The organism is Brevundimonas sp. M1A4_2e (genome assembly GCF_053345555.1).
Genome location: NZ_JBKFAI010000001.1, coordinates 1 through 55,982, shown reverse-complemented (window position 1 = coordinate 55,982; position 55,982 = coordinate 1). Strand labels below are relative to the sequence as shown.

At 66.3% G+C, this 55,982-nt stretch carries 54 protein-coding genes; 25 read left to right on the top strand and 29 right to left on the bottom strand.

Going from position 1 to position 55,982, the window contains the following annotated elements; translation table 11 throughout:
• Positions 1–13: 13 nt before the first annotated feature.
• A complete protein-coding gene (locus ACLBV5_RS00270; protein WP_312447053.1) occupies positions 14–511 on the top strand; it encodes a ClpXP protease specificity-enhancing factor SspB in 498 nt (165 codons plus the stop codon).
• 114 nt (positions 512–625) lie between these two features.
• Here ACLBV5_RS00270 and ACLBV5_RS00265 read toward each other — a convergent pair whose 3' ends face one another.
• Both ACLBV5_RS00265 and ACLBV5_RS00260 read right to left on the bottom strand, forming a co-directional pair.
• Entirely contained in the window at positions 626–1,168 is a 543-nt protein-coding gene (locus ACLBV5_RS00265; RefSeq protein ID WP_447604908.1) for a GNAT family N-acetyltransferase, read from the bottom strand.
• Between the two features lie 106 nt (positions 1,169–1,274).
• Positions 1,275–1,625 (bottom strand): RusA family crossover junction endodeoxyribonuclease, encoded by a 351-nt coding sequence (locus ACLBV5_RS00260; protein WP_447604490.1) that lies wholly within the window; start codon positions 1,623–1,625, stop codon positions 1,275–1,277.
• A gap of 105 nt (positions 1,626–1,730) precedes the next feature.
• Between ACLBV5_RS00260 and fumC the strand changes: the two genes are divergently transcribed.
• Positions 1,731–3,122, top strand: a complete 1,392-nt coding sequence (fumC, locus tag ACLBV5_RS00255) for a class II fumarate hydratase (RefSeq protein ID WP_121482825.1) — start codon at positions 1,731–1,733, stop codon at positions 3,120–3,122.
• Positions 3,123–3,185: 63 nt separating this feature from the next.
• Here fumC and ACLBV5_RS00250 read toward each other — a convergent pair whose 3' ends face one another.
• Positions 3,186–3,581 carry a YccF domain-containing protein gene (locus ACLBV5_RS00250; RefSeq protein ID WP_303683724.1) on the bottom strand — a complete coding sequence of 132 codons (396 nt, stop codon included), beginning with the start codon at positions 3,579–3,581 and terminating at the stop codon, positions 3,186–3,188.
• A gap of 93 nt (positions 3,582–3,674) precedes the next feature.
• Complete coding sequence (locus ACLBV5_RS00245; RefSeq protein ID WP_003167222.1) at positions 3,675–3,908, bottom strand: DUF2171 domain-containing protein; 234 nt, start codon at positions 3,906–3,908, stop codon at positions 3,675–3,677.
• A 121-nt stretch (positions 3,909–4,029) separates the two neighbouring features.
• On the opposite strand from ACLBV5_RS00245, the gene ACLBV5_RS00240 reads away from it, so the two are divergent.
• Complete coding sequence (locus ACLBV5_RS00240; protein WP_303683725.1) at positions 4,030–4,218, top strand: DUF4169 family protein; 189 nt, start codon at positions 4,030–4,032, stop codon at positions 4,216–4,218.
• Here ACLBV5_RS00240 and ACLBV5_RS00235 read toward each other — a convergent pair.
• Positions 4,215–5,099: a DMT family transporter gene (locus ACLBV5_RS00235; protein ID WP_303683726.1), complete on the bottom strand. Its 885-nt coding sequence runs from the start codon at positions 5,097–5,099 to the stop codon at positions 4,215–4,217. The two genes, ACLBV5_RS00240 and ACLBV5_RS00235, sit on opposite strands and share 4 nt — an antisense overlap.
• A gap of 190 nt (positions 5,100–5,289) precedes the next feature.
• On the opposite strand from ACLBV5_RS00235, the gene ACLBV5_RS00230 reads away from it, so the two are divergent.
• From ACLBV5_RS00230 to ACLBV5_RS00220, 3 genes are read left to right on the top strand one after another with little or no spacing between them, the layout of a single operon-like run.
• A complete protein-coding gene (locus tag ACLBV5_RS00230) occupies positions 5,290–5,706 on the top strand; it encodes a YbaY family lipoprotein (protein WP_134581183.1) in 417 nt (138 codons plus the stop codon).
• A 3-nt stretch (positions 5,707–5,709) separates the two neighbouring features.
• Positions 5,710–5,949, top strand: coding sequence for a ribbon-helix-helix domain-containing protein (locus ACLBV5_RS00225; protein ID WP_025977485.1), 240 nt, complete (start codon positions 5,710–5,712; stop codon positions 5,947–5,949).
• Positions 5,946–6,677 (top strand): SIMPL domain-containing protein, encoded by a 732-nt coding sequence (locus tag ACLBV5_RS00220; protein WP_134581184.1) that lies wholly within the window; start codon positions 5,946–5,948, stop codon positions 6,675–6,677. The genes ACLBV5_RS00225 and ACLBV5_RS00220 overlap by 4 nt, the downstream gene beginning before the upstream one ends.
• Before the next feature lie 5 nt (positions 6,678–6,682).
• On the opposite strand, the gene ACLBV5_RS00215 is transcribed toward ACLBV5_RS00220, so the two are convergent.
• The 3 genes from ACLBV5_RS00215 to ACLBV5_RS00205 are packed head-to-tail and all read right to left on the bottom strand — an operon-like array spanning position 6,683 to position 7,538.
• On the bottom strand, positions 6,683–7,030 hold the full coding sequence (locus ACLBV5_RS00215; RefSeq protein ID WP_313632955.1) for a DUF488 domain-containing protein: 348 nt from the start codon (positions 7,028–7,030) through the stop codon (positions 6,683–6,685).
• Positions 7,031–7,034: 4 nt separating this feature from the next.
• Complete coding sequence (locus ACLBV5_RS00210) at positions 7,035–7,343, bottom strand: hypothetical protein (protein WP_025977488.1); 309 nt, start codon at positions 7,341–7,343, stop codon at positions 7,035–7,037.
• A 9-nt stretch (positions 7,344–7,352) separates the two neighbouring features.
• Complete coding sequence (locus ACLBV5_RS00205; protein WP_025977489.1) at positions 7,353–7,538, bottom strand: hypothetical protein; 186 nt, start codon at positions 7,536–7,538, stop codon at positions 7,353–7,355.
• Positions 7,539–7,672: 134 nt separating this feature from the next.
• Here ACLBV5_RS00205 and ACLBV5_RS00200 point away from each other — a divergent pair, with 134 nt between their 5' ends.
• The 3 genes from ACLBV5_RS00200 (at position 7,673) to ACLBV5_RS00190 (ending at position 13,490) form a co-directional block, all read left to right on the top strand.
• A complete protein-coding gene (locus ACLBV5_RS00200; RefSeq protein ID WP_447604489.1) occupies positions 7,673–10,075 on the top strand; it encodes an ATP-dependent helicase in 2,403 nt (800 codons plus the stop codon).
• On the top strand, positions 10,072–11,319 hold the full coding sequence (locus tag ACLBV5_RS00195; protein WP_447604488.1) for an O-antigen ligase family protein: 1,248 nt from the start codon (positions 10,072–10,074) through the stop codon (positions 11,317–11,319). Before ACLBV5_RS00200 ends, ACLBV5_RS00195 begins: the two co-directional genes overlap by 4 nt.
• Positions 11,320–11,387: 68 nt before the next feature.
• The gene (locus ACLBV5_RS00190) at positions 11,388–13,490 is read left to right on the top strand and encodes a DNA topoisomerase IV subunit B (RefSeq protein WP_447604487.1); all 2,103 of its coding nucleotides are present in this window, start codon (positions 11,388–11,390) and stop codon (positions 13,488–13,490) included.
• An 8-nt stretch (positions 13,491–13,498) separates the two neighbouring features.
• Here ACLBV5_RS00190 and ACLBV5_RS00185 read toward each other — a convergent pair whose 3' ends face one another.
• The 8 genes from ACLBV5_RS00185 to ACLBV5_RS00150 all read right to left on the bottom strand — a co-directional run bounded on the left by ACLBV5_RS00185 (position 13,499) and on the right by ACLBV5_RS00150 (position 24,428).
• Positions 13,499–14,173 carry a helix-turn-helix transcriptional regulator gene (locus ACLBV5_RS00185; RefSeq protein ID WP_278069231.1) on the bottom strand — a complete coding sequence of 225 codons (675 nt, stop codon included), beginning with the start codon at positions 14,171–14,173 and terminating at the stop codon, positions 13,499–13,501.
• Positions 14,174–14,472: 299 nt separating this feature from the next.
• Positions 14,473–15,354: a hypothetical protein gene (locus ACLBV5_RS00180; RefSeq protein ID WP_447604486.1), complete on the bottom strand. Its 882-nt coding sequence runs from the start codon at positions 15,352–15,354 to the stop codon at positions 14,473–14,475.
• 16 nt (positions 15,355–15,370) lie between these two features.
• On the bottom strand, positions 15,371–17,983 hold the full coding sequence (locus tag ACLBV5_RS00175) for a hypothetical protein (RefSeq protein WP_447604485.1): 2,613 nt from the start codon (positions 17,981–17,983) through the stop codon (positions 15,371–15,373).
• Position 17,984: 1 nt separating this feature from the next.
• Positions 17,985–18,722 carry a hypothetical protein gene (locus tag ACLBV5_RS00170; protein WP_303684221.1) on the bottom strand — a complete coding sequence of 246 codons (738 nt, stop codon included), beginning with the start codon at positions 18,720–18,722 and terminating at the stop codon, positions 17,985–17,987.
• Positions 18,723–18,791: 69 nt separating this feature from the next.
• Positions 18,792–19,385 (bottom strand): hypothetical protein, encoded by a 594-nt coding sequence (locus tag ACLBV5_RS00165; RefSeq protein ID WP_312447099.1) that lies wholly within the window; start codon positions 19,383–19,385, stop codon positions 18,792–18,794.
• A 158-nt stretch (positions 19,386–19,543) separates the two neighbouring features.
• A complete protein-coding gene (locus tag ACLBV5_RS00160) occupies positions 19,544–21,844 on the bottom strand; it encodes an ABC transporter permease (RefSeq protein ID WP_447604484.1) in 2,301 nt (766 codons plus the stop codon).
• The gene (locus tag ACLBV5_RS00155; protein ID WP_312447103.1) at positions 21,841–22,908 is read right to left on the bottom strand and encodes an efflux RND transporter periplasmic adaptor subunit; all 1,068 of its coding nucleotides are present in this window, start codon (positions 22,906–22,908) and stop codon (positions 21,841–21,843) included. Before ACLBV5_RS00155 ends, ACLBV5_RS00160 begins: the two co-directional genes overlap by 4 nt.
• On the bottom strand, positions 22,905–24,428 hold the full coding sequence (locus ACLBV5_RS00150; RefSeq protein ID WP_447604483.1) for a TolC family protein: 1,524 nt from the start codon (positions 24,426–24,428) through the stop codon (positions 22,905–22,907). Before ACLBV5_RS00150 ends, ACLBV5_RS00155 begins: the two co-directional genes overlap by 4 nt.
• A 243-nt stretch (positions 24,429–24,671) precedes the next feature.
• Here ACLBV5_RS00150 and ACLBV5_RS00145 point away from each other — a divergent pair, with 243 nt between their 5' ends.
• Positions 24,672–25,541 (top strand): bile acid:sodium symporter family protein, encoded by an 870-nt coding sequence (locus tag ACLBV5_RS00145; RefSeq protein WP_447604482.1) that lies wholly within the window; start codon positions 24,672–24,674, stop codon positions 25,539–25,541.
• Between the two features lie 6 nt (positions 25,542–25,547).
• Here the strand turns inward: ACLBV5_RS00145 and ACLBV5_RS00140 are convergent, their stop codons facing one another.
• Positions 25,548–27,275: an AMP-binding protein gene (locus tag ACLBV5_RS00140; RefSeq protein ID WP_447604481.1), complete on the bottom strand. Its 1,728-nt coding sequence runs from the start codon at positions 27,273–27,275 to the stop codon at positions 25,548–25,550.
• A gap of 169 nt (positions 27,276–27,444) precedes the next feature.
• Positions 27,445–27,726 carry a hypothetical protein gene (locus ACLBV5_RS00135; RefSeq protein WP_447604480.1) on the bottom strand — a complete coding sequence of 94 codons (282 nt, stop codon included), beginning with the start codon at positions 27,724–27,726 and terminating at the stop codon, positions 27,445–27,447.
• A 25-nt stretch (positions 27,727–27,751) separates the two neighbouring features.
• Between ACLBV5_RS00135 and ACLBV5_RS00130 the strand changes: the two genes are divergently transcribed.
• Genes ACLBV5_RS00130 through ACLBV5_RS00120 form a run of 3 tightly spaced genes read left to right on the top strand, consistent with a single transcriptional unit; the run spans position 27,752 to position 31,562 of the window.
• On the top strand, positions 27,752–28,990 hold the full coding sequence (locus ACLBV5_RS00130; RefSeq protein WP_025977503.1) for a parallel beta-helix domain-containing protein: 1,239 nt from the start codon (positions 27,752–27,754) through the stop codon (positions 28,988–28,990).
• An 8-nt stretch (positions 28,991–28,998) separates the two neighbouring features.
• Entirely contained in the window at positions 28,999–30,144 is a 1,146-nt protein-coding gene (locus ACLBV5_RS00125; protein WP_447604479.1) for an SO2930 family diheme c-type cytochrome, read from the top strand.
• On the top strand, positions 30,135–31,562 hold the full coding sequence (locus ACLBV5_RS00120; protein WP_447604478.1) for an aldehyde dehydrogenase family protein: 1,428 nt from the start codon (positions 30,135–30,137) through the stop codon (positions 31,560–31,562). Before ACLBV5_RS00125 ends, ACLBV5_RS00120 begins: the two co-directional genes overlap by 10 nt.
• A 15-nt stretch (positions 31,563–31,577) precedes the next feature.
• Here the strand turns inward: ACLBV5_RS00120 and ACLBV5_RS00115 are convergent, their stop codons facing one another.
• Positions 31,578–32,222, bottom strand: coding sequence for a TetR/AcrR family transcriptional regulator (locus tag ACLBV5_RS00115; protein ID WP_025977506.1), 645 nt, complete (start codon positions 32,220–32,222; stop codon positions 31,578–31,580).
• A 142-nt stretch (positions 32,223–32,364) separates the two neighbouring features.
• On the opposite strand from ACLBV5_RS00115, the gene ACLBV5_RS00110 reads away from it, so the two are divergent.
• From ACLBV5_RS00110 to ACLBV5_RS00095, 4 genes are all read left to right on the top strand, one after another.
• On the top strand, positions 32,365–34,782 hold the full coding sequence (locus ACLBV5_RS00110) for a TonB-dependent receptor (RefSeq protein ID WP_447604477.1): 2,418 nt from the start codon (positions 32,365–32,367) through the stop codon (positions 34,780–34,782).
• A 342-nt stretch (positions 34,783–35,124) separates the two neighbouring features.
• Positions 35,125–36,120, top strand: coding sequence for a TerC family protein (locus tag ACLBV5_RS00105; RefSeq protein WP_447604475.1), 996 nt, complete (start codon positions 35,125–35,127; stop codon positions 36,118–36,120).
• A 149-nt stretch (positions 36,121–36,269) separates the two neighbouring features.
• Positions 36,270–36,458, top strand: a complete 189-nt coding sequence (locus ACLBV5_RS00100; RefSeq protein ID WP_253121230.1) for a DUF2256 domain-containing protein — start codon at positions 36,270–36,272, stop codon at positions 36,456–36,458.
• Complete coding sequence (locus ACLBV5_RS00095; protein WP_447604474.1) at positions 36,455–38,035, top strand: cryptochrome/photolyase family protein; 1,581 nt, start codon at positions 36,455–36,457, stop codon at positions 38,033–38,035. The genes ACLBV5_RS00100 and ACLBV5_RS00095 overlap by 4 nt, the downstream gene beginning before the upstream one ends.
• A 62-nt stretch (positions 38,036–38,097) precedes the next feature.
• On the opposite strand, the gene ACLBV5_RS00090 is transcribed toward ACLBV5_RS00095, so the two are convergent.
• Both ACLBV5_RS00090 and ACLBV5_RS00085 read right to left on the bottom strand, forming a co-directional pair.
• The gene (locus tag ACLBV5_RS00090; protein WP_303684233.1) at positions 38,098–38,538 is read right to left on the bottom strand and encodes a DUF3429 domain-containing protein; all 441 of its coding nucleotides are present in this window, start codon (positions 38,536–38,538) and stop codon (positions 38,098–38,100) included.
• The gene (locus ACLBV5_RS00085) at positions 38,535–38,897 is read right to left on the bottom strand and encodes a thiol-disulfide oxidoreductase DCC family protein (RefSeq protein ID WP_447604473.1); all 363 of its coding nucleotides are present in this window, start codon (positions 38,895–38,897) and stop codon (positions 38,535–38,537) included. The genes ACLBV5_RS00090 and ACLBV5_RS00085 overlap by 4 nt, the downstream gene beginning before the upstream one ends.
• Before the next feature lie 527 nt (positions 38,898–39,424).
• Here ACLBV5_RS00085 and ACLBV5_RS00080 point away from each other — a divergent pair.
• Positions 39,425–41,554 (top strand): TonB-dependent receptor, encoded by a 2,130-nt coding sequence (locus ACLBV5_RS00080; RefSeq protein ID WP_447604472.1) that lies wholly within the window; start codon positions 39,425–39,427, stop codon positions 41,552–41,554.
• Positions 41,555–41,705: 151 nt separating this feature from the next.
• Here ACLBV5_RS00080 and ACLBV5_RS00075 read toward each other — a convergent pair whose 3' ends face one another.
• The gene (locus ACLBV5_RS00075) at positions 41,706–42,866 is read right to left on the bottom strand and encodes a class I SAM-dependent methyltransferase (RefSeq protein WP_447604471.1); all 1,161 of its coding nucleotides are present in this window, start codon (positions 42,864–42,866) and stop codon (positions 41,706–41,708) included.
• Positions 42,867–42,958: 92 nt separating this feature from the next.
• Here ACLBV5_RS00075 and ACLBV5_RS00070 point away from each other — a divergent pair, with 92 nt between their 5' ends.
• Together ACLBV5_RS00070 and ACLBV5_RS00065 are read left to right on the top strand one after the other, a co-directional pair.
• Complete coding sequence (locus ACLBV5_RS00070; protein WP_447604470.1) at positions 42,959–43,801, top strand: maleate cis-trans isomerase family protein; 843 nt, start codon at positions 42,959–42,961, stop codon at positions 43,799–43,801.
• Between the two features lie 35 nt (positions 43,802–43,836).
• Positions 43,837–44,130: a hypothetical protein gene (locus tag ACLBV5_RS00065; RefSeq protein WP_024354889.1), complete on the top strand. Its 294-nt coding sequence runs from the start codon at positions 43,837–43,839 to the stop codon at positions 44,128–44,130.
• Between the two features lie 105 nt (positions 44,131–44,235).
• Here ACLBV5_RS00065 and ACLBV5_RS00060 read toward each other — a convergent pair whose 3' ends face one another.
• Positions 44,236–45,435, bottom strand: a complete 1,200-nt coding sequence (locus ACLBV5_RS00060) for an FAD-dependent oxidoreductase (protein ID WP_447604469.1) — start codon at positions 45,433–45,435, stop codon at positions 44,236–44,238.
• Between the two features lie 230 nt (positions 45,436–45,665).
• Here ACLBV5_RS00060 and ACLBV5_RS00055 point away from each other — a divergent pair, with 230 nt between their 5' ends.
• On the top strand, positions 45,666–47,159 hold the full coding sequence (locus tag ACLBV5_RS00055; protein ID WP_447604468.1) for an aldehyde dehydrogenase: 1,494 nt from the start codon (positions 45,666–45,668) through the stop codon (positions 47,157–47,159).
• Between the two features lie 42 nt (positions 47,160–47,201).
• On the opposite strand, the gene ACLBV5_RS00050 is transcribed toward ACLBV5_RS00055, so the two are convergent.
• Positions 47,202–48,026 (bottom strand): GntR family transcriptional regulator, encoded by an 825-nt coding sequence (locus ACLBV5_RS00050; RefSeq protein ID WP_025977517.1) that lies wholly within the window; start codon positions 48,024–48,026, stop codon positions 47,202–47,204.
• Positions 48,027–48,183: 157 nt separating this feature from the next.
• Between ACLBV5_RS00050 and ACLBV5_RS00045 the strand changes: the two genes are divergently transcribed.
• Entirely contained in the window at positions 48,184–48,954 is a 771-nt protein-coding gene (locus ACLBV5_RS00045; RefSeq protein ID WP_447604467.1) for a GntR family transcriptional regulator, read from the top strand.
• Positions 48,955–49,044: 90 nt separating this feature from the next.
• Positions 49,045–49,731, top strand: a complete 687-nt coding sequence (locus tag ACLBV5_RS00040; protein WP_447604466.1) for an isochorismatase family protein — start codon at positions 49,045–49,047, stop codon at positions 49,729–49,731.
• 133 nt (positions 49,732–49,864) lie between these two features.
• Here ACLBV5_RS00040 and ACLBV5_RS00035 read toward each other — a convergent pair whose 3' ends face one another.
• The 5 genes from ACLBV5_RS00035 to ACLBV5_RS00015 are packed head-to-tail and all read right to left on the bottom strand — an operon-like array spanning position 49,865 to position 54,368.
• The gene (locus ACLBV5_RS00035) at positions 49,865–50,779 is read right to left on the bottom strand and encodes a polysaccharide deacetylase family protein (RefSeq protein WP_447604465.1); all 915 of its coding nucleotides are present in this window, start codon (positions 50,777–50,779) and stop codon (positions 49,865–49,867) included.
• Positions 50,766–51,716 carry a polysaccharide deacetylase family protein gene (locus ACLBV5_RS00030; protein WP_447604464.1) on the bottom strand — a complete coding sequence of 317 codons (951 nt, stop codon included), beginning with the start codon at positions 51,714–51,716 and terminating at the stop codon, positions 50,766–50,768. Before ACLBV5_RS00030 ends, ACLBV5_RS00035 begins: the two co-directional genes overlap by 14 nt.
• Positions 51,713–52,600, bottom strand: coding sequence for an isocitrate lyase/PEP mutase family protein (locus ACLBV5_RS00025; protein WP_227157653.1), 888 nt, complete (start codon positions 52,598–52,600; stop codon positions 51,713–51,715). Before ACLBV5_RS00025 ends, ACLBV5_RS00030 begins: the two co-directional genes overlap by 4 nt.
• Positions 52,597–53,085, bottom strand: a complete 489-nt coding sequence (locus ACLBV5_RS00020; protein ID WP_134581214.1) for a LeuD/DmdB family oxidoreductase small subunit — start codon at positions 53,083–53,085, stop codon at positions 52,597–52,599. The genes ACLBV5_RS00025 and ACLBV5_RS00020 overlap by 4 nt, the downstream gene beginning before the upstream one ends.
• The gene (locus tag ACLBV5_RS00015) at positions 53,082–54,368 is read right to left on the bottom strand and encodes an aconitase/3-isopropylmalate dehydratase large subunit family protein (protein WP_447604463.1); all 1,287 of its coding nucleotides are present in this window, start codon (positions 54,366–54,368) and stop codon (positions 53,082–53,084) included. The genes ACLBV5_RS00020 and ACLBV5_RS00015 overlap by 4 nt, the downstream gene beginning before the upstream one ends.
• Positions 54,369–54,493: 125 nt before the next feature.
• Between ACLBV5_RS00015 and ACLBV5_RS00010 the strand changes: the two genes are divergently transcribed.
• Positions 54,494–55,699: an acyl-CoA dehydrogenase gene (locus tag ACLBV5_RS00010; protein ID WP_447604462.1), complete on the top strand. Its 1,206-nt coding sequence runs from the start codon at positions 54,494–54,496 to the stop codon at positions 55,697–55,699.
• Between the two features lie 13 nt (positions 55,700–55,712).
• The coding region (locus tag ACLBV5_RS00005; RefSeq protein ID WP_447604461.1) for a CoA transferase at positions 55,713–55,982 on the top strand (270 nt) is incomplete at its 3' end.

Sequence of the window (55,982 nt, the reverse complement as noted above, 5' to 3'; positions counted from 1 at the left end):
TTTTGAGGCGCTGATGACGGATCAAACTCCCCCTGTCGACGAGATGCACTATGAGCAGCTCGCCCAGGACGCCCTGCGCGGCGTGATCCGCCTGGCGCTGGAGCGCGCGGCCATGCCCGAGGGCATCCCCGGCGCCCACCATTTCTACATCACCTTCAAGACCCGCGCGGCGGGCGTCAGCGTCCCGCCCGACGTCCTGGCCAAATATCCGGACGAGATGACGGTGGTGCTGCAGCACCAGTATTGGGATCTGGCGGTCGAGCCTGACCTGTTCTCGGTGATGCTGAAGTTCGGCGGCGCGCCCAAGGTGCTGACCGTGCCCTATAGCGCCGTGGTTCGTTTCTACGATCCCAGCGTGCAGTTCCTGCTACAGTTCGACGAGCCGGAAATCGTCGAGGCCGAGATCGCCCCCCTGTCGCCGCCCGCGCGCGACCCGGAGGCCGCAGCCCCGCCGCCTTCCGGCGACGACGGTCCCAAGGTCGTCTCTCTGGACCAGTTCCGGAAGAAATAGGCTTCAAGCGTCGCCTTGGCCTCAGCGCCCGAGCGCCGGTACCCCGAGGTTACTCAGGCTCCATAAACATCCACACAGGGTCGTGAAGCGAGGTTCGCCTAAGGGTGAAGGCGATCATCCTGTCGCGGACCTCGTGAGAGCGTAGCAATCGCTCGGGCCGGCGACTTCGCCAAGTTGAGGGCGCGCTTCCCAACTCGCCAGCGTCGCTTCGTAGCTTAGCCCCGCCCTACGGAGGACCGCAGCCGACGCCACGTTGCTAGGATGGCATGTTGCCCAGACGCGAAGGATTGAGGGCTGAGCAATTGCCCAGGCGACCACGGCGGATGCGGCTTCGGTGGCGAAGCCCTTTCCCCAGAAGGGTTCAGCGAAGATGTAGCCGAAGTCAGCCTTGGGCGGTGATAATCGCAGTTCCAGCACCCCTAAAAAGCGCTCAGACATCTTCTCGGTAACAGCCCAAGGGAAAGCCGAGCCCTCGATCCAGCAGCCTTCACAACGCTGCGCGAACGCCAGACTGTCAGCAATATCTTGATGGCGTTGGAACGGCATGAAACGGGTCGGAGGGACCTCGCCCGCATATTGAAAAATGTCCGCAGCATCCATTCTCTGGACTGGACGCAGGCGCAATCGCTCGGTTTCAAAAGTCCCGGGTGCCCGCATTCGCTGACGATATGCGCAGATATCGAATGTTCGCAACCGGGCGCTTTTTGACTTAGGCCCCGTCCCGAAACCGACCCCTGTCCAGACGGACCGAGCGCCCCTGCCTTTACCCCCTCGGAAACACCCTGATGCTGATCCGCTCGCGCTCGCCTTCGCGGCGTTCGACCAGCAGGCGGGCGACTTGGCTGTCGTCGTGGAACAGATAGCCCTTGATGGCGTCCAGCAGGGCCTTGGCCAGATTGTCCAGATCCATCCACGGCGGGTCGCCGACGTGCTCCATCACGATCTCGACGACGTAGTCGCCCCAGGAGGGGCGCGACACCCACTCCTTGCGCATGAACTCATAGACCAGCGGCTTGTAGTATTTGGCCTGGGTGGTCAGGCCGTCGATGGTGATCTCGACCGCCTCGCCCTGCTCGCGCGCCCTGACCTTTCCGGTTCCGATCCAGCCGTGCACGCGCCGTCCGCCTTTCGTGATCAGCGGCTCGCCTTGCTCCGCCGCGCCTGCGTGCTACACCGCCCGGCATCTTCCCGCCACGCCTGAGAGACGAGTCCCGCGCACATGAGCAACGTTCGTATCGAAACCGACACCTTCGGCCCCATCGAGGTCGCCGCTGATCGCTATTGGGGCGCGCAAGCCCAGCGCTCGCTCGGCAACTTCAAGATCGGCTGGGAGAAGATGCCGCTGCCGATCGTGCGTGCGCTCGGCGTCGTCAAGCGCGCCGCGGCCGAGACCAACCGCGACCTGGGCAAGCTGGACGCCAAGCTGGCCGACGCCATCATCGCCGCCGCCAATGAAGTGATCGAGGGCAAGCTGAACGACCACTTCCCGCTGGTCGTCTGGCAAACCGGTTCGGGCACCCAGTCGAACATGAACGCCAATGAGGTGATCTCGAACCGCGCCATCGAGATGCTGGGCGGCGAGATGGGCTCCAAGAAGCCGGTCCACCCCAACGACCACGTCAACATGAGCCAGTCGTCGAACGACACCTATCCGACGGCCATGCACGTCGCCTGCGCCGAGCAGGTGGTCAACGACCTGCTGCCCGCGCTGAAGCACCTGCACGCCGCGCTGGACGCCAAGGCCAAGGCCTGGGCCCACATCATCAAGATCGGCCGCACCCACACCCAGGACGCCACGCCCCTGACGCTGGGCCAGGAGTTCGGCGGCTACGCCCACCAGGTCGCCATGGGCATCGAGCGCATTGAGCTGACCCTGCCGCGCCTGATGGAGCTGGCCCAGGGCGGCACTGCCGTCGGCACCGGCCTGAACGCGCCCGTGGGCTTTGCTGAAAAGGTCGCCGAGAACATCGGCAAGATCACCGGCCTGCCCTTCACCACGGCACCGAACAAGTTCGAGGCCCTGGCCGCCCACGATGCCATGGTCTTCACCCACGGCGCGATCAACACGGTCGCCGCCTCGCTGTTCAAGATCGCCAACGACATCCGCTTCCTGGGCTCGGGCCCGCGCGCCGGTCTGGGCGAGCTGTCGCTGCCGGAAAACGAGCCGGGCTCGTCCATCATGCCGGGCAAGGTCAACCCGACCCAGAGCGAAGCCCTGACCCAGGTCTGCGCCCAGGTGTTCGGCAACAACGCCGCCATCTCGTTCGCGGGTTCGCAAGGCCACTTCGAGCTGAACGTCTACAACCCGGTCATGGCCTACAACTTCCTGCAGTCGGTGCGCCTGGTCGCCGACGCGGCCATCAGCTTCACCGACAACTGCGTCGTCGGCATCGAGCCGCGCGAGGACAACATCAAGGATGGCCTGGAAAACAGCCTGATGCTGGTCACCGCTCTGAACGCCAAGCTGGGCTACGACACCTGCGCCAAGATCGCCAAGACGGCGCACAAGAACGGCACCACCCTGCGCCAGGAAGCCGTCGGCGGCGGCTATCTGACCGACGCCGAGTTCGACGAATACGTCCGCCCCGAGAAGATGATCGCGCCGCAGTGAGCCGCGGGCATCACCAGATATGAAGACGCCGGTCGGGTTCGCCCCGGCCGGCGTTTTTCATGTTCAGCCCTTGTCGCGGATGGTCCGCCCCACCGGCGCCAGCGACAGCCGCGCCAGTTCGACATTCTTCAGCGCGAACGGAATGCCGATCAGGCTGACGAACTGCGGCACGGCGATCAGGATATGCGCCAGGGCGATGTACCAGCCCGCCAGCACCAGCCAGATCACGTTCAGCCCGACACCCAGGCAGCCTGCGCCCAGATCAGCCGGGTTCGGATCGCGCCAGACGATCTCGCGCCCGAACGGCCAGAAGGAATAGCTGGCGATCCGCCACGCCGAGAACGCCCACGGCAAGCCCACGACGGTCAGCGCCAGCAGCAGTCCGCCGAACAACCAAGCCAGACCCGAGGCGAAGCCGCCCAGGAAGAGCCACAGCAGATTGAGGATCAATCGGATCAAATCATCGGCCCTTTCGCGTCACCACCCCCCTCATATGGCGAAAGGCCCCGCTGATTGCAGCGGGGCCTTCGATGAAATCACGGTAAGGCGTGACTAGTGCTTCTCGGTCCAGCGCGCCTTGGCCTCGTCCTTGCTGAGGTTGAGATGAACGTGCTCGTCGACGCGGGACACCCAGCTGACCGGGATCATATGGTGCTTCAGGCCTGAACCCAGATCCAGTTTGGCCAGCTCGATCTGATCGCCCTTTACGTGGTCCACCCGGCCGACGTGGCCGCCGTCGGAACCGACGACTTCCTGATGTTCCTTGATCATCGAGGCGTTTATCATGATTGACTCCAATGGCTGTGAGGGACGCTGAGACAACGAGCCCGCCCGCCATGGGTTCACCGCCAAGCCTATCGTGGGAGTTCACAATGTCGATGCCCCGCCCGATGCCGGGACGCGCCTGATGGCCGAGATCGTCAACTTGAACCGGGCGCGCAAGGCGCGCGCCAAGGTCGACGCCAAGCGTACGGCCGAGGCCAACCGCCTGACCTTCGGCCGCACCAAGGTCGAACGGCTGACCACCCAGACGGAGCGCGAGCGCGACGCCGCCCGGCTGGACGGTCACAAGTTGGAAAAGCCTGACGACGCCTAGGCCGCCGATCGCTTTGGCGCGCGGATCAGGAACAACTGCCCGGCCAGCACAAGGGCCAGGCCCGCCAAGGCCAGGACGCCGAAGCGGGCGCCCTCGAACATGACCGACACCAGCATGGCGATCGGCGGCGTCAGGGCCGAGATGTAGCTGGCCAGCGCATAGCCCCTCGCCCTGGCGATGGTGAAGTACAGGCCGAAGGCGATGACCGAGCCAAACACCGCCAGGTACAGCAGGGAAACGATATAGGCCGGGCTCCAGGCGACCGACCACGACACCCCTGTGACCAGGGCGTAGAGCGCCAGCGTTCCCGTGCCATAGGCCATGGCCCACGCGGTCGAAGGCAGCACCTGCGAGCCCGCCTGCTGGCCGCGCCAGGCGAACCAGTTGCCGAAGGCCGAGGCGACGACAGCGATCAGGGCGAAGCTGACGCCCGCCACGGCATGGACGCCCAGCCCCGCGCCCATCACCTCGCCCGCAGACAGAACGCCGACGCCCGCCACGCCCATCCCGGCGCCCAGCCAGGCGGACGGCGCCGCCTTCTGGCCCGAGGCGACGCGGAACAGGATCAGATTCAGGAAGGCCAAGGCGGCGAAAATCACCGCCACCACCGCCGAGGCGATCTTCTCCTCCGAGGCGTAGACGAAGGCGTAGCTGATGGCGAACGAGAACAGCCCCTGCCCCAGCGCCGCCAGATGCTGAGTGCGCGTCAGGGCCAGCCGCCCGCCCGTCGCCTTGACGACGAGCGCCAGCAGGGCCGAGGCGATCCCGAACCGCAGCACCACCGACACCACCGGGTCCACAGCGCCCAACTGGAACGTGATGGCGTACCAGGTGGTGCCCCAGATCAGGGCGCAAACGCCCACGCCGCCGAAGGCCAGCATGGCCGGCGACCGGAGAAACGACGATCCGCCTTCTGGCGATGGAGCATCAGACTGGGGCACTCAGGCGCACTCGACAGGACTAAACGACACATGGCGATACCACCGCTCGGGCGTCCCGTCTCTCAAGCGTTGCAGCCATATGTCGCGCTGATGCGTTCTGCTAAGCTGACCTTATGCAATGGAGGCGCTGATGCGCTCTTTTCTCGCCCCGCTCGTCATGATCCCTGCCCTGATGGCGGCAGCCTGCACCACCTCGCCCGAACCGTCGAGCGACACGACCGAAGTCCGGGTCACCGCGACCTATCGTGAGCGCATCATGCTGCCGCCCGGCCATACCCTGACGGTCAGGATCGAGGACGTCAGTCGCGCGGACGCTCCATCGCGCGTGCTCGCCGAGTCGCGGCAGCCTTTGGATGGCCGCGCGCCCCCTTACGCCGTCACCCTGTCCGTTCCGAACGACGAGATCGACAGCCGCTTTGAATACGCCGCCCGAGCAGAAATTCGCGATGCCGCCGGCGCCCTGCGCTTCACGACCGACACACGCCATTCGGTGCTGACCCGCGGCGCGTCGAACAGCGCCGACATCGTCATGGTGGGCGTGCGGTAAGCCTTGAGCGGTCTCATTAAACGATCCGTCCTGCTGTCAGGCCACGCCACATCGGTGGCGCTGGAGCCTGAGTTCTGGGCCATTCTGGACGCCATCGGGGCGGAGCTTTCCTTGAGCCGCGCCGGACTGATGATCCGTATCGACGACTGGCGGGGCCGCCGCCCCCTGGCGTCATCCTGCCGCGTCCTGGCCCTGCAATGGGCGGGCGGCGACCGCAGCTTTGCAGAAGAGAAGACCCCATGAGCGATAATCGCATCGACACCGCTCGCCTCATCCCGGCGGCTGTCTTCGGCGGCCTGGTGGCTGTCGGCCTGATCGGCGGCGGCGCCTTGATCGGACAGGGCGTAGTCAACGCCCGCGCCGGCGACCGCTCCGTCACGGTGCGCGGCCTGGCGGAAAAGGACGTGAAGGCCGATCTGGCCGTCCTGCCGATCCGCTTCACCACCTCCGGCGACGTGCTTTCCGAGGTCCAGAGCCGCATCGACGGCGACCTGGCCATCGTGCGCCAGTTCCTGAAGGCGCAGGGCTATCCCGACGATGCTGTCGACCTCGGCCAGCTGGGCGTCGCCGACACCCGTTCGCGCGAATACATGAGCCAGACCGGCGGGCCGCGCTTCATCCTGACCCAGACCGTGATCGTGCGCACCACCGACGTGGACCGCGTGCAGACCACGACGCGTAATCTGAACGATCTGGTGCGCCAGGGCGTGGTGCTGCAGGACTTCAACGGCCCGTCCTACATCTTTACCAAGCTCAACGACGTGCGCCCGGCCATGATCGCCGAGGCCACCGCCGCCGCGCGCAGCGGTGCCGAACAGTTCGCCAAGGATTCCGGCGCGCCGCTCGGCCCCATCAAGACGGCCGGCCAGGGGTCTTTCGAGATCCTATCGCGCGACGGAACCGGCGACGAGGCTAGCTCCCCGAACAAGAAGGTGCGCGTCGTCACGACGATCAGCTACCGCCTGAAATAGTCGGCTCAGGTGCCGCCTAGAAAGGCCGCGAGCACGACCGCGTCGTTGTGCTCTTCATCTTTCGCCCCATAGACCAGCGTCGCTCGGCCGCTCGCCAGTGCGGCCTTCAGCTCCGAGACCGCCTCGGCGTTCGCCATCAGCTCGGCGCAGTACCGATGCTGGAACTCGGGCCATTTTTCGGGATCGTGGTTGAACCACTGGCGCAACTCAGTGCTGGGCGCCACCTCTTTCAGCCAGAGGTCGACTTGCGCCTTGCCCTTGCTCAGCCCGCGGGGCCACAGGCGGTCGACCAGAATGCGCGTCCCGTCCGCCTGAGACGGAGACTCATAGACGCGCTTCAGGCCGACCGTCACGGCGTCAGGCCTTGGGTTCCGGCGTCGTCACCTGAGGGGTCTCGCTGGGGCGGGGGAGTTCCGGCGGCGCGGGGCGATCTGGAACGTCGGGCATGCGCGGCGCGGGTACGCTTATGTCCACATCGAGGTTCGGCGCCTCCGGCGCAGGCGCGCGTCCCCCGGCGAAGACGAACCAGGCGATCACCGCCACGGCGACCAGCAGCCCGCCCACCAGGAAGGCCAGGCCCGCTCCCCCGCCTTTGCGTGGCGGCGGGGCGGTGTTGATGGTCGTCTGATGAACGACGCGCTCGGGCGGGAGGTTAGGGTCCGTCATCGCGCGACCTCAGTTGCCGCCCGGGACGGCCGGCGCCGAAACTTCAGGCAGTTTGACGTCGACATCGACGTTCTTGGTCTCCGGCGCGGCGCCTCGGCCCAGCAGGAACCAGGCCAGTATGGCCACCACCACCACCAAACCGCCTACGATAAAGGCGAGACCGGCGTTGCCGCCGCTGCTTGAGTTCTCCGCCATCAGGCATCCCTTCCTATGTAGTCCCTGTCATTTGGGACAACGACGCTCTGGCTTCACGGTTCCGTTCATTCCCTGGCTGAAGGGGACTGACTTTGGCCGCTGTGCTGCTTATGTTCTCCTCTTCCAGATTCCGCATGGGCGCCCCGCCCGCCCCAGACGCCCAGACGCTGTCCCGAGTACCCGCCCCTGTGACCGACCTGCCCGCTCCCCGCATTTCCGACCTCGCCCGCGCCCAGAGTCCGCAAGGTGCTCCGCAAGGCGCGACGTCCGACTATCTGGCCGGGCTCAACCCCGAACAGCGCGAGGCGGTGGAGACGACCGAGGGGCCGGTTCTGGTGCTGGCCGGAGCCGGCACGGGCAAGACGCGCGTCCTGACCACCCGTCTGGCGCACATTCTGGCGACCGGCCGGGCCAAGCCGTGGGAGCTGCTGGTCGTCACCTTCACCAACAAGGCTGCGCGCGAGATGCGCGAACGGATCGGCCACCTGATCGGCCCGTCGGCCGAGGGGTTGCGCTGGCTGGGCACCTTCCACTCGGTGGCCGCACAGATCCTGCGTCGTCATGCGGAACTGGTCGGGCTGAAGTCCAGCTTCACCATCTTGGACACCGACGATCAGGAGCGGCTGCTGAAGCAGCTGCTGGAAGCGGCCAACATCGACACCAAGCGGTTCACGCCCAAGTCGCTGGCCCATATGATCGACCACTGGAAGAACCGCGGCTGGACGCCCGACAAGCTGCCGCCCGACGAAGACTTCGCCAACGGGAAGGGCCCGGCGCTCTACGCCGCCTATCAGGCGCGGCTGGCGACACTGAACGCCTGCGACTTCGGCGACTTGCTGCTGCACAACATCACCATCCTGTCCAAACACGCTGATCTGGCTGAGGAATATCGCCGCCGGTTCCGCTACATCCTGGTGGACGAATATCAGGACACCAACGTCGCCCAGTATCTGTGGCTGCGGCTGCTGACCTCCTCGACCGGCAACGTCTGCTGCGTGGGCGACGACGATCAGTCGATCTATGGCTGGCGCGGGGCCGAGGTGGACAACATCCTGCGCTTCGAGCGCGACTTTCCCGGCGCCAAGGTCATCCGGCTAGAGCGCAACTACCGCTCGACCAAGCATATCCTCGGCGCGGCCTCGGCCCTGATCGCGGCCAATCAGGACCGGCTGGGCAAGACCCTGTGGACCGAGGACGACAGCGGCGACAAGGTGCGCGTGCGCGGCGTCTGGGACGGCGAGGCCGAAGCCCGCCTGATCGCCGACGAGATCGAGACAGCCCGCAAACAGGGCATGAATTACAAGGACATGGCCGTCCTTGTTCGCGCGTCGTTTCAGATGCGGGCGTTTGAAGAACGCTTCCTGATGCTGGCCATTCCCTATGTCGTCATCGGCGGGCCGCGCTTCTTCGAGCGGGCGGAAATCCGCGACGCCCACGCTTATCTGCGGCTGATCCAGTCCGAGGACGACGACCTGGCCTTCGAGCGCATCGTCAACACGCCCAAGCGCGGCATCGGCGACACCAGCGTCCAGAAAATCCTGCACATCGCGCGCGAGAACGGCGTCTCGGCCATGCGGGCGGTGCGTCACCTGATCACGACGGACGAGCTTCAAGCGCGCACCCGCACGCCGCTGGCCAACTTCGTGCGCGATCTGGACCGCTGGCGCGACCTGATGGCCATGGGCACGCCGCACTGGCAGGTCACGGAGACCCTGCTGGACGAGAGCGGCTACACCGCCATGCAGAAGGCCGACCGCACCAGCGGCCAGACCCGCCTGGACAACCTGAAGGAACTGACCCAGTCGATGCAGCAGTTCGAGACGCTGCAGGCCTATCTGGAGCACGTTTCGCTCGTCATGGACCTGGAGCGCCGCGACGAGAACGCCGACGGCTCGGGCTCGGTGCAGATCATGACCCTGCACGGCGCCAAGGGGCTGGAGTTCCCCCTGGTCTTCTTGCCGGGCTGGGAGGAAGGCGTCTTCCCCAGCCAACGCAGCATCGACGAGAAGGGCGTGAAGGGGCTGGAGGAGGAACGCCGCCTGGCCTACGTTGGCGTCACCCGCGCCAAGCAGGATGCGCGCATCAGCTTCGCCGCCAACCGCATGGTCTACGGCCGCTGGACCTCGCAACTGCCCAGCCGCTTCGTCGATGAACTGCCCCTGGCCCACGTCGAGCCGCAGTCGGACACCGGCTACTACGGCGCCTCGAGCGGGATGAAGGAGGCCAAGAGCCGCTGGGACGAGGCTCCCTCGTTCGGCGGCGGCTATTCCAGCCCCGGCTGGAAGCGCGCCCAGACCTACACCGCCGCCCAGACGCCCAAGCCCGCCTACGCCCGCCGCGCCGTGATCGAGGGCGAAGGCCGCCTGATCGCCACCGCCGATCCCAAGGCGGCGTCCGGCTGGTCGCGCGGCGACCGCGTCTTCCACCAGAAGTTCGGCTACGGCCACGTCCGCGCGGTGGAGGGCAACAAGCTGGTCGTCACCTTCGACAAGGCCGGCGAGAAGAAGGTCATCGACACCTTCGTGGAGAAGGCGTGACGGGGGCCGACGCCCTTCGACGTCCGGTCTCCGACACCCCCACCCTGTGGGAACAGGCGGCGGCGGCTCTGATTCTGGCTCTGTTGTCCGGCGCCCTGCTCGGCCCGATCTTCGCACCACAGCAGCAGGAAACGCCGGTGCTTCGGCTGATCTGGCCGCCGATCTATCTGGTGATCCTGGGGCTGGCCGCGTTTCGCGCGCGGCGGATGGCGGCGGCCTGGCCCGCCTTCATTCCCCTGCTGCTGATGGCGGCGCTGGCGTTAGCGTCCAGCCTGTGGTCCCAGGCGCCGGAGGTGACCGAGCGCCGCGTGCTGGCCCTGGTTCTGACCGGCGTCTTTGCGATCTATCTGGGCGCGGTTTTTCGGGGGATCGCCCTGCCCCGAATGCTGACCGCCGCCTTCCTGGCCCTTGGCGTCGGCAGCCTGATCTCCGTCTTCGCCTTTCCCGGCTTTGGCGTGCACGCCGACGTCAACGCCGGAATGTGGCGCGGCCTGTGGTATGAAAAGAACCAGCTGGGCATGGTCATGGCCGTGGGCCTGATCTCCGCCGCCGCCCTGATGGCCGCTCAGGAGCAGAAGGCCGACCGGAACCTGGCGCTGATCGCGCTAGGCGTCTGCGCCGTGGCGCTGTTGGGGTCGCAATCCAAGACCGCCCTCATCATGGCCATGCTGGGCGCCGGGCTGGTGGTCCTGTGTCTGGCGATCCGGCGGATGGGTCCGGTGTTCGGCGTCGTCGCCGTCTGGTGTCTGGGCGTCGCCCTGCTCGGCGGCCTGTGGATCTGGAGCGAGTTTTCCGTCGAGATTCTGGCCCTCTTCGGCAAGGACCCCAGCCTCACCGGGCGAACCGAAATCTGGGACGCCATCGGCCGCATGACCGAACGCAAACCCTGGCTCGGCTATGGCTACAGCGCCTTCTGGCTGCCGCACGCCGAGCCGATGGAATGGATCCGCCATGAGACGGGCTGGCGCGTGCCGTCCGCTCACCAGGGCTGGCTGGACCTGCGCGCCGAACTGGGCTGGACGGGCGTCGGCCTGGTCGGCGCCGTCGTCGCCGTGACCTCGTCCGCCGTCCTGATCCGCCTGTCCGGCCTGGGTCGGCGGGAGGGCTACTGGAGCCTGGCCTATCTGGCCGCCTTCCTGCTGCTCAGCCTGTCGGAGAGCGTGCTGATGCGGCACCAGGACCTGCCCTGGACCCTGTTCGTCGCCCTGATGACCCGCAACCTGATGGTCAACAGGCCTGAATGAGGCGACGCTTGCCCCCGCTCTCTGCGAAGCCTACCAGACCCTGCCCCGAATCGCCGCAAAATGCCCTGATGGACGATCTGTTTTCCAAGCTCGACGACGCCGAACCGACCAAGCCCGCCGCTCCCGCTGCGGCGCCCGCTCCTGCGGCGACGCCCCCGGCGGCCCTTCAGGCAGCGCCTGCGCCGGTGCATGAGCCGAAGGTCGAGCTGACGTCCCACGCCAGCACGGCGACGGCGGCCGCCACCGGCTATTCGGCCTCCTCGATCGAGGTGCTGGAAGGGCTTGAGCCCGTCCGCAAACGCCCCGGCATGTATATCGGCGGCACCGACGAGCGCGCCCTGCACCATCTGTTCGCCGAAGTGCTGGACAATGCGATGGACGAAGCCGTCGCCAAGCACGCCAAGCTGATCACCGTCGATCTGGACGCCGAGGGCTATCTGTCGGTGCGCGACGACGGGCGCGGCATTCCCGTCGATCCGCACCCGCGCCATCCGGGCAAGTCGGCGCTGGAAGTCGTCATGACGGTGCTGCACTCGGGCGGCAAATTCTCGGGCAAGGCCTATGAGACCTCGGGCGGCCTGCACGGCGTCGGCGTCTCGGTCGTCAACGCCCTGTCGGAAAGCCTGGACGTCACGGTGTGGCGCGACGGCTTCGAATGGCGCCAATCCTTCAGCCGCGGCCTGTCGCAAGGCCCGATCCAGCAGATCGGCCCGTCGAAGAAGAAGGGCACCCTGATCCGGTTCAAGCCGGACGAGCAGATCTTCGGCGTCGGCGCGACCTTCAAGCCCGCCCGCCTGTTCCGCATGACCCGGGCCAAGGCCTATCTGTTCCGCGGCGTCGAGATCCGCTGGAGCTGCGCCCCTGAGCGCATCACCGACCAGACGCCCGCCCAGGCGACCCTGCACTTCCCCGGCGGCCTGGCCGACGCCCTGGCCGAGCGCGTGGGCGAACTGGAAACCGTCACCCCCGTCTTCGCCGGGCGCGTCGAGCGCAAGGGCGAGGCGGGCGCGCTGGAATGGGCCGTCACCTGGTCGCCGATCGGCTTCGGCGACGCGGACAGCTTCGTCGCCTCCTACTGCAACACCGTCTCGACCCCCGACGGCGGCACCCACGAGGCCGGTTTCCGCGCCGCCCTGGTCAAGGGGCTGAAGGCCTATGGCGAGCTGATCAACGAGAAGCGCGCCGCCCAGATCACGGCGGAAGACGTCATCGCCAATGCGGGCGCCCTGATCTCCATCTTCATCCGCAACCCCGAGTTCCAGGGTCAGACCAAGGACCGCCTGTCCTCGCCCGAGGGCGCGCGCCTGGCCGAGCAACTGCTGCGCGACCCCTTCGATCACTGGCTGACCGAAAGCCCGAAACAGGCCAACGCCCTGCTCGGCTTCGTCGTCGACCGCGCCGAGGACCGCTTGCGCCGCCGCAAGGACAAGGAAGTCCAGCGCGCCGCCGCCACGCGCAAGCTGCGCCTGCCGGGCAAGCTGTCGGACTGCTCACGACAAGCCGCCGAGGGCACCGAACTCTTCATCGTCGAGGGCGACTCGGCCGGCGGCTCGGCCAAGCAGGCGCGCGACCGCACCACCCAGGCCATCCTGCCCCTGCGCGGCAAGATCCTGAACGTCGCCTCGGCCACGGCGGACAAGCTGCGCCAGAATATCGAACTGACCGACCTGATGCTGGCGCTCGGCGTGCAGGCGGGCAGCCGTTTCAGCGTCGACGATCTGCGCTATGAGCGCGTGGTGATCATGACCGACGCCGACGTCGACGGCGCCCACATCGCGGCCCTACTGATCACCTTCTTCTACCGCTCCATGCCAGACCTGATCCGTCAGGGACGGCTCTATATGGCCCTGCCGCCGCTCTATCGGATTTCGGCGGGTCCGCTGTCGGAGTACGCCCGCGACGACGCCCACCGCGACGAGCTTCTGGCCACCGTTTTCAAGGGCAAGAAGACCGAGATCGGCCGGTTCAAGGGCCTGGGCGAGATGATGGCCTCTCAGCTGAAAGAGACCACCATGGACCCGAAGAAGCGGACCCTGGCCCGCGTCTCCCTGCCCGACAGCGAGGAAGAGATCGAGGATCTGGTCGAGCGCCTGATGGGCCGCAAGGCCGAGGCCCGCTATCAGTTCATCCAGGAAAACGCCCGCTTCGCCGTCGCCGACCTGGACGTCTGATCCGCGCGTCAGCTCATCTGGAAACTGAGCCGCAGGGCGCCGTTGATGCCCTTGACGCCCATCCGCATGCAGATCGAGCGCAGGTGCGCCCGCACGGTATGGATCGACATATCCAGCTTGCGGCCGATGTCCTTGGGCGTGGCGCCGGCGGTCAGGTGCAGCAGCACCGCCGTCTCAGCGCGGGTCAGACCGAAGACCGCCCCGAGAGCCGTGATCTTGGCCACGTCCAGCGGTTTGACCGGCTGGGCCGTGGCGAACACTCGGCACGGCGCCTCGGGCGTCGTCATCAGATCCAGGATGCACCACTCGTCGTCGCCGGTGCGGAACAGAATGCGTCCGCTCGACCGATTTCCATCGGCCAGGTCCCGCAACAGCGCGTCCAGCTCCGCCCGGCTGCGATGCGCCGCGCAGATAAACAGACCGCGCGACCCCACCATGCCGCAGTCGGCCAGGGCGCGCGCCTTGGCGTTGGTGCGTAGAACCCGACCGTCTGCATCCAGAATAAAGCGGGCCGTATCATCGGCCTCAAACCAAGCGTCCGCTTCCGGTAGATCGCGAGGCGCGGAAGGGGGATGGAACGAGCGGATATCGCCGAAGGCCGCTTCAGATCGGCTTATCCACAATCCGTCAACGGGGCTCCCCGTATCCGATCCAAGCGTCGTCGTGGTCTGCTCTCCGATCATCGCCCTAACCTCCCGCACGCCAGGCCCTAAGGACCATCAGCTCCTGAAAGCTGAACAGCGCATCCTCTAATTCCACATTGTTGGTCGCGTATCGGTGGCTTTTCAAGGTTCAAAATGAGAAATCGGGATTTTAATAAGCTGCGCTTTAAAGATTCTCCCTAGTGGGTACGTTTGATCAACACTAAATAAAAAACTTCGATGACTTCACAGATCTGACAAACAGCATACTTAGCGTTGTAAAGAAATTCGTTCTGGCACGAAATTTAACACGCCGCTATAAAGTCCCAAAATGGGTCAGTTCATTTGGGGGAGATGTCTATCGTTAGAACGTCCGCATAACGACCTTCCATAGCGCCGGCGACAGGCCCCAAAATGAAGGTCATCGGAACGGAAATACCGGCCAGGGTCCGCGGCGGATCAATCTGTTTTGTCCACAGGGTCGACAGATCAACACCATCACCGTCCAAATCCACTGTGTAGGGCAAGGCCGGGGCGTCGGGCGCCTCCTCCACCCGGCGCATGACGCCGCCGTGCTGAGACGAAACCGACACCGTCGCCATCGTATTGGCGCGGACCTGAAGGAATATCCGCCGGGTGACGCCGGCGATCGCCTCGCCGAAATCCACGACCTCAACGCTGGAGCCCGTGCCGAAGGCTCCCGCTGCGCCCGCCAGATTCAGTTGCGCTCTGGGCGTCGCCTGAAGGATCAGCCGCACCGGGATCGGCGCTCCGATCGGTTCGCCGTCCGCCGTCTTCACGACCAGACGCAGATTCACGCCGTATTCGCCGGCGTCGGCCACCGCTCCCTGCACCACAGCGGCGTCGAACTGAGCCTGCCCCTTGGCGCCCGGAGCGAGCTGATATTGGAACACGGCTGTCTGCACATCGGCCATCTGCACGCCCGACGCCTCACGCGGCCGGAATTGCACGCCCACATTACCCAGGACTACGCTGGTGACTTCAACGCCGACGTCGTCGGTGAACGACATCCGCACATCGCAGGCGGCGTCGCCCCGGTTCTCCAGGTCGATGTCCAGCGCGCCGGACGACGGTCCGATGGCGAAGGGGTTGTACTCGATCCGCACCGTCTGCGGCCCGTCCCGCGCCACCAGCTCGCATGTCTGGGCCGAGACGCTGGACGCCAAGGCCGCAGCCGCAAGCAGGCCCGCTGTCCCGATCATCAGCCGCCCTTGCGCCCTATGACACCGGGCCAGGGGTTTTGATTTCTCCCACATCGCTTACTCCTTCCGCGTTGTCCGGAATGACAAATTCGCCCACCGTTCGCCCCTTGATCACCAGTCGATATAGTCCGGGGGCCAGGCCGTCGGCGATGAAACGCCCGTTGCGATTGGTGAAGAAGGGCTTGCCCTGAGCGTCGTCCTTTGCACCGGCCGGGACGATCAGGCCGCCCATCAAGGCCACCGGCCCCTCGGGCGATATCAGATAGCCCCGCGCCGTGCGCGAGGCGTCGCTGCCGACGACAAAACGATAGCCGTTGCCGAAACCAGGAAAGGCCTGGATCACGCCGGCGCCGAGATCATAGCCCTCCGGCAAGGGATCGACCTCCAACTCGTAGCGCCGGACGCCATAGCCGCGATCAATGCCCGCCAGCGCCGGGCCGAACCAGCCGCTTTTGGCGACCGGATAGCCGCTGGAGTCCGTCAAGCTGACCTGCGCGCCCTTCAATGTCGGGTGGCCGGTGGCGATGACGAAGCCTTCGCGCGCCGATCGGCCAATGCCGAAAGCGCCGTTCGCATAACCGACCATGGTCGAGAGCCGCCACAGCGACTCCTGCCGCGTCTCGCCGTCGTTCAGGTTCGAAACCAGGCGGTTTGAGATGATCTCCGCATCGAAGCGGTTGTTGATGTAGCGCAGGTCGCCGGCGATGGTCTGCTGCGTCCCGTCTTCGGAGAAGCGCAGATCCCCGCTCAGATCGTTCAGGCGGCCTGACGAGGCGCGCGAAATGCCGACCTCGCGTAGGTCGTTCTGGCTATCGTAACGCGCCACGCCGCTCCACCGCCCGCCGAAACGGGTGGTCAGATTGATGCCGAACCGCGTGTCGTCGCGTCCGTCCAGGGCGGTCGTGCGCTGCACGGTCATATTGACGCCGAAACGGCGGAAACTGCGACCGAAGTTCAGATTGAGGTCGGTCCGATCCCGCTCGCCCCGCCCCTTCACATAGGCCGCGCCAAAGCCCATCGTATAGGCGCGGAACCGCAACAACGCCTGGCCGGCGGCGCGCCATCTCTCACGGTTGAAGCCATTGGTTTCGAAGGCGCTCTGGAAATAGCGGCTGGTCGCCTGGATTGACGCTACAAGGCGAAGATCGGCTTCCCGGCCGAACGTCGTCTCGCGCAGATAGTCGATCGAGCCGATATAGCCCTGCCGTCCCGTGTCGCCGTTATGACTGACAGCGGCGCTCGCCTGGATCAGGCCGAGGCGGCTGCCCCATACGGCCAGCCCGCCGGCCTGGCCGCGTCCTTCGGCCAGCTGGGCGTTGGCGCCCAGGGTCAGCACGTCGCTTATCCCCTTGCGGACAAAGCCCGACGCGCCCAAGGCGGAGCCGTATTCCAGCGATCCGCCCTCCTCCAGCACGCCCGCCGAGACGCCGAAATCCAGCACGCCGGGGTCCAGCAGTCCTGCGCCGCCGAACAGGTCGAACACGGCGATCTCTCTCTGGCCCGTATTGTCCTCGACCAGCAGGCGCACGGTGTTGGCGCCCTGGCCGAACGGAAAGTCGCCCAGTGAATAGGGCCCGGCGTCCAGGCGCAGCCGCTCGATAATCACGCCATTGACCTCGACCACCACCAGGGCGGGGCGATCCAGCACGAACTGGCGCCGCCCAGATGGCCGCACGTTCTGGAACGGTCGGATCGTCGAATAGGCCCGCGCCGCCGACAGGCCCAGAAATCGTCGCGAACCCTGGAAGCTCTCAACCGGCGGGGCGAACTCGCCGGCGGTCAGGCGCACCGCCGACTGGAACAGATCCTTGGTGAGGCGGATTTCGCGGCGGCGCCAGCGCTCATCGGATGAGCCGTCGTAGTCGACGCCTGCCGTTAACGTCACGCCGTCGAAACCGCCGAAGTTGGCGAACATGTCCACCCCGCCCGCCAGGGGCGCAAAGCTGTTCTCCGAATGTGAATACTGCTGAGCCATGGTGATATTCGCTCCAGCCGAAAAATTGGCGGGCTGATCAAAGGCCGCCGGATCGACCAACTCGTTACGGTTGAAGCTGACGTCCCGACGCGCACGCGCCCCGGCCGACAGTTCTGCCACGAAGGTCAGGGCCAGTGGATCGAAGCTCAAGGAAAAGCCCTCGCCTCTCAGGTCCGCCATGTTGACGCGCTTCTGCGACGCGATGATCGTCTTCAGCCGGTCGCGCTGGGCGGGCGCCAGACTGGGACCCAGAAGGTCCATCAGCCCCTCGGCGTCGACCAGCCCCTGGCCTTGCAGATCCACCTCCCCCGCCAGGTCGCCCAGATAGCGGCCATCGAGGGTCAGCGGCCCCTGGATCGGGCTCAGCACCGGCGTTGGCCGGGCCGAGGGCGTCTGATCCTGGGGTCCGCCGGCCGCCGCATCGAGCGCGGGGGGAACACTCGACGCGGCGCCGGCGGCGAGCAGGACGTCAGGGGCGTCTCGCTCGACCGGGACTACGGCGGCGGCGCCGTAGGTGACTTCGGAATAGTTGCGCGCCGTGCGGATGACTTCATCCCCCGCGAAGGGCGCTTCGGCGTTGCTGGCCGAGGCGACGCTGCCGCCCAGGCAGGCCGCGGCGCCCAGGCGCCGCCAGATCCGTTTGCGGCCGGACATCTCACAGCAGCACGATCGAGGCGGTCACGTCGCCGCTGGCGTCAGCCGCCAGCGCAGCCGGGATACGCATGTTGCGCGTGGCGCCGCCCGCCATCACGCTGACCTCTCCGACATCAATGTTGGCGGCAGGAACCTCATGCGTCTTCCCGTCCGCCGTCTTGAGCGTGAAACGCGCCTCGCGCAGATGGGCGAAGCCGTCGCCGGTGTTTCGCGCCGTCAGAAGGATGTCGCCGTTCGCCGCGCGGGAAACGGAGGTCACCTCGACCGCCGCCCTGGCGCTGGTCGGCGCCACGAAGACATAGGTGTTGATCGTGAAAGCCAGTTTGACGTCGGCGCCGGCCTCGTCCTCGCCGGTGATCGACTGCATATTGATCGGCAGTTGCGCCGCTCGCACCAGGTACATCTTGCCTTCCGGCCCGCTGTCGCCGAGATAGCGCACCTGCACCACCTGTTCGCGATTGGGCGGAATGACGGATTGCACCGGGAAGACGCCGATGTCGTCTTCTTCAGGGACCAGGCTGCGGACGCCGTTTTCGTCAACCCGCATCCGATAAACTTCGATCTCCACCGTGGCCGGCGCCGTGGCGGTGTTGCGCACGGTCAGTCGGTAGCTGGATCCGCTTCCTGAAGGCGTGATCTTGGCCACCATCGGCGAGACGTCCATGGCGCGCGTGTCTGACGGCGCCGTCATGGCCATCATCAGACAGAGCACCGAAGCTGCGATGACTTGAACTCTCATAACTGCATCTCCCCTGCAGTAATGCGAAAGAAAAACGGGGAGCCTTGCGAGCTCCCCGTTCTGGCTCGATCAAGCCGGGTTCAGCGTGAAGGTGAAGGTCTCCGTATAGGTGCCGGCCGGGGCCGTGGCCGCGCCCGGACCAGACGGCGCAGCCGCGCAGCCCGTCGAACCGGGGTTGGTGTTGTCGCCTTGCGTGCCGCCGACGCCGGTGCCGCCCGGAACGTTGTAGCAGAGGTTCAGGAACAGATCGGCGAAGATGCCGTCAGCCAGGGCTTGGCTATAGCCGCCCGAGTTGGTGACGATCGCCGGGCTGCCGGGCCAGGTGTCCTGAGCCGGGAAGCCCAGGGTCGGCACTTGCTGAACCACCAGGTCCCAGTCGTAGTTGATCAGCACGCCGTCGACCGACTTGAAGTCGCCGTTGGCGGCGCTGGAGGTCAGCTTGGCGCCCGTCGGGGCGTTACACGACATCCGCAGCGTGGTGACTTTCTGGCGCTGGCCGTTGGCCACCGCGACATTGCCGCCAGCCACGTTGGCCAGGCCGATGCCGCAGAAGTTGGTCACGCTGGTGCTGACCGTCACATTGGTTTGCGCGCTGGAAACGCCGGGCAGAGCCAGCAGGGCTGCTGCGGCGGTGGCGGCCGCAGTCATCATCAAAGTACGCATCTTCGCCTCCGGGAATGGGTTGTTAAACGAGACTCCAGACTGTCGCTTCCGATGTCTGGACTTGCGGCCAATCGCCACAATCTCGCCATTTAAACCTCCCCCCAGAGGCCAACATCCCCAAGGTTGATACTCATCTTGGACTAGTCAATTTTAACTAATCATTTACCGCTGCGGCGGGCGAGGCTGCTACGGGGCGGATCGAGCAGCAACCACAGGGCGCCGAAGATCGCCGCCAATGCCACCAGCCCCGCCGCCTGAGGCGCGACCTCCGCCAGACTGGCGCCCATGGCGTTCATCGGCACAAAGGCCTGGACGGCGGCGGTCGAGGGCGACAGGCAAGCCAGCCAGACCAGCAGCTTGGGCATCATGAAATGCGGCCAGGCCGCCCCCGCCAGAAAGAAAAGAGGCGCCGAGGTTCCGACCAGCACCTGCAAGACCCGCTCGTGACGATCGAACAATCCGCCCAGCAGCAGCCCCAGCGCCGAGACCCCGGCTGCGAACACGGGCGACAACAGGACGACCCCGCCTAGATCGCCGCCGCGCGGATAGTCCTGCACCCAGAACACGAAGCCGAAATAGAACAGGCAGGACGCCGTGCCGATCGCCGTCAGCGCCAACCACAGACCCAGCTTTGCGCTGCGCCGCATGGGGGCAGCGCCCGTCTCGCGGCGCAGGGCGGCTATGACGCCGGCGCCCAGCAGCAGGGTCTGCTGCAGGATGATCAGGCTGACCGCCGGCACAGCATAATCGCCATACCCTTGCGTCGGATTGAACAGGGTTTCCTGCTTCAGCGTCGGCGCCAGCTTTGCCGCGCGGGCGGCCTGAGGCAGGCCCTCCAGCCGCGTCTCGGCGACGTGGGCCGCAGCGGCCGCGACCGCCTTGCCGACCGAGGTGACCCGGACCAGATAGCCGCCGTTCAGCCAGACGGCGACGCCGCTGGGCGCGCCGCGCGCCAGGTCGCTCTCAAACCGGTCAGGCAGGATGACGACCCCGTCCACAACGCCGCGCCGCATCAGGTCGGACGCCTCGGCGGTCGAGGGGATCACAGCGGCGACCTCGACCGCGTGGGAGGCGTTGAGGTCTTCGACCAGGGCGCGGGTCAAGGCGCTCTGCGTCGGCGTCACTACGGCGACCGGCAGGCCCGTCGCCGCCTGCCCGGCATAGGCCGCCGGATAATAGAAGGCGTACAGAACCACAGCCAGGATCAGCAGGCTGCTGACCGGCCGAGCGCGCGGCAGATTGCGGAATGTGGCGATGAAGGCGGCGCCCACGCCCTGTTCCGGCAGGGGAAAGGCCAGCGCCTCGGCCTTGGGCGCACGGCGGGCGCGCAGGCCGACCAGCACGGCGGCCAGGATCAGGGCGATGACGGCGACGCCGCTCAGGACCATCAGGTCGCGCCAGGCCCCGCCGGGCGCTGCGCCGGTCACCATCTGGCCGGTCTGCAGCCGAAGATAATGGGTGTAGGGCAGGATGTCGCTCCAGATCCGGGCGAACCGCGGCCCGTGATCCAGCGGCAGGGTGCCGTTCGAGAAGGCGATGGCCGCGCCCGAATAGATGGCGGTGCCTGAGAAGGCCATGTCGATGTCCCCCAGCAGGGCGACCAGCAGGGCCGACAGGGCGACGCTGACCGCCATCAGGGCGACCACGCCCAGCATCAGTAGTGGCAAGGACCCCGCCACGCCCCACCCCCTGATCCCGCACAGCCATCCGATCCACGCCAGCCCCCATAGGGTGAAGATGACGAAATGCGGGATCAGCGTCCCGATCAGGGCCGCCGTCGTCCGCCCGTCAGCCTGGGCCTTGAACGCCTGGAACGAGCCGCCCTGCATCAACCGTCCGACAGCCAGCACCGCTGAACAGGCCGCCAGCAGATGCAGCACGCCGGGCGCCAGCAGGCCGCCGAGGAAGAGTTCGAAACTCAGCTGCGGATTGCCGATGATCGACACCTGGACGGCGGGCGGCTCCAGCGCCGTGGCGGGCAGGCCGATCTGGCGCGCGCGTTCCTCCAGTCGCGGCGCGGCGGCCGAGGCGATGGCCGCCGACTGCCCCAGCGCTGACAGGGCGCCCACGGTCTGGAAGGCGCCGTTGAACGACACCGTCACCTGCTCCGGACGACGGAAGGCGCCTTCGCTGAAGCCCGAGGGAAAGTGCGCGATGCTGTAGACCTCGCCGCGCCGCATCAGGGCCACGGCCTCATCCACCGTCGCCGGGGCGTGGGCCACCCGCACGCCGGGGCTGGCCTCCATGTTGCGGATGGCCGCCCGGCTGAAAGCTGAGTTGTCCTGATCCACCACGGCGACCGGGGCCTGACGGAACACGCCGGGCGCCAGCATGGCCGCGATCACCGCCAGCAGGATCAGCGGCAGGCCGAAGGCGACGAAGGCGTCCCACGGCCGGGTCGCCAGCCGCCGCGCCTCGTCCTGAACGGCCGCAAGAAAGACGGCCGCCCCGCCCTTCATCGCGCCGACCAGTCGAACAGGACGCTCATGCCCGGCCGCAGGCCCTCGATCGGCCGGACAGGCTTGGCCTTCACCTGGAAGCTGCGGACATCATAGCCGCTGGACTGGCGGGTCGAGCGCCAGGTGGCGAACTCGCCCTGCGGGCTGATGGCGGTGACGCGGAAGGCGGCGCCTTTGACGCCCAGCGCCGGCACGTCCCCGCGCACGGTCGCGCCGATCTTCAGCTCGCGGAACTGATCTTCGCGCACGCTGAAGGCGACCCACGGATCGGCCGTGTCCACGATGGTGAACACCGGCACCCCCGTCAGCACCAGCTCGCCGACATTGGCGAAGCGTTCCGACACCTCCCCGCCATGCGGAGCGGTCAGGCGGGTCTCGCCCTGCAGGCTTTCGACCTCGGCGACGGCGGCGCGGGCGCCGCTGACGTTGGCGTCGGCGACCGACTTCTCCTGCGGACGGGTTCCGGCCTGCGCCTTCAGATACTGCTGGCGCGCGGCCTCGGACTGAGACGCCGTAGCGGCGCGGGCGGCCACCGCCTCATCCCGGCGCTGGGCGGAAATGACGCCCTCGGCGAACAGGTTTTCGGCCCGGTGCGCGGTCTGATCGGCCAGACGAGCCGTCGCCTGTGACGCGCGCCAGATGGACTCGACCGTCTGCACGTCCTCGACGCGGGCGCCCTCGCGGCTCATGGACTGGATGGCCTGCGTCGACTGCAGCAGGGCGCGGGCCTGAGCGTCCTTGGCCTCGACCTCAGGGCTGCTCATCAGCGCCAGTTCCTGCCCGGCCGTCACCTGATCGCCCTCGGCGGCCATGAAGCGTTCGACGCGGCTGGGCACCTTGGTTGCGACAGTGAAGGTCTCGGCCTCGACCATGCCCTGAACCTGATCCGGCGCTGGACGGGCGGCCAGGAACAGACCCACGACGATGAAGACCAGCAGCAGCGCCACCCCCGCCGCGACAATCAACGGCAGAAGCGGACGGCGCTGTTTCGGCGGCGGCGCCTCGGCGGGTTTGGGCGGCGTATAGGCCGAGGAAGGCGTCTCGCTCATGGGGCGCTGAGTCATGGGGCGCTGATCCGGTCGTCGCGTTGCAGATAATCGTTCAGGGTCTGACCATTGCCCGACGCCGCCAACAGCGCCGCCAGGCTCAGGTCGTATTCATAGGCCGCCGCCGCCCGTTGCAGGCGCGCGGTTCCCAACAGGTTGCGGGCGTCGATCACCGAGGCGGCCGTCGCCTCGCCCTCGCGGAAGCCGACCTCCTGCACGCGCAGATTTTCGCGCGCGGCCTCCATACTGCTGTCCATGCTCAGGAACTGCCGCCGGGCCAGATCGACCTGATTATAGGCGCGCGTGACCATCAGCCGGGCGTCGTCGCGGGCCTTGCGCTCCATCTGAGACGCCGCCGAGGCCTGGGCGCGCGCGGCGCCGAGCAGCCGTCGCCGGTCCACCGAAGACATCAGGGTGTAGCGCGCGCCAAGACCAAAGGCCCAGTCCGGCTCGGTCGGCAGGGCATCATCGGGGTTCAGATTATAGGTCCCGAAGGCGAACACCGACGGCTTCAGCCGCGAGGCGGCCAGATCCGCCCCCGCCTCGGCCAGATCGCGCCCCGCCTGCGCCTGAATGACCCGCGCGTTCGACTGCCCCGCGCTGTCCACAAACAGGTCGGCCGGTCCCACCGGGCCGCGGTTGACGAACAGCGGCGTGGTCGGCGTCGCCCCGTCCTCAAGGTCCGTCACGCGCGCCAGCGAGGCGACGGCGTTTTCATGCTCCAGTTCGGCGCGGTTGACCTGACGCTGGGCGGCGTCGCGCGCCACCTCGACCTGAAGCGTCTGGGCGCGGCTGAGGAACCCCTCGCTCTCCATGCGGCGCGCGTTGTTCAGATGCAGATCAAAGCCGTCGCGCGTTTCGATGGCGATCTTCAGCGCCTCCGCCGCCAGCACCTGGCCGAAATAGGCCTGGGCCAGCCCGACGCCTTCCAGATCGACGGCTTCGCGACGCTTGGCTTCGGCCAGATCCAGATTGGCCTCCGCCGCCCGACGCAGGGCCGGAATGGCGCCGCCGGTATAGATCGGCTGAAGCGCCGTCACCGTCGGGCGAAACGTCGTGTCGTCCACCTGCAGCCGGATATCGTGCGGCAGGGCGGCGAAAATCTCTGGCAGAGCCGCCTGCAGCCTCTGCTCCACGACGCCCAGAACATCGCCCGGCACGCCCGGCAGACCTGAAATCAAACCCGGAATGGCCGCGCTGATGTCGGACTGCGCCCGGTCCAGCGGCTCGCCCAGCGACAGGTCGAACGTCTTGCGATAGCGGATCAGCTGAGCGTCCAGCGACACCGTCGGCCGGTTCAGGCCGTCTGCGGCGCGCGCCTGAGCCTCCGCCGCCTCTACCGCATAGCCCGCCGCCCGGTTCAGGCTGGACGTCGCACGCAGCCGCGCCTCAGCCTCTGCATAGCTCAGCGGGGTGCGGGACGCCTCGGCGTTTCGAGGCGCAGATGCGGTCAGTTGCGCCTGCCGCTCCGCCTCCTGGCTGCTCGCCATCGGCCCCGCAGCCAGCGCGACGCACAGCCCGACACCACTGATCACCATCGCTTCACCCCGTATCACGTCCGGCCCCAACGATCCTGACGCGCCGCCGTTGCGTCAAGCAAGCACGGGCCGCGCCCGCTCGCCTTGAGGAAAGGCGTTCTAGCCGGATTCCAGCCCTGTTCCGAACCGTCTTGACGCGCGACGACCCTGTGCTGGAAGGTCTCCATACCGCTGGCGAAGCTTCCGGGCTCGGCGGCGGAAGGGGCGCTGTCAGGGCGGACCTGACGACAGGGGGAATGACCTATGGGCTCGCCGTTGACCCTGATCGGGCTGCCGATCGCGCTGGGCATCATCATGTTCGGCCTGGGCCTGAGTTTGACGCCATCCGATTTCGTCCGGGTGTGCCGACAGCCGAAGGCGGCGGCGGTGGCCCTGGCCTGTCAGCTGCTTCTGCTGCCGGCGATCTGCTTCGCCCTGGTGCTGGCGTTCCAGCTGCCGCCGCTTCTGGCGGTCGGCATGATGCTGCTGGCGGCCTCGCCGGGCGGGACAACGGCCAATCTCTATAGCCACCTGTTCCGCGGCGATGTGGCCCTGAACATCAGCCTGACGGCGATCAACTCCGTCATCGCCGTCGTGACCCTGCCGGTCATCGTCAATCTGGCCGTGGCCTATTTCCAGCCCGGCGACATGAAGGTCGGCCTGCAACTGACCAAGACCCTCGAGGTCTTCATGATCGTGCTGGTTCCCGTGGCTCTGGGGATGCTGGTGCGCGGTCTGAAACCCGGCTTCGCCCAGGCGATGGACAAGCCGGTGCGGATCGCCTCCATCCTGATCCTGACCCTGGTGATCCTGGGCGCGGCGGCGTCCAGCCTGGATGTGCTGCTCGCCAACTTCCAGGCCCTGGCGGGGATCGTCATCCTGTTCTGCCTGTTCAGCCTCGGCATAGGTTTCGCTGTGCCGCGCCTGCTGAAGATCGAACGCCCGCAGGCCATCGCCAGCGCCTTCGAGGTCGGGCTGCACAACGCCACCCTCGCCATCGTCATCGCCCAATCGGTGCTGCGCAGCCCGGAGATGACCCTGCCCGGCGCCGTCTACGGCGTGCTGATGTTCCCCCTGGCGGCGGCGTTCGGCCTGCTGATCACCCGCAAGCGCGCAACAGCCGTCGCAGGCTGAAGGCGATCAGCCGCGCAGTTCGCGACGCAGCACCTTGCCCACCGCCGTCTTGGGCAGGGGTTCGCTGCGGAACTCGACGATGCGCGGCACCTTGTAGCCGGTCAGTTGCGCGCGGCAGTGGGCGATCAGCATCTCCTTCGTCAGCTCAGGCGATCGCGGCACGACGACGATCTTGATCCGCTCGCCCTGCGCCGCATCCGGCACGCCGACGGCGGCGACCTCCTCGACCAGAGGATGGCTGGCGACCACATCCTCGATCTCGCCCGGATAGACGTTGAAGCCGGACACCAGGATCATATCCTTGATCCGGTCCACCAGACGCACGCGCCCGTCCGCCTGCATCACCCCGACGTCCCCCGTCGCCAGCCAGCCGTCGTCCGACAGCACCCTGGCTGTCTCGTCGGGCCGTTTCCAATAGCCCAGCATCACCTGGGGGCCGCGCACATGCAGCTCTCCCTCTTCGCCGATCCCGGCCCAGCTGCCGTCCTCGCGACGCATGCGAACCTCGGTCGAGGGCACCGGCAGGCCGACCGTTCCGTCGAAGCCCATCCCTTCCGGATGCTCCAGATCGACGCGCCCGATGCAGACCACCGGCGATGTCTCCGTCAGGCCATAGCCGTCGATCAGCGGCGCGCCCGTCACCGCCTGCCACTCCTGGGCCACAACGCTCTGGGTCGCCATGCCGCCGGCGATGGTCAGCTTCAGATCCGAAAAGTCGCGCTCTCGAAACGCCTGGCTTTTCATCAGGCTGACGAACAGGGTGTTCAGCCCGGTCATGGCCACGAAGCGCTCCTTGCGCAGGATCCACTCCACCCGCTTGGAGTCGCGCGGATTGGCGATCAGGATGTTGCGCCCGCCCGCCCCGGTGAACATCATCAGGTTCGCGGTCAGCGAGAAGATATGGTACAGTGGCAGCATGGTGACATTGCCTAAAGGCCGTGTCTGATCAATCTGATCCAGCAGCCAGACCCGCCCCTGAATCGTGTTGGCCAGGATGTTGCGATGGGTCAGCATCGCCCCCTTCGCCACGCCTGACGTGCCTCCCGTATATTGCAGGAAGGCGATGTCCTCGGGACTGATCGGCGCCGGCTGCAAGCTCATTCGCCGCGCCTTGGCCATCAGGCGGGTCCACCGATGCGCGCCCGGCAGGCGATAGGCCGGAACCATCTTCTGCACATGACGCATCATGGCGCTGACGGCGACGCCCTTCAGGCCGCCCATCATGTCGCCCATGGCGGTGACGACGACATCCCGAAGATCGGTCCCTTCGCGCGCCTGCTCCACCGTGGCGGCGAACATGTCCATGACCACCAGGACGACCGCCCCGCTGTCCTTCAGCTGATGGTTCAACTCGCGCGGGGTGTAGAGCGGATTGACGTTGACCACGATGGCGCCGGCGAACAGCGCGCCGAACAGGGCCGCCGGATACTGCAGGCAGTTCGGCATCATCAGCGCCACCCGCTCGCCCGGCTGCACGCCGATCGACTGCAACCACGCGCCGAAGCTCTTGGCCGCCTTCAGCATATCGCCGTAGGTCACTGCCGAGCCCAGGCTGACGAAGCCGGGCCGGTCGGCGAACTTCAGCGCATCCGCCTCGAACAACTGAGGGACCGACGTCCAGCGCGCCAGCTCATCCTCAATGCAGCGGGGCACGCCCTTGTGATAGAATTTCGTCCAGAAACGCTCGGCCCACAGTTGGTCCAGGTCGTCAGCGGAATCAGTCACGGCGCTCATTTCTCGACCGTCCACGCCGACCGGCGCCCTGCGGCCGCCTCGCGACAATGACCGCGCAGGGCGGCGGTCAGCCGGTCCCGGGTCGCCCCAACGGCCCAGGCGGCGCTGGACCGCCAAAAGGGGATACGAACGCCGCCGATCATGGCGAACCGTGGCGGTGCAGATGCGGTCAGCATAGGGCTTCATCCCTGGATGAAAGGGTCAGGCGACCCTGCATATGGATGCGCGACCCAATGGCGGCGCGCGCGGAAAAATCACATTCGTGGCCGCCTGCTCCTACGTAAAGCAACGCCTTTCCGAGCCGAAACTGCGGCGCGGGAGCGAAGGTCTTGGCGACGAAGACCATCGAGACAACCCCGACGATTCGTTGAGCGTACCCAAAAACAGAAACAGTTTCATTTTCTTCTTGCGACGTAATGAACCTTGTGAAAGCCTTGGGCTGGGCGAACACTCACGAGCGTTCTGGAGGGGACATCATGAAAATGCGCATCTGGCTGCCGGTCGCGGCGATACTGTTTCTGAGCGCCTGCGGGTCGAAACCGGCCGAGAAGGGCACGGACCTCAGCAAGGCGAACACCACCTATCAGAACGAACTGATGGAGCTGTTGATGGACGCCAAGCCGGGCGCGGTGATCGAGATCCCCGCCGGCGTCTTCGCCATCGACACTGAGTTGAGCCTGGTGGTCGACGGCGTGACCATCCGAGGCCAGGGCATGGACAAGACCATCCTGAACTTCCGCAACCAGGCGGCCGGCGCCCAGGGGCTGCTGGTCACCGCCAGCAACTTCACCATCGAAAACCTGGCGATCGAGGACACCAAGGGCGACGCCATCAAGATCAACAAGGGCGAGAACATCATCGTGCGCAAGATCCGCACGGAATGGACTCAGGGCCCTAAGACGGAAAACGGCGCCTACGGCATCTATCCGGTTCAGACCAAGAATGTCCTGATCGAAGACAGCGTGGCGATCGGCGCCTCCGACGCCGGAATCTATGTCGGCCAGTCGCAGAATGTGGTGGTCCGCCGCAACCGCGCCGAGTTCAACGTGGCCGGCATCGAGATCGAGAACTGCATCGACGCCGACGTCTATGAAAACCTGGCGACCAACAACACCGGCGGCATTCTGGTCTTCAACATGCCCCAGCTTCAGCAGGCCGGCTATCGGACGCGAGTCTACAACAACCGCGCCATCGCCAACAACACGCGCAACTTCGGCCACGCCGGCACCCCGGTCGCCAGCGTGCCCGCAGGCACGGGCGTGATCGTCAACTCCAACGATCAGGTCGAGATCTTCGACAATGAGATCGCCGACAACAAGACGGCCAACATCATCATCTCGGCCCTGTTCTCCGCCGGCTATTCCGACAGCGCCATGAGCGCGGACTTCGACCCCTATCCCGAGGCCATCCTGATCAAGGACAACCGCTTCAGCGGCGGCGGCAATGCGCCGGACGGCATGGATTTCCAGGCCCTGCGCATCGCCAAATTCGGCCCCACCGGCCGCTTCCCCGACATCCTGTGGGACGGCTATGTCAATCCGAAGAAGCTGGTGAACGGCCAGTTGCCCGCTGAACTGCGGATCTGCATCGACAACGGCGACGCCGGAATCCTGAACGTCGACGGGCCCAACAAATACGCCAAGCCCAACACCGACATCACGCCGCACCGCTGCACCCTGCCCCGGCTCAAGCCGGTCGTCCTGCCGCAAGCCTGACACGGCCCATGAAACCGCTTCGCCTGCTCTCGCTGGGCCTGCTGCTCCTGATCGGAGCAGCAGGCTGTTCCAAGCCTCCGGCCCCGGCCCAGCCTCTGGCGGAGCCGACCTATTTCGAGGCCGACAATCCCAAATCCCTTCGGGAATGGGGCATGGTTCAGACATCGGACGGCGCTCTCATCCTCGGCGCCCGGGTCACGCCGTATGACCTGACCACGCCGCTGTTCACCGACTATGCGCAAAAGCTGCGGACCATCTGGATGCCGCCGGGCGTTTCGGCCGATTACACGCCGGACGACGCGCTGTCCTTCCCGGTCGGCACGGTCATCACCAAGACCTTCTTCTACCCGACCGGCGCCAAGGGCCGCGTGCTGCGACAGGCGGACCCGAGCCAATTTCATGATGGCGACGGCCTGAAGCTGAAGCAGGTTCGCATGATCGAAACCCGCCTGCTGATCCGTCGGCCCGAGGGCTGGACCGCCCTGACCTATCTGTGGAACGAGGCCCAGACCGACGCCGTCCTGCACCGCGTCGGCGCCGCGGTCCCCCTGACGATGACGGGCTCGGACGGCAAGGACGAAACCTTCTCCTACATCGTCCCCAACGCGACCCAGTGCTCGGCCTGCCATGCGACCAATGTCGCCACCCGCGAAATCCAGCCCATCGGCCCCAAGGCCCGTCTGCTCAACCGCGACTTCGCCTATTCGGACAGGACGGAGAACCAGCTGAGCCGCCTGACCGCCATGGGCTATCTGAAGGGCGTCGCCGATCCGGGCCAGGCGCCGCTCCAGGTGTCCTGGACAGACGCCGCCGCATCGACCGAGGCCCGCGCCAGGGCCTATCTCGACGTCAACTGCGGCCATTGCCACAACCCCAAGGGAGCCGCCGCCACCTCGGGGCTCTATCTGGATGCGGCCTCGCCGCTGTCCGGGTCCGCAGGCCTGTGCAAACCGCCCGTCGCGGCGGGCGCGGGCACGGGGAACCTGCGGTTCGACATCGTGCCGGGCAAGGCGGATGAATCCATCATGGCCTACCGCATGGACTCGACCCATCCGGCCGTCATGATGCCCGAGATCGGCCGCTCGACCCGCCATGACGAAGGCGTCGCCCTGATCCGGTCCTGGATCGATTCACTGGAGGGATCATGTCGTTAGACGCGGCCCAGACCCCTGTGCACCAGACCCCTGCCCCTCAGACCCCTGACCCTCAGATCCCCGCGATCCTGGATCGCCTCCGCGCCGCCTTCGACAGCGGCCTGACGCGCGACCTGGCCTGGCGCCGCGCCCAGCTCGCCGCCCTCGAACGGATGATGGTCGAGAACGAAGCGGAGATCGCTTCTGCGCTGAAGGCGGATCTGGGCAAGCCGTTCGCCGAGGCCTGTACGGCCGAGATCGACCTCGTCTCCAGCGAGGCGGCCCTCGCGCGCAAGCATCTGGGCCGCTGGAGCCGCCCCCAGCGGACCCGCACCCCCCTGGCGATCCAACCCGGCAAGAGCTTTATCGAGCCGGCGCCCTACGGCGTGACCCTGATCATCGGGGCGTGGAACTATCCCTTCCAGCTGGTGCTGGCCCCTCTGGTCGGGGCCATCGCGGCGGGCAACTGCGCGGTCATCAAGCCCTCGGAGATGGCGGTCCAGTCCTCCATCCTGCTGAAGCGTCTGGTGGAGCGCTATCTGGACCCGCGCGCCTTCGCCGTGGTCGAGGGTGACGCCGCGGTCGCGACAGCCCTGTTGGACCAGTGTTTCGACCTGATCTTCTATACCGGCGGCGAACGGGTCGGTCGGATCGTCATGGCGGCCGCCGCCCGCCATCTGACCCCCGTCGTGCTGGAGCTGGGCGGGCAGAACCCCTGCATCGTCGATGAAACCGCCGACCTGACCGTGGCCGCCCGGCGCATCGTCTGGGGCCGGTTCCTGAACGCCGGCCAGATCTGCGTGGCGCCGGATCACGTCTATGTCGCCGCCTCGGTCGAGGCCCGTTTGCTGGAGGAGCTGAAGCGCGCGGTCAAGGCCATGTTCGGCCCCGATCCACGGCAAAGCGCGGACTACGGCCGCATCATCAACGCGCGCCACGCCGCGCGCCTGCAGAACCTGCTGGCCGACGGCCGCGCCGTCACGGGCGGCCAGGCCGATGTCGACGCCTGCTATGTGGCGCCCACCATCCTGACGGATGTCGCGGCCGATGCGCCGGTTCTGGCCGAGGAGATCTTCGGTCCGATCCTGCCGGTCCTGCCCTATCAGACGCTGGACGAACCCTTGGCGGCGATCAACGCCCGCGCGCCTGCCCTGGCGCTCTACGCCTTTACCCGGAACAAGGCGACGGCTGACCGGATCATCGCCGCCACGCGATCCGGCTCGGCCACCATCAACGATGCTGTGATCTTCATGGCCAATCCGAACCTGCCGTTCGGGGGCGTGGGGGCCAGCGGCATGGGCGCCTACCACGGACGCTACAGTTTCGAGGCCTTCAGCCATCGGCGCGCCGTGCTGAAACGCGGCTTCGCCCTGGACGCCAGCATCCGCTATCCGCCCTTCACCCCGGGCAAGCTGGCGCTTTTCCGACGCATGACCTGAGCCGACTGCGCCGGATCAGTCCTGCAGATAGGCTGACAGATAACGCTCCAGCGCCACGGTCGCCTCCGCGAACAGACGGTCGGTCCATTCCGACTGGGCCTCGCCGCTGGTCAGGGTTTCAAACGAGGTGAAGATCTCGGTGGCCATGCGGGCGACGGCCAGGGGCGCGTCACCATGGAAGCCGTCCAGCCCCTGCTCCCACCGCGCCGCCAGATAGGCCGCGATCTGGGCATTGGCCTGTTCCTTGACGATCCGCAGTTCGCGCGTCGTCAGCATCAGATGGAACAGGGGGCGATAGGCGGGGTCCTCGTCCAGCATCTTGCGCAGGGTCCGCATCACCTGCAGATGGCGCTCGCGCCATGATGTGAACTCAGGGTTCTCCATGATCTCCGCAATGCGGGCGTGCAGCTGCGCCACCAGGGTCTCGAACAGCTCCTTGTAGATGGCGAAGACGTTCGGGAAGTAGCGATAGATCGAGCTGACCGGCACATTGGCTTCAGCCGCGATGGCGCTGGTGGTGATCGTATCGACGGAGGTCGAGGCCAGGAGCTTCTCGGTCGCCGCCAGCACCCGGGTGATTCTATCGCGCGCACGTTGCTGCATCGGCGCGGCGCGGCGTTCCAGCGTGGTGATGATTTCTTGCGACGCGCGCGAGGTCACTGCCGCCCTCCATTCCAGTCTGCAGGCCGTCTAACATGACTTGACGCCTTTCCATACGCCGCATCGAGCCACAGCCCCTTGTCAAACGGAATAATATTCTGTTTCTTGAAGTTTGAGAAACGGGGCTTTGGGAGGGGCTGCGATGATCAAGATGGAACACTGTCGCAAGGCGACGCTGGCGGGGAGCGTGGCGCTGGCCGCCCTGGCCGCGCCGGGTCTGGCGATGGCGCAGGAGGCCACGACCCTCGATGATGTCGTCGTCACCGCGCAACGGCGCGAACAGAGCCTGCAGGAAGTCCCGATCACGGTCAGCGTCGTCACGGCCAAGACGCTGGAATCGCTGGCAGCGGACGACATGGGCGACATCTCCGCCTTCGTGCCGGGGCTCTCGGTGTCGAACACCAGTCCGACCCAGGCCAAGTACAGCATTCGCGGGGTCTCGACGTCGGACTTCGGCGTCGGCACCGACCCGGCGGTGGGCGTCTATGTCGACGGCGTCTATGCGGCGCGCTCGGGCGCCGGCCTGCTGGCGTTCAGCGACGTGGCCCGGATCGAGGTGCTAAAAGGGCCGCAAGGCACCCTGTTCGGCCGCAACAGCGCCGCCGGCGCCGTGTCCATCACCACCAACAAGCCCAGCGACGAATTCGAAGCCCGCCTCGGCGTCCGGCTGGGCGAATACGACAAGCGCCGCTTCGAGGGTCTGGTCAATCTGCCGATCAACGACGCCCTGGCCCTGCGGGTCAACGCCCTGGTGAACCGCCGCGACGGCTGGCTCATCGATCAGGCCACCGGCCAGGACTATGACCGCGAAGACAACTGGGCGGCGCGTGCAGCCCTGCGCTGGGATGTCGGTCCCCAGACGCAGATGATCCTCAGCTGGACCCATGACGAGATCGATCAGGACGCCCGCCCGGCGATCGGCGTCGCCCCCCTGCCCGCCGCACCGGGTTTGCCGACCTTTCCGTCGAACCCGGCAAACTATCGGAACCCGTTCAAGGCCGGAATCCGCAACGACGTCATCGACAACCACGAGACGCGTCGCCTGGACGAGGGCACGCTGACGATCACCCACGCCTTCGGCGACATCGACTTCACCTCCCTGACCTCGGCTCGCCGCTTCAGCACCGAGAACCGCGAGGACGAGGACGGCACCAACCGGCCGGATTTGTATTTCGACACCAACAACCGCGAAAAGAACCGGTCCTGGTACCAGGAATTCCGTTTCGCCGGCGAACACGGCGCGTTCAACTGGATCGCCGGCGCCAGCTACTACAGCGAACACGCCGAACAGCGCAGCGACACCTACGCCACCACCGACAGCATCAACACCATCCTGACCAATGCGGCCGGACAGCCGTTGTTCTCGCTGGCCGACATGATCCTGGGCATGGCCGGAATCCCCGCCAGCACGCTGGGCCACAGCTGGCAGGAGGACATGATCAACGAGGGCGATTTCGATGCGACCGCCGTGTTCGCCGACGTCATCTGGGCCGCCAACGACCGCCTGAACCTGACGTTCGGCCTGCGCTATACCCGCGACAAGAAGACGTTCCAGTGGCTGAACGGCCCGCGCGTCGCGCCCGGACTGGACGCCGTGCTCAACGACCCCACGGTGAACTTCGTGCTGGATACCTACATGGGGCCGGCGCTGGGCTATCTGTATTCCGACTTCGTCTTCGACCTGTCCGGCCTGGCGGGGGTTCAGTGCGACAACGGCGTCACGGTCCAGGAAGGCGTAGCCTGCAAGCTGTCCGACTCCTGGTCCGACCTCAGCCCGCGCTTCGTCGCGGACTATCACCTGACCGACAACGCCATGGTCTTCTTCTCCTACGCCAAGGGCTACAAGGCCGGGGGCTTCAACAGCGTCGAGGTCGCCTCGCGCTTCGACAATGAAGACGTGCAGAATTTCGAGATCGGGCTGAAGAGCAGCCTGGGCCCCAACGCCCGCGTCAACATCTCGGCCTTCCAGTATGACTACGACGGCAAGCAATCGATCCGGCTGGTCACGCCGGCGGGGTCCAATGTGCCGCAGTATCTGGTCGAGACCAGCGACGACACCGCCTGGGGCCTCGACATGCAACTGGACGTGCAGCCTCTGGACGGCCTGAACCTGTTCGCCAACGCCCAGTACATCGACGCCACCTACAAGCGAAAGATGACCGACGACGGCGATCTGGCCGGCCAGCCGACCGGCGAGCCCCTGTGGTCCGCAGCGGCGGGCGCCTCCTATCGGCGCGACCTCGGCGGCACCGGCTCGCTCGACATGCAGCTGATCCACGCCTATCGCGGCGAAGGTCGCTGCAACAAGACGTCCACGGGTCAGGGTTCTTGCCTTCAGACCCCCTGGTTCGATCCCTCCGAGGCGCAGAACCGAACGGACGTTCGTCTGTACTGGCGCAATGCGGACGAGCGCTATCAGGTCGGTTTCTACGTCAACAACCTGTTCGACAACCAGTATGTGACCGGCGTGAACAACATCACCGCCACCACCTTGGGCACCCCGTTCGTGAACATCACCGAACCCAGAATGTGGGGCGTCGACCTGACCTATACCTACTGAGGGGGGTCCGCCTGGGACGGCGCGAAGGCGGTCCCAGGCGCCTCGCTTGGCTGATAGAACGCCCGGCGCGGAACAGGCCAGGCAGGCGCTTGGCCGCTCTGGCTCGAGGGCGCCGCCGCCCAGTTCGTCAACCCTGCCCTAGGCTCGGCCGCCCCGCATCCGTTTCGGCTTGCCGGAAAAGTGCGGACCGGATAAATTATGGATCAGCGGACCGGGCCCCTCTGACGTCTGATGGCAGACGTGATGTCGGACCGCATCGAGTGATCTCGGTGCGCGACTACCCCTTCTGGTCGATCCCCCAAATCGCGCGCCGGGGTCGCTCCTTGAACAAGGGGTGTCCCTATGGACCTGATGACTTTCTTCCTGGCCGACTGGCTGGGCAAGCCGGCCTGGATGTGGCTGGCGTTCATGGGCGTGATCGTGGCGCTGCTAGTGCTGGACCTGGGCGTCCTTCACCGCGACCAGCACGAGATCGGCGTGCGTGAGAGCCTCTTGCTCTCCAGCATGTACATCGCCGTCGCGCTCCTTTTCGGCGGCTGGGTCTGGCGGGAGCTGGGCAGCCAGTCGGGCATGGAATACCTGACCGGCTTCGCGATCGAGAAGTCGCTGGCGATGGACAACGTCTTCGTCATCGCCATGATCTTCGGCTACTTCGCTATTCCGAGGGCGCTGCAGCACCGAGTGCTTTTCTGGGGCATCCTGGGCGTCATCGTGCTCAGGGCTATCATGATCGGCGCGGGCGCGGCCCTGGTCAGCCAGTACGGCTGGGTGCTCTACATCTTCGCCGCCTTCCTGATCTTCACCGGCATCAAGATGTTTTTCGCCGGCGACGGACATGCCGACGTGGGCGCCAATCCGCTGGTGAAGTGGATGCGCGGGCATCTCAGAATCTCCGACCAGTTGCACGGCCAGAGGTTCTTCGTGCGGGAGCCCCACCCGAAGACCGGACGCCCGGCCCTCTGGGCCACGCCGCTGTTCCTGGCGCTGGTGATGATCGAGATCGCGGACGTGATCTTCGCTGTGGACTCGGTGCCGGCGATTTTCGCCATCACCACTGACCCCTACATCGTCTACACCTCGAACATCTTCGCCATCCTGGGGCTCAGGGCGCTCTATTTCGCGCTCGCCGCCATCATCCACCGCTTCGCCTATCTCAAGCAGGCGCTGGCCGTGCTGCTGGTGTTCATAGGCGGCAAGGTTTTTGTGGCCGACCTCTTGGGCTGGGAGAAGTTTCCTGCGGAATGGTCGCTGGCCATCACGGCCTTCATCCTGGCCGCCGGGGTGTTCTGGTCGCTCTGGAAGACGCGGGGCCCGTCCTCTGAGGCCTCCTCCTCGTGACGAGAAAGGGCCCCTCGACAGGCCCCAAAGCCGCCCCTTCCCCGACGGTCCGCTGAATGGAGTCGGATAGACCTGATCCAACCAAGGGCTCGAGCGTAATAAAGCCCGACTGAGGCGGGACCCCTCTGGCAGGGCGGAAGGTGACTTGGATGCGGCGAGTTCAGAAGAAGGACCTGCCTTCCAAGACCTGTCCCGTCTGCGCCCGGCCCTTCGCGTGGCGCAAGAAATGGCAAAGAGACTGGCCGAACGTGATCTACTGCAGCGCGCGTTGCGCCTCCCGAAAGACGCCCCTCGAAGAGGCGGGCAAGCCTGTCCGTCCTTCGTCGATGCCGTCATGACGCGGGTGGATGACGTGAGGGTCCTGCGGCTGGTGCTCGGCGATCAGCTTTCAGACAGCCTGGCCGGCCTGACTGATCTGGAGGCGACGCGCGACGTCGTGCTGATGGCGGAGGTGCGGGACGAGGCGACCTATGTGCGTCATCACAAGCAGAAGATCGCGCTGACCTTCGCCGCCATGCGCGCGCACGCGAACCGGCTGACGGCGCGAGGCGTGACGGTTCGCTATGTCCGCATCGACGACCCCGACAACACGCATTCCATCATAGGCGAACTGCATCGCGCCCTTACGCACGACGCCTATGCCCGCGTCGTGATCACCGAGCCCGGCGAAGTCAGGCTGGCCGAAGCCTTCGCGGCATTCGCCGCGACCGCCGGCCTGCCGGTCGAGATCCGCGAGGACCGGCGCTTCATCTGTTCCCATGCCCGTTTTCGACGCTGGGCCGCCGACAAGCGCGAACTGAGAATGGAGTATTTCTATCGCGAGATGCGCCGCGAGACGGGCCTGCTGATGGACGGCGCCGATCCCGAAGGCGGTCGCTGGAACTTCGACGCCGAGAACCGCAAGAAGCTGACCAGGGGACTGCGCCCGCCCCCTCGGCTGCGCACCGCCCCCTCGGCCACGACGAAGGGCGCGATCGCCGACGTCGCCCGCCTGTTTCCCGACCATTTCGGCGATCTGGACGATTTCGGATGGCCGACCACGGTCGAGGAGGCCGAGGCCGCGCTGGAGACCTTTCTGGCGCGCATCCTGCCCGCCTTCGGCGACTGGCAGGACGCCATGGCCCACGGCGAGCCCGGGATGTGGCACGGCCTGGTCTCGACGGCGATCAACATGGGCCTGCTGGACCCGCTGGACGTCTGCCGACGAGCCGAAGCCGTCTATCGGGCCGGCGCCGCGCCCCTGAACGCGGCCGAGGGCTTCATCCGCCAGATTCTGGGGTGGCGAGAGTTCGTGCGCGGCGTTTATTGGCTGAAGACGCCCGAGTACGGGCGCATGAACTTTCTGGACGCGGACCGCACCCTGCCCTGGTTCTTCTGGTCCGGCGAGACGGACATGGCATGCGTCGCCGACGTGGTGTCCGCCACCCGCGCCAACGCCTACGCCCACCATATCCAGCGCCTGATGATCACCGGCAACCTGGCCATGATGCTGGGCGTTCATCCCGACGCCGTCGATGACTGGTACATGACGGTCTATGCCGACGCCTATGAGTGGGTCGAGATGCCGAACACGCGGGGCATGGCGACCTTCGCGGACGGGGGGATCGTCGGCTCCAAGCCCTACGCGGCGTCCGGCGCCTATATCCAGCGCATGAGCGACTATTGCGGCGGCTGTCGCTATGACGTGAAGGGCAAGAGCGGCGATGGCGCCTGTCCGTTCAACCGTCTCTACTGGGGCTTCCTGGAACGCAATCGCCCGCGCCTTCGCCACAACGCCCGCCTGGCCATGCCCTATCGCACGCTGGACGGCTTTGGAGAGGCGAAACGCGCCGCCTTGCTGGCAGAGGCGGAAGCCGCGCGGCTGGCTCTCGGCGCCGCGCCGATCAGCGGCGCGGACGAAGGCTTAGGCCGGTGAAGGTAAGCGCGGGGCTCGGCGACGATCGGCTCGGATCCGGGGGAAGACCCGCGATCTCGGCGTCAAAGTCTAGCGGTCAGGAGCACGGCGGACGCCGCGATCAGGCAAACGCAGACTGCCAAAGTGAGCCATATACGGATCCGACCATACCATTGCGGTAGGTCGCCACGCCGGACGCATCTCAGATCATAGGCCAGCAGGAGGCAGAAACCGGCGGCGAGCCCGACCAGACCGATCGTCGTCGGGGCGAACCCCATGGCAAAGGCCCACAGCGCGGGCAGGACGCTGACGGCATAAGGCGGCGCCTTGTCCTCATTCCTCAACGTCGCGACGCCCCAGTGAACGCCGCCCATGAAGGACAGAATGACCGCCCCGTATAGCCGCAGGGCGCCCGCGACCTGTTCAGAATCGCCCAGCCCAAACGCCAGAGCCCCCACAAGGCCGGCGAAGGGCAGAACGCCGGACCAGCCCAGGATCATCGCTGAGCGCGGGGCCTGCATCATACCCCCTCGCCTTCGCGTTCCAGGCGTCGAACGACCCTCTGCAGGCGAGGACGAAGGCGCAGGAAGCCTCGGTAGGCCCACTCCAGAACTGCGGCGACAGGTCGGGTTGTCGCCAGTCGGCCAAGCCAGTTCAAGGCCGGAAGCTCACGCCAGACGGCGGCGAAGGCTGCGGCTCCGCTAACGGTCTGACCGTCGGTCCCGCGCACATGAAACTGACGGAGCAGCGCGTCGCGATCCATATCCCCCACATCGTGCCGCGTCACGTCGAGGAACGACAAACGCCTTTGACGGTCCAGCCGCCGCATCACCCTGATTTCCCGAGAGCAGAGCGGGCACCCGCCGTCGTAGTAGACGATCATCCCGGAATCCGCCGGCTCTGCCTGATGAGGTAAGCGCTTCACGACAGTCGGAACTCCAAACCGCACCCGCGCACAATACGCCCCATCCCGACCTCTGGATCAGCCGCGCTGGCGTCACACGCTGAACCTCTAAAGGACCTCCTGGAGAGAGAGGCGGTCAGGCCCGCCGGTTGGCGCGAGGCGACCGGTCACCTGCAGTCTGCCTGGGAGTTAGGCGAAAGTCGGGAGGGTCATGCTCTGGGCGTCGAGCGGACCACCGTGCGCTCTCCGGGGGCGGGCCCGCACGACAGCGCCTTGCGCGCACGGCCCAGCCATGACGAGTGCATTTGAATACCTCTAAGTTCTAGGGCAGCCCTGGGACGACCGAACGGCACGGCTCGCCGCGTGCGTTTGTCAGGTTTTCACGCGGACTGATTGACAGAAAGCTCAGGTTATGTCGACATACGCACGTATTCATAAAGATACATGCTCGGCCAAGAGGGCATGACAGGGGAGCCACCGTGAAACATTGTACCCACGCCTTAGCCATGACTGCCCTCGCGGCCGGCTTTAGCGTCCTGGCCAGCGTCGCCGCAGCCCAAGAAACCGCCCAGGTCGATGACATCATAGTCACCGCGCGCAAGACCAGCGAGCGTCTGCAAGAGGTGCCGCTGGCCATTACCGCCCTGAATGCCGAGGAAATGCAGCGTCGCGGCATTCGAGACGTTACGGATCTGTCCTCGATCGCGCCGGGTCTGAACATCGAGAAAGACCAGGGCCGCCGCTTCGAGCGCCCGGTCATTCGCGGCCAGGCCAACGTCTTCGGCGCGCCCAACGCCGCCTCCTTCATCGACGGCGTCTATATCCCGGACAGCTTGTTCGCCACCGAAATGGCCTTCGTCGATCAGGTCGAGGTGATCAAGGGACCGCAGTCGGCTCTGTACGGCCGCCAGACCTTCTCGGGCGCGATCAGCTACACGACACGCAAGCCGTCGCAGGACGTCGAGGCCCTGATCCGCGCCACCGCGGCCGAGCATGACGAATACAACTTCCTGATGGGCCTCAGCGGGCCGCTGGTGAAGGACGTGCTGTCGGCCCAGGCGTCCGTCAACTACTACACCTATGGCGGCGAGTACCGGAACAACGCGCCCGGCACGCCCAGCGACGGCAAGACCATCGGTCAGGAAAAGACCGTCGGCGGCACCCTGGCGCTCATGTACACGCCGACGTCGGAACTGAGCTTCATCCTGCGCGGCTCGTACGCCCATAACAACGACGGCCACGAGCCGATGGCGATCCAACGCTCGAGCGCCAACAACTGCTATCTGAACACGCGCACCCAGTATTATTGCGGCGCCATCAACGTCACGCCGGACATGATCGGCCTGAATCTGGATGAAATCGGCGGCGGCGGCGTGGAACGCAAGACCGGCCGTCTGAGCCTGACCGCCGAATACGATCACGGCGGCTACACCCTGACCTCGATCAGCGCCTATAACGATTCCGAAGAGCATCGAAAGGCCGACCTTGATTACCTGCCCCAGCGTCTGCTGGGCGGTTCGCTGCATGTCGACGACCGGGTGAACATCAAGGGCTTCAGCCAGGAGTTCCGCATCGCCTCGCCGCGCGGCGAACGCCTGCACTGGATGGCCGGGGCCTATTATTTCAACAGCGACCGCTGGGACGGGCGTTATCGCTATGTCTCACGCGCCCTGCAGGACAACGGCACGATCGAGACGGAAAACCTGGCCGCCTTCGGCCTGGTCGGCTTCGACTTCACCGACAAGCTGTCGGGCACGGCCGAAGTGCGGGTCGCCGAAGAAAAGCTGCACCTGACCGGCGGCGATTCCAACTTCGATTACGAAGCGACCTATCGCTCGACCAACCCGCGCTTCACCATGTCGTATAAGGCCACTGACGACCTGATGTTTTATGGCCTGGTGGCGCGCGGCAACAAGCCGGGCGGCTTCAACACCGACGTGCGCCTGAGCCCCGCGGATCGCTCCTACGGCGAAGAGACCGCCTGGAACTATGAACTGGGCTTCAAGAGCGATCTGTTCGATCGCCGCGTCCGCCTGAACGTCGCCGGCTACTATATCGACTGGTCGAACCAGCAGATGACCCAGGTGGCCAATCTGTCCTCGACTGAGACCGTCTCCTTCATCCGCAATGTCGGCGAGGTCGAGGTCAAGGGCGTCGAGGTCGAGGCCCAGGCCAAAATCACTTCTGACTGGTCCGTGCGCGGCACCTTCGCCTATGCGGATTCCGAATACACCAATGCGTTCGACCCGGACTTCGCCACCCTGACCGGGGGCGACGGCGACGTCAGCGGCAAGGCGATCCCCAACGCGCCCAAGATCCAGTACTCCCTGGGCAGCAACTACGCCTGGTACGTCGGCGAGAACCGCTTCTTCGTCGACGGCACCTATTCCTTCCGCTCCAAGAAGTATGATCAGGTCGCCAACCTGGCCTGGGTGGACGGCCGCGACACCGCCAACGTGCAACTGGGATGGGAACGCGGCCCGCACCGGGTGATCCTGTTCGGCCGCAACATCTTCGACAACATCGATCCTGTCGGCATCGTCCGCTATTCGGACTTCACCACCAACCGTCGCGGCTTTGTGGGCTCCCTGCCGCGCGGTCGTCAGATCGGCCTGACCTACGAAGCCAACTTCTGACCTGCCTCCCGAAAGCTGGTTGGGCCCGCAGTTCACGCTGCGGGCCCTTTTTCTTTGAGACCTGGCCTCGGCCAGCCTCTGCTCCAGAAAGCATAAGGCCCCGGACGGCGATGCGTCCGGGGCCCTTTCCATCATTTGATCGCCGGGTCGATCAGCCGGTGAGAGCCGTGCCGCGACGCCCCTCAGCGTCAGGCTTCTCGCCCAGCACGATATACCAGGCGCGCGGGCCGTCCCGCATCCGCACCGTCGTCTCCAGCACTTCGTCAGCCGCGAAACCCGCTTCGAGCATGACGTCCGGCGCCTGTGTCGCCAGGAACTCGTCCCAGAAGGGTTCGTCGTTGTTCTTGGTCTGCCAGGCGAAGATGAACTTCTCGAAGGCGCTGAAATCGGCGCCCTTCATCGGCACGTCCTGGTGCACGACTACGCCGCCGGGACGCAGCACACGGCGCGCCTCGCTGAAAATGCGGCCGAGCGAAGAGCGCGAGACCTCGTGCATCATGTTGTGCGACACGACCAGATCAAAGCTCTCGTCCTCGAACGGCATGGCGCCCGCATCCATCTGACGGAAGTGCGCCTTCAGCCCCATCGCCTCGGCCCGGATATGGGCGTAGCGCAGCAGGCCCGGCGCCACGTCGACGCCATAGACCTCGGCCTCGGGAAAGGCCGCCGCATAGCCGACCGTGGCGCCGCCCGAAGAACAGGCCAGATCCAGAATGCGACGCGGCTTGAAGCCGGGATAGCGCTCAGCCAAAAATTCGATGACGGCCGCAGACTTGGAGTCGCGCGTGCCGATGCCGACACCCAGCGAATAGGCGTTTCCGCCGCTCTCATAGAAGGCCCCGGCCGTGAAGTCGTCGGCCGAACCCTCGCCCAGCATATAGCCGCCGGGCTGACCGTGGATGTGGCCCGCATAGGCGTCCGCCGGGGCCGCAAAGTCGGGGCTGGTCTCGCAGCTGCCGCCCGCCGGCGCCTGGGCCAGACTGACGGCGACCTCCTTCATGCGCGGCAGTTCGCGATGAATGGTCTCTCCCACCGAGTTCCACATGACGTCCTGAGCGCTGCGGCTGAAGGCGCTCCACATCTGATAGAAAGGATCACGGACCATGGCCGCCGTGATGTCCTCAACGGTTTCGGGCGCCCTGCCCGAGGCGGCCTTGAAGGCGGGCCCAGCGCGGGCGTCCAGGGCGACCTTGTTGGCGTCCTCATAGCGGCGCAGCCGGTTTTTCAACTGCACGATGTACTGGGTGCGCGCCGCCTCGTCGTGAAGCGGCCGCGCCAGAAGTTCATGGGTGGCCGTACGGTCGATGATCATGCGCTCTCCTCCATGTTCGACTGGCGTTCAGTCTTTCATGATGTATTATCTCAAATACCTCTTATGCGGAAGTCTCTTCGTCGGATCGGACCATGCCTTCAATCTCGCCGCCCCCTGGTCACGCTGCATCCGGTGTGGAGCACGATCGGCCCGATCTGGGCGCGCGCGGCGTGGTGGCCCTGCTGACCCCGGCCGAAAACCCGACCGCCGAGCCCGAGCTGTCGCTGCTGATGCCGCCGGACGTGAACCTGCTGACAGCGCGCATGTATGCGCCCGCTTCCGAGATGAGCGCCAGACTGAGGGCCTATGAGACGCGGCTTGAGGAATGGCTGGCCCCTTTCGGCGACGCGCCTCTGGACGCCGTTGCGTTCGCCTGCACCGGCTCGACCTATCTGCTGGGCCCTTCGCGGCGTCGGCCGGAAGCGCTGGAGCGTCGCCACGGGCCCTGTCCTGTCGTCTGCGCCGCCGATGCGCTGAAGGATGGCCTGCAATCGCTGAGAGCGCAGCGCATCACCCTGGTCAGCCCTTACCCTTCTGCCTTGACCGAGGCCGCTCAGGACCACTGGCGCGCGGCGGGATATGATGTGGCCGCTGTCATCCAGTCGCCCCTCGCGCATGGCGCGGCCCACCCGATCTACGGCCAGACGGCCGCCACCCTGCTGACAGGGCTGCGCCAAGGCCTGAAGGCGGGCGTCGCCGACGCCGTGATCGTCATGGGAACGGGCGCGCCAAGCCTGGCCGCCCTGGCCGTTGCCAGCGAGGAAACGGATATCCCGATCCTGTCCTCCAACCTGGCCACAGCCTGGTCGGTCGCGCGTCATTTGGGACTGGAAGAGCGGCCGCTGATCACGGAATGGCTGGCGCCCGACGCTGCCTGGCGCGAACGGTTATGGAGCCGTTTCCCCGCCGTTCACGCCCGGCTGAAGATCGCCTGACGCCCTATTCTGATTTCGTTTCGAGGAGTTTCCTGATGTCCACGCCCAAGCCGCCCCGCCCGACCTTCTTCGAAGACACCGCCAATGACCGGCTGACCGCCATCATCACCGCCCTGGTGACTGAGGTGGCCGGGTTGAGCGACCGGGTGGCGACGCTGGAAAACCTGCTGGCCGCCCAGGGCGTTCTGTCGCCAGACGCGGTCGATCATCATGTCCTGACCGAGCAGGAACAGGCCGCGCGCCGCGCGCGCCACGCGGCGCTGACCGACCGTGTGTTCTACGTACTTCAGGAAGAGGTCGACGCCCTCAAGGGACAGTTAGGCGCCTGATGCGAAAACGGGCCGGGACGCCTTCGCATCCCGGCCCGTCGCCCGCGCCCCCCCTTCCGCTTGCGCCGATGCTCCCTCAAGCAGCGATGCGCGGAGGAGCTCGCCTCAGGTCAGCGTCGCCGCCTTGCGCAGGCCGTCGATCATGGATGACCGCATCACATAATCCTTGTGCCGCACAGGATCGGCCAGCATGGCCTGCATCTCGGCCATCATGACCTTGCGGCGCTCCGGGTCGCGCTCCTGCATCCGGCCACGGTTGCGATCCGCCTGGGCCAGGATCTCCTGCTCGGCGATAGGGCGGCGCTGGCGGGTGTAGAGATCCAGCAGCCTCTCGTCGGCGCCGTCCAGAACGGCCTTCAGCTTTTCGGTCAGGTTGAAGGCGTCATGGACGCCGCCGTTCATGCCCATCCCGCCGGACGGGCTGTTGATGTGGGCGGCGTCGCCCGCCAGCACGACCCGTCCGCTGCGGTAATCAGGCGCGATCCTCATGTGCACGCGATAGGGACGGATCTCCAGCACCTTATAGGGCTCGTCCCTGGCGACGATGGCCTGAAGCTTGCGCTCGATGCTGGCGGGGTCCAGCGCGTCCTCGATGGACTCTTCGCCGCGCGGATAGAGGCTGCAGCGCCAGAAATCCTTCAGCTTGAGCAGGGAGAAGGTGCCGCCGTCCGTCCAGCAGTAGTTGACGTTCGACAGCCCCTCCAGATGGTCTTCAAAGGGGAAGTCCGTGATCGCGAGGATGGTCGTCTCAGGATAGGTCTTGCCGTCAAGCTCCCACCCCAGCAGGGTCCGCACCGCGCTACGGGCGCCGTCCGCCCCGATCAGATAGCGACAGCGCAGAGTCTGCGCCTGACCGCCCTGCTCATAGGTGACGTTGACGCCGTCTGCATCCTGATCCACGGCGCACACCGTTGCGCCCATACGGATTTCGACATGACGCGCATCCGACAGGTGGTCGGCCAGGATACGGCACAGACGAAATTGCTCGCACTGCAGCCGGAAGGGATGCAGCGTCTCGCCCTGCAGATAGGACAGGTCGAATACGGCGCGTTCCCCGGTTTCATGATGACGGATCTGCCACTGTTCGCACTTCAGCCCCTGAGCGATCAGCGGCTCGGCCAGTCCGTACTGCGCCAGCATGTCCAGCGTCGGGGGATGAAACGTCGACGCCCGCAGGTCTTCAGGCAACTCCGTTTCGGCCTCAAGCACGATGGCTGAAATCCCGAAAGCCTCCAGCCTCAAGGCCGCGCTCAACCCGACCGGGCCGGCGCCGACGATGACCACTTGGGCGTCCCATTGCTGCATATTGGCGACCTCATGCCTACTTGTATCTGACTTAATACATTTGTTCGGCATTCCAGCAAGGGAAGATTCGCAGACTTCCCTGCAGCCTCGCGCATTTAAGGAAACTTCGACGCCTCAAAGGGCCAATGAACCAGCTCTTGCCTCACCGCACCCTCTCGCCTTGCGATCCGCATCGATCACGTATTAGCTTAAACACAACACAAGTCGCCACAGTATCAGGATGACCGCTCATGTCCCTCCCCGCCTCCCCGTTCGACTGGGCTCCCAAAACGGTCACCAGCCTGATTGACGGCGCCTATGTCGCAGAGCGCAGCGGCCATCGTCTGCCCGCCTATTATCCGGGCAACGGCGAAGTCATCTCCGAACTGCAGGAAGCCGACGCCGAGGAAGTCGATCGTGCGGTCCGGTCGGCCCGCCGGGCCTTCAACGATCCCGCCTGGCGCGAGATGTCGGTAGAGGCCCGACAGGCGATCCTTTACCGGATCGCTGACGCCATCGACGCCCACGCCGTGGAATTGGCGACGCTGGAAACGCTGAATGCCGGCATCGTCCTGCGCGACGTTCTCAGCCGCCAGGTCGTGCGCGCAGGCTATAATTTCCGCTTCTTCGCCGAGGCGATCAGCCAGCAGCCCGGCCAGGTCTGGCAGCAGATCAAGGATCACCTGACCTTCGTCACGCGCCATCCCGTCGGCGTGGCTGCCCTGATCGCGCCGTGGAACTCGCCGCTGGCGCTGGCGTCGATGAAGGTCGCGTCGGCCATCGCCTTCGGCAACACCTGCGTGCTGAAGCCGTCGGAGCAGACTCCGCTGTCCCTGGCCCGCATGGTCGAGATCATCAACACCATCACCCCGCCGGGCGTGGTCAACCTGGTGAACGGCCGCGGGGCGGTGACGGGCGCCGCCCTAGTGGATCACCCCGAGGTCGATCTGATCTCCTTCACCGGCGGGACCGAGACGGGCCGCCACATCATGCAGGCGGCCGGACGGCGGCTGAAACCGGCGGCGATGGAGCTGGGCGGCAAGTCGGCCAACATCATCTTCGCCGACGCCGATCAGGAGCGGGCCCTGGACGGCGCCTTGATCTCCATCTTCTCGAACAACGGGCAACAGTGCCTGGCCGGGTCGCGCATCCTGGTCCAGGATTCCATCTTCGACGAGTTCGTTGATCGCTTCGTCGAGCGGGCGCGAAAGATCCGCGTCGGCGACCCGCTGGACGACGCCACCGAGATCGGCCCCATCGCCTCCGCCCGCCACCGTCAGCACATCCTGTCCTATGTCGACATCGCCAAAAGTCAGGGCGCGACCCTGTTGACCGGCGGCAAGGCGCTGGACCGACCGGGCTATTTCATCGAGCCGACCGCCGTCCTGGCGCCCAACAACAGCGACCGCGTCTGTCAGGAGGAAATCTTTGGCCCCTTCGCCGCCTTCGTGAAGTTCAGCGACATGGAGGACGCCGTCCGCATGGCCAATGAAAGCCAGTTCGGCCTGGTCGGCTATTGCTGGACGCAGAACGTGGACAAGGCCCTGAGGGTCAGTCAGGCTGTTCGTACCGGTCTGATGTGGGTCAACACCCCGATGGTGCGTGAACTGCGCGCGCCGTTCGGCGGGGTGAAGGATTCAGGCTTGGGCCGCGACGGCGCCGCCGCCTCCATGGCCTTCTTCACCGAAGAGAAGACGACGACCATTCCTCTGGCCGACGTGCCGCTGCGCAAGTTCGGCGTCTGATCCCGACGGGGTCGCGGCGGGCCTGTCCCGCCGCGCTTCGCGTCAGCCGATGTGGCGCCACTGCGGACGGGCCGAGCTGTTATCGCGCGTCAGGAGCATGTGGTACTCATACTGATCGGGATTATAGAGGCCGACCTGATGCTCGAACGGGCGGCCGTCGCCGTCAAACACGGTGCGGCGCAGGCGCAGCAGCGGCGCCCCGATGGCCACATTCAGCTTATTGGCCGCCGCGTCGTCAGCGAGAATGGCGCTGATGGTCTGTTCGGCGCGCTGGGCGCGTATCCCGCCGCTTTCCAGAATGCGCATGATCGGCCGGTCATCGATGACGCTGCGGGGCGTCAGGGAGGCGACGGAACGAGGCAGCCACACCGTCGTCACCGACAGGGGCTTGTCCTTGAAGAAACGCAGGCGCTCGATCCGCAGCGCCCGCTCGTCGGCGGGCAGGCCCAGCGCCTGAAGCACGGCGGCCGGCGTCGGCGCCTCGGGCTCATAGGCCAGCAGCCGCGCCGTCGTCTCAAGCCCCAGGGTGATGAGGTTCTCGACCAGGCCCGACACCCGGCTTTCCTCTCGCTGCGCCTCATCAGCACGGGGGGCGACGAAGGTGCCGACGCCATGCTTGCGTCGAATCCAGCCTTCGCGTTCCAGCAGATCCAGCGCGCGCCGCACCGTCACGCGCGACACGTCATAGGCCGCCGCCAGCTGCATTTCGGACGGCAGCGGCTGCTCCGGCGCAAAGGCGCTGTCCTTGATCTGCTGACGCAGAATGGTGGTCAGCTGGTGGTAGATCGGCAGGCTGCTGGAACCGCCGTCCGCCTTGAGGCTGCGTCGACCGATATCGGTCCCTGCCCCGGCGCCCTGTCTGGCCAAGCTCATCCTCCACACGCCGGCGTCAGAGCCTGCGTCGTCAATTAGCGAACTTGTGCTTATTATCAGACCTTAGCGGCTTGGCCACTCCGGCTTGTCTCCATCGCCGCCGCACGCCACACAAGGCGGCATGACATCCTCCCCGCCGACAGACGACGCCTTGGACCTGCGTCCCGAGCTTCTGGACGACCGGCTGCCGATCCCCCTGTATCATCAGGTTCGGCTGCTGCTCGCCGAGCGGATCCGGCGCGGCGTGTTTCCGCCCGGCTCCCTGTTGCCCGGTGAGCATCAGATCGCAGAACTGCTGGGCGCGTCGCGAATAACGATCAAGCGCGCCATGAATGAACTGGCCGATGCGGGCCTGGTCACGCGCCATCGGGGCCGCGGCACGGTGGTGGCGCCGCAGGTCGAACTGCCTGTGGTGACAGGGTCCTTCTCCACCCTGATGGATTCGCTCAAGACCATGGGGCACGAAACCCAGGTCGAGTTGCTGGAAAGCCGGTCCGTCGCGGCTGATAGCGACGTCGCGCACGCGCTGGCGGTCAGCGCCGGCGCGCCCGTGCGGCGCATCACCCGCCTGCGTCGGTTGGGCGAGACGCCGTTTTCCTATCTGGTGTCGTGGCTGCCGGAGTTCGTCGCCAGCGGATGTGACGACGCCGCCTTCGCTGAACAGTCCATGCTGGACCTGCTGGAGCGAGCCGGGGCGACCCCGCATGAGGCGGAGCTGTGGATCTCGTCAGTCGGCGCCGACACCGCTGCGGCCTCGGCGCTCCAGGTGGCGATCGGGTCGCCCCTGCTCCGGATCGAGCGGATCATGCGCCGGGCCGACGGCGAACCGGTCCAGTATATTCACGCCCATTATCACGCCGACCGCTTCCGCTATCACCTGCTCAGCCGTCGCGAAGACGGAAACTGGCAGGACGGCGCCTGATTTCCGCTGCACCGCCTCAGGACCGGCTGGCGCCCGCCGCAGGACCGTCTATAGTTGGCCTATCTTTATACCATTAAGGACAGACCGACCGTGAGCGACCTTGTCTTCGAACCGACCATGATCTGCGAGAACAAGACGGCGCGCGAACTTTTCGAAGCGGTCAAGGCCAATCCCGCCCGCGCCCGTTTCGGCTTCGGCGAGAAACTGGCCGTCGTGAACGTCGACTTCCAGCAGTCCTACACCCGCCCCGATCTGTTTCCAAAGACGGCCTATGTGACCCATCCTGACCAGATCGGCTTCACCAACCGCATCTCGGCCGCCGCGCGCGCCAAGGGGATGCCGGTGATCTGGAGCCATGTCGGCTATAAGGCCGACGCCGGGGACGCAGGCGTCTGGGGCACGCGCACCGATACGCCCGACAGCCTGCAGAACATCAAGTACGGGTCCGAACGCCACGCCCTCGATCCGCGCTGTCAGATCGATGAGGCCGCCGACCTGATCTACACCAAGCGGATGCCCTCGGCCTTCTTCGAGACGCCGCTGAACTCCTACCTGCGGTGGCACAAGGTGGACACGGTGCTGGTGACGGGGGGCTCGACCTCGGGCTGCGTGCGCGCCACGGCGGTGGACAGCCTGTCCTATGGCTTCCGCACCATCGTCGCCGAAGAGTGCGTGGCGGATAAGCACGAGAGCTACCACTACGCCAATCTGACCGACCTTCAGTTGAAGTATGCCGACGTGGTGTCGGCACAGGAAGTGCTGGACTGGCTGGCCTAGCGCTGAGCTGACAGCAGCCTGAAAAATCGAAGGGCGGCGGACCGAAATCCGCCGCCCTTCTTTTTACGCTTTTACGCTTCCCGGCCGAAGGTTGGGGGCGACGGCCGAGCCTGGAGCCGGGACGACGGCGGCCTCAGCCGCGCGCCGCCTCGACAATCTCCGAGACGCCGGCGGTCCATACGGCGTCGTCCTGCGCCAGACCGTCCAGCACGCGACGGACAGTTTTCATCCGGAACGGCAGGCCGCTGACGTAGGGGGTCAGGGTGAAGCCGACGACCTGGCCGCCGAAGCGGTCGGCCTCGGCCTTGTGCAGGCGGATCGCCTCCAGCACCTGATCGGCCCATTCGTCCTCGGTCTGAAGGCGCACGGTCAGCAGGGTGCGGTCATCCAGTTCATTCGACAAAGGGGCCGCCCGGACCACGCCGTTGTCGGTCTGCATCGGCACGGGAACGGTGTCCTGCTCCCAGTCCAGACAGATGTCGAAGCCTGCCTCGGCGATCAGCTCCAGCGTGTGGAACGACTGCTGCCGCGCCGGGCTCATCCAGGCGCGCGGCTTCAGCCCCGCCCTGTCGAAGGCGTCGCGCGTACGGCCGATCCATTCAGCCTCGACGCCTGGTTCAAGCCCGCTCCAGTGGATGCAGTCCGCCTCCCAGCCATGGGCGGCGATCTCATGCCCGTCGGCGAGGATGGCCTCGACCAGCGGTCGTGCGCGTTCCAGCAGGACCGCATTGATCGGAAACACCGCCTTCAACCCTCTCGCTTTCAGCGCGTCCAGAATGCGGAACACCCCGACCCGATTGCCGTAGTCCCGGGTCGTGAAGTGGCGCAGATCCGGATAGGTCGTCTGCATGGCGCCGGGGTGCTTGAACGGCTTGCCTTGCGGGTTCAGGCGATGGAACTCCAGCGGGACCACGATCATGGCGGCGGCCGTTTTGCCGTCCGGCCAGGCGATCTTCGGGCGCTCGGTCGCCGAGCGCCACGGATACAGCGTTTGATCCATGCCGTAGGAACGGTGCGGATAGGTCAGATAGTCCTCAGGCAGCGCCATGGCCGAACCCCTTTCCTCCGGTCGCGCAGCCTCTTGCCGCAATATCGGCCTGCGTCTGGTCCCAGCAGTGGTCGCGATAGTAGCCCGCGATCTCGGCGCCGGTGGCGAACCACACGTCGTCGGCGTGGCCCATCACGTGTTTCAGCGCCTCTTCGAACGGGCCGATGCGGTGCGGCTGGCTGACCAGATAGGCGTGCAAAGGAATGCACATGACCGTGCCGCTCTGCTCGCCCTCTTCCAGCAACTGGTCGAAGTGCCGCTTCAGGATGTCGGTGTAGCGCGCCGGGCTCATCCCCAGGGCGCCGTAGGTGATGACGTCGTTCACCTCCAGCGAATAGGGCAGCGAGATCAGCTTGCCCGACGCCGTCTTCACCGGCTGCGGCTGGTCGTCCTGGAACAGGTCGCAGGTGTACCAGAAGTCGTTCTCGGCGATCAGATCCAGCGTCCGTTCGGTGTGCGTCAGAGCCGGAGCCAGATAGCCGCGAATACGCTGACCGCTGGCCTTTTCGACCGTGCGGATGGCGTCCTCGATGATGGCGCGCTCCTGCGCCTCGTCCATGCCGTAGGAATAGCGGGTGTTGTAGACGCCGTGCGAAAAGAACTCCCAGTTCCGCTCGACGCAGGCCTCGATGATCTCAGGATGGTGGTCGCACAGGGCGACGTTCAGCGACACCGAGCCGCGCAGGCCGTATTTGTCCAGCAGCTCCATCAGCCGCCAGTGGCCGACCCGGTTGCCCCAATCGCGCTGGGAATAGGCGACGACATCGGGCGCAGGCTTGGGCCAGCCGGCGCGGCCGGCATTCTTCGCGGGATCGAACTCATAGAACTCGATGTTCGGAGCGACCCAGAAGGCCAGTTTCTTGCCGCCCGGCCAGACGATCTTCGGCCGGTCTCGATAGGGCCAGTAGTCGTAGAGGTTGGGGTCCGCGACGGTCATGCCTTCTCCTCTTCCTGCGCTTCGTATCGCTGTCCCAGAGCCATCATCTCATCCAGACCGATGCGGGCGTTGACCCCCATCAGGTCGGTCATGTGCGCGCGGTGCGCCGCCGTGCCGCCGTCGCGCTTCAGCACCGACAGGAAGGCTTCGACAGCCGGAATGACGGCCCGCACCATCGCGCCCGGCGCAATGACAAGGCGATAGCCCAACTCGGACAGGCTGTCCGCCGAGCTCAGCGGCGTGTCTCCGCCCTCGACCATATTGGCCAGCAGGGGAACGCGGGCGGCGAAGCGTTCGGCCACCGCCCGCATCTGCTCCAGATCGCGCGGCGCCTCGACGAACAGGACGTCGGCCCCGGCCTCCAGGAACAGTTCGGCGCGATCCATCGCCGCTTCAAAGCCTTCGACCGCGATGGCGTCGGTGCGGGCGATGATCAGGGTGTCGTCGTCGTGGCGCGCATCGACGGCGGCGCGGACCTTGCCCGCCATCTCCTGCGCTGAAATCACGCCCTTGCCGCGCAGATGGCCGCACCGCTTGGGAAAGGTCTGGTCCTCGATCTGGATCGCGCGGGCGCCCGCTCGCTCGAACAGCCGCACCGTGCGGCCCATGTTCAGGGCGTTGCCGAAGCCGGTATCCGCGTCGACGATCAGGGGAATGTCGATCCGCTCGGTGATGCGCGCCGCCACGTCAACGACGTGATCCAGACTGACCAGGCCGATATCGGGCCGCCCCAGCTGGGTATAGGCGACCGAGGCGCCCGACAGATAGGCCGCCTCGAATCCCGCCTGCTGGATCAGCAGGCCGGACAGGGCGTCATAGCATCCCGGCGCCAGCAGGGCGGGCGACTGTTTGAGCCGACGACGCAGATTCAGACGCTCGCTCATGCGGCGCCCGCCAGCTTCTTCTTCAGGTGCGGCATCAGCCCCCCGTCATCCATCATGGCCATAAGGTGCGGCGGCAGGGGCGTGAAATCATAGCCCTGCCCCGTCGTCAGATTCGTCAGACGCCCAGCCGCCAGATCGACCTCCAGCCGGTCGCCTGCGGAAATCTCGCCCGCTTGTTCAAGGGTGATGCATGGCACCCCCAGATTGATCGCATTGCGCCAGAAGATGCGGGCGAAAGAGCGCGCGATCACGGCGCGCACGCCCAGCAGACTCAAGGACACCGCCGCCTGCTCGCGCGACGAGCCGATGCCGAAGCTGCGGCCGCCGACGACGAAGTCGCCCTTGGCCACCGTGCGGGCGAAGTCAGGATCGACTGCGGCCAGACAATGCTGCGCCAGTTCCTCGGGCGGCAGCTTCATCAGCGTCCCCGGCGCCATGACGTCGGTGTCGATATTGTCGCCGAAGACGAAGGCCCGACCGCTCATGCCGCCTCTCCCAGGAACTGACGCGGATCGGCGATGCGGCCTGCAACGGCAGCGGCGGCCACGGAATAGGGCGAGCCGAGATAGACCTGCGCCTCCTTGGACCCCATGCGCCCCTTGAAGTTGCGGTTGGTCGAAGAGATGCAGACCTCGCCGTCCGCCAGCACCCCGGCGCCATAGCCAGCACAGGCGCCGCAGCCGGAGGGCAGCAGGACCGCTCCCGCCTCCATCAGCGTCTGCAAGGTGCCGTCCTGCGTCGCTGTCGTCGTGGTTTTCTGAGACGCCGGAGCGATCAGCAGGCGAGTGTCCGGCGACACCTTGCGGCCCTTCAACACGGCGGCGGCCATGCGAAGGTCTTCGATCTTGGCCCCGACGCAGGCGCCGATATAGCACTGATCCACCTTGATCCCGGCGTGTTCGGTCACGTCCTGAGTGCGCGACGGATCATGCGGCGCGGCGATCTGGGGCTGCAGCGTCGCCGCATTGAAGCGATGAACGGCGGCGTAGGCGGCATCGCGGTCCGACGCCAGCGCCAGAGCCGCCGCCTCATCCTCGACCGGACGCCCGGCCGCGCGCAGATAGGCAAACGTCGTCCGGTCCGGCGCCACGACCCCGGCTTCGCAGCCCAGTTCGGCGGCCATGTTGCACAGGACCATGCGTTCGGCCATCGACAGGCCCTCGACCGTGTCGCCGCCGTATTCAATGGCCTTGAAGGCGTTGTCCATGCCCAGTTCGCGGCACAGGAACAGCATGATGTCCTTGGCCGCAACGCCTGCGCCGAACCGGCCCGACCACTCGACGCGGATCGTCTCGGGCACCGCCAGCCAGGTTTCGCCGGTGGCGACGATGGCGGCCATGTCGGTGGCGCCATAGCCTGCTGCATAGGCGCCGAAGGCCCCCGCCGTCGGCGAGTGACTGTCGCCCCCCGCCACGAAGGCGCCCGGCCGGATCAGCCCGTGCTCGGGCAGGACCAGATGGCAGATTCCCACCATGTCGAAGAAGGCGCCGACCTGATGTTCGGCCGCAAACTCTCGCGCCAGCTTCAGGATGCGCGCGGATTCAGCGTCCACCGCCGGGACATAATGGTCAGAGACGATGGCGACCTTCTGCGGATCCCACAGCCCCACGCCCAGTTCGCGCAGCATCGGCGCCCAGCGACGCGGCCCCGAACTGTCGTGCGCAAAGGCCAGATCGACCTGAGCCGTCACCAGTTGGCCGGGCGCAACCCGGTCCACGCCGGCCGCCCGGGCGATGATCTTTTCAACGAGCGTGAAGCCCCGACCCATGCCTTCTCCCGATGATGCGCCGCACAAGGGCATTGCTGGATCAAATGATATAGTTTTATATCATCTAAACGCGCAGCCTTGGCAAGCGCCTTCCCGCACCTTCCAGTCCGTCAGGAACGCTCATCATGTCGAACCCCGCCGCTTCTTCCGCCCCCAAACCCTCGGGTCAGACGTTCCGCTGGGATGATCCGTTCGACCTGACGGGGCGGCTGACCGACGAAGAGCGGATGGTTCAGGACGCCGCCCGGTCCTATGCGCGCGAGGCCCTGCTGCCGCGTGTGGTCGCCGCCTTCCGCGACGAGGTCTTCGACCGCGCCATTATGACCGAGATGGGCGAGATGGGCTTCCTCGGCGCCATGCTGCCGGAACAGTACGGCGGTTCCGAAGCGTCGCACGTCGCTTATGGCCTGATCGCGCGCGAGGTCGAGGCGATCGACAGCGGCTATCGCTCGGCCATGAGCGTGCAGTCGTCGCTGGCCATGTATCCGATCTACGCCTTCGGCTCGGACGAGCAGAAGATGAAGTTCCTGCCCAAGATGGCGGCGGGCGAGCTGGTCGGCTGCTTCGGCCTGACCGAGGCCGACGGCGGGTCCGACCCGGCCTCGATGAAGACCACGGCGGTGGCGGTCGACGGCGGCTATCGCCTGAACGGCGGCAAATACTGGATCACCAACTCGCCCATCGCCGACCTGGCCATCGTCTGGGCCAAGCTGGACGGGACCATCAGGGGCTTCATCGTCGAGCGCGATTTTGAGGGCTTCACCACGGGCAAGATCGGCGACAAGCTGTCCTTGCGCGCCTCCATCACCGGCGACATCGGCCTGAACGACGTCTTCGTGCCGGAAGCCAACATCCTGCCGGGCGTGCAGGGTCTGCGCGGGCCGTTCTCCTGCCTGAACAAGGCGCGTTTCGGCATCGCCTGGGGCGCGATGGGCGCGGCGGAGTTCTGCTTCCACGCCAGCCGCGACTATGTGGCCGAGCGCACCCTGTTCGGCCGCCCGCTGTCGGCGCGCCAGCTGGTGCAGAAGAAGCTGGCCGACATGCAGACCGAGATCTTCCTCGGCTTCGAGGGCGCCTATGCGCTCGGCCGCCTGCTGGACACGGGCGCCTGGGTTCCGGAGGCCATCAGCCTGATGAAGCGCAACAACTGCGGCAAGGCCCTGGCCGTCGCCCGCGAGGCCCGCGACATGCACGGCGGCGCCGGGATCACGGGCGAACTGCACGTCATGCGCCACGCCATGAACCTGGAAACCGTCAACACCTATGAAGGCGCCCACGACGTCCACGCCCTCATCCTGGGCCGCGCCATCACCGGCGAAGCCGCCTTCTGATCAGGAGACTGTCATGACCCCCAGCCCCGCGATTTACGAGACAGCCTGCGGCCCGCTTCACGGCGAGCGGGTTCTGGACCTGTCGCGGGTGCTGGCGGGGCCTTGGGCGACGCAGACGCTGGCCGATCTGGGGGCCGAGGTCATCAAGATCGAGCGGCCCGGCGCCGGCGACGACACCCGCCATTGGGGCCCGCCCTTCACCACCACGGCCGACGGCGCGCCCGGCGACGCCGCCTATTTCCTGTGCGCCAACCGGGGCAAGAAGTCGGTCGAGCTGGACATC

Coding starts and splice junctions, on each gene's coding strand:
- ACLBV5_RS00140 (WP_447604481.1), bottom strand. CDS start 27,275: ATGAGCGCCGTGACTGATTCCGCTGACGACCTGGACCAACTGTGGGCC.
- ACLBV5_RS00125 (WP_447604479.1), top strand. CDS start 28,999: ATGAAACCGCTTCGCCTGCTCTCGCTGGGCCTGCTGCTCCTGATCGGA.
- ACLBV5_RS00110 (WP_447604477.1), top strand. CDS start 32,365: ATGATCAAGATGGAACACTGTCGCAAGGCGACGCTGGCGGGGAGCGTG.
- ACLBV5_RS00025 (WP_227157653.1), bottom strand. CDS start 52,600: ATGAGCGAGCGTCTGAATCTGCGTCGTCGGCTCAAACAGTCGCCCGCC.
- ACLBV5_RS00150 (WP_447604483.1), bottom strand. CDS start 24,428: ATGGTGATCAGTGGTGTCGGGCTGTGCGTCGCGCTGGCTGCGGGGCCG.
- ACLBV5_RS00175 (WP_447604485.1), bottom strand. CDS start 17,983: ATGTCCGGCCGCAAACGGATCTGGCGGCGCCTGGGCGCCGCGGCCTGC.
- ACLBV5_RS00130 (WP_025977503.1), top strand. CDS start 27,752: ATGAAAATGCGCATCTGGCTGCCGGTCGCGGCGATACTGTTTCTGAGC.
- ACLBV5_RS00020 (WP_134581214.1), bottom strand. CDS start 53,085: ATGAGCGGTCGGGCCTTCGTCTTCGGCGACAATATCGACACCGACGTC.
- ACLBV5_RS00085 (WP_447604473.1), bottom strand. CDS start 38,897: ATGATCGTCTACTACGACGGCGGGTGCCCGCTCTGCTCTCGGGAAATC.
- ACLBV5_RS00095 (WP_447604474.1), top strand. CDS start 36,455: ATGACGCGGGTGGATGACGTGAGGGTCCTGCGGCTGGTGCTCGGCGAT.
- ACLBV5_RS00190 (WP_447604487.1), top strand. CDS start 11,388: ATGGACGATCTGTTTTCCAAGCTCGACGACGCCGAACCGACCAAGCCC.
- fumC (WP_121482825.1), top strand. CDS start 1,731: ATGAGCAACGTTCGTATCGAAACCGACACCTTCGGCCCCATCGAGGTC.
- ACLBV5_RS00230 (WP_134581183.1), top strand. CDS start 5,290: ATGCGCTCTTTTCTCGCCCCGCTCGTCATGATCCCTGCCCTGATGGCG.
- ACLBV5_RS00235 (WP_303683726.1), bottom strand. CDS start 5,099: ATGCTGGCCTTCGGCGGCGTGGGCGTTTGCGCCCTGATCTGGGGCACC.
- ACLBV5_RS00245 (WP_003167222.1), bottom strand. CDS start 3,908: ATGATAAACGCCTCGATGATCAAGGAACATCAGGAAGTCGTCGGTTCC.
- ACLBV5_RS00265 (WP_447604908.1), bottom strand. CDS start 1,168: ATGCGGGCACCCGGGACTTTTGAAACCGAGCGATTGCGCCTGCGTCCA.
- ACLBV5_RS00080 (WP_447604472.1), top strand. CDS start 39,425: ATGACTGCCCTCGCGGCCGGCTTTAGCGTCCTGGCCAGCGTCGCCGCA.
- ACLBV5_RS00180 (WP_447604486.1), bottom strand. CDS start 15,354: ATGATCGGGACAGCGGGCCTGCTTGCGGCTGCGGCCTTGGCGTCCAGC.
- ACLBV5_RS00100 (WP_253121230.1), top strand. CDS start 36,270: ATGCGGCGAGTTCAGAAGAAGGACCTGCCTTCCAAGACCTGTCCCGTC.
- ACLBV5_RS00015 (WP_447604463.1), bottom strand. CDS start 54,368: ATGGGTCGGGGCTTCACGCTCGTTGAAAAGATCATCGCCCGGGCGGCC.
- ACLBV5_RS00210 (WP_025977488.1), bottom strand. CDS start 7,343: ATGACGGACCCTAACCTCCCGCCCGAGCGCGTCGTTCATCAGACGACC.
- ACLBV5_RS00155 (WP_312447103.1), bottom strand. CDS start 22,908: ATGACTCAGCGCCCCATGAGCGAGACGCCTTCCTCGGCCTATACGCCG.
- ACLBV5_RS00065 (WP_024354889.1), top strand. CDS start 43,837: ATGTCCACGCCCAAGCCGCCCCGCCCGACCTTCTTCGAAGACACCGCC.
- ACLBV5_RS00030 (WP_447604464.1), bottom strand. CDS start 51,716: ATGACCGTCGCGGACCCCAACCTCTACGACTACTGGCCCTATCGAGAC.
- ACLBV5_RS00205 (WP_025977489.1), bottom strand. CDS start 7,538: ATGGCGGAGAACTCAAGCAGCGGCGGCAACGCCGGTCTCGCCTTTATC.
- ACLBV5_RS00090 (WP_303684233.1), bottom strand. CDS start 38,538: ATGATGCAGGCCCCGCGCTCAGCGATGATCCTGGGCTGGTCCGGCGTT.
- ACLBV5_RS00270 (WP_312447053.1), top strand. CDS start 14: ATGACGGATCAAACTCCCCCTGTCGACGAGATGCACTATGAGCAGCTC.
- ACLBV5_RS00240 (WP_303683725.1), top strand. CDS start 4,030: ATGGCCGAGATCGTCAACTTGAACCGGGCGCGCAAGGCGCGCGCCAAG.
- ACLBV5_RS00160 (WP_447604484.1), bottom strand. CDS start 21,844: ATGAAGGGCGGGGCGGCCGTCTTTCTTGCGGCCGTTCAGGACGAGGCG.
- ACLBV5_RS00010 (WP_447604462.1), top strand. CDS start 54,494: ATGTCGAACCCCGCCGCTTCTTCCGCCCCCAAACCCTCGGGTCAGACG.
- ACLBV5_RS00070 (WP_447604470.1), top strand. CDS start 42,959: ATGCCTTCAATCTCGCCGCCCCCTGGTCACGCTGCATCCGGTGTGGAG.
- ACLBV5_RS00170 (WP_303684221.1), bottom strand. CDS start 18,722: ATGAGAGTTCAAGTCATCGCAGCTTCGGTGCTCTGTCTGATGATGGCC.
- ACLBV5_RS00220 (WP_134581184.1), top strand. CDS start 5,946: ATGAGCGATAATCGCATCGACACCGCTCGCCTCATCCCGGCGGCTGTC.
- ACLBV5_RS00200 (WP_447604489.1), top strand. CDS start 7,673: ATGGGCGCCCCGCCCGCCCCAGACGCCCAGACGCTGTCCCGAGTACCC.
- ACLBV5_RS00120 (WP_447604478.1), top strand. CDS start 30,135: ATGTCGTTAGACGCGGCCCAGACCCCTGTGCACCAGACCCCTGCCCCT.
- ACLBV5_RS00035 (WP_447604465.1), bottom strand. CDS start 50,779: ATGGCGCTGCCTGAGGACTATCTGACCTATCCGCACCGTTCCTACGGC.
- ACLBV5_RS00165 (WP_312447099.1), bottom strand. CDS start 19,385: ATGCGTACTTTGATGATGACTGCGGCCGCCACCGCCGCAGCAGCCCTG.
- ACLBV5_RS00185 (WP_278069231.1), bottom strand. CDS start 14,173: ATGATCGGAGAGCAGACCACGACGACGCTTGGATCGGATACGGGGAGC.
- ACLBV5_RS00145 (WP_447604482.1), top strand. CDS start 24,672: ATGGGCTCGCCGTTGACCCTGATCGGGCTGCCGATCGCGCTGGGCATC.
- ACLBV5_RS00060 (WP_447604469.1), bottom strand. CDS start 45,435: ATGCAGCAATGGGACGCCCAAGTGGTCATCGTCGGCGCCGGCCCGGTC.
- ACLBV5_RS00055 (WP_447604468.1), top strand. CDS start 45,666: ATGTCCCTCCCCGCCTCCCCGTTCGACTGGGCTCCCAAAACGGTCACC.
- ACLBV5_RS00105 (WP_447604475.1), top strand. CDS start 35,125: ATGGACCTGATGACTTTCTTCCTGGCCGACTGGCTGGGCAAGCCGGCC.
- ACLBV5_RS00075 (WP_447604471.1), bottom strand. CDS start 42,866: ATGATCATCGACCGTACGGCCACCCATGAACTTCTGGCGCGGCCGCTT.